At 69.3% G+C, this 55,749-nt stretch carries 57 protein-coding genes and 1 pseudogene (1 of these 58 cut by a window edge); 21 read left to right on the forward strand and 37 right to left on the reverse strand.

Annotated elements, in window-relative coordinates; all coding sequences use genetic code 11:
- From ACIBO2_RS48085 to ACIBO2_RS48140, 12 genes are all read right to left on the reverse strand, one after another.
- Positions 1-1,327, reverse strand: partial view of a cytochrome c biogenesis protein ResB gene (locus ACIBO2_RS48085; RefSeq protein WP_397304472.1) — the 5' portion only. It extends 215 nt beyond the left edge of the window; 1,327 of the gene's 1,542 nt are visible here — the first part of the coding sequence; the start codon lies at positions 1,325-1,327; the stop codon falls past the left edge of the window.
- Positions 1,327-2,049: a cytochrome c biogenesis protein CcdA gene (locus ACIBO2_RS48090; protein ID WP_358546565.1), complete on the reverse strand. Its 723-nt coding sequence runs from the start codon at positions 2,047-2,049 to the stop codon at positions 1,327-1,329. The genes ACIBO2_RS48085 and ACIBO2_RS48090 overlap by 1 nt, the downstream gene beginning before the upstream one ends.
- A complete protein-coding gene (locus ACIBO2_RS48095; protein WP_358546568.1) occupies positions 2,042-2,620 on the reverse strand; it encodes a TlpA disulfide reductase family protein in 579 nt (192 codons plus the stop codon). The genes ACIBO2_RS48090 and ACIBO2_RS48095 overlap by 8 nt, the downstream gene beginning before the upstream one ends.
- A 55-nt stretch (positions 2,621-2,675) precedes the next feature.
- A complete protein-coding gene (locus tag ACIBO2_RS48100) occupies positions 2,676-3,314 on the reverse strand; it encodes a histidine phosphatase family protein (RefSeq protein ID WP_357654990.1) in 639 nt (212 codons plus the stop codon).
- Between the two features lie 73 nt (positions 3,315-3,387).
- The gene (locus tag ACIBO2_RS48105; RefSeq protein ID WP_358546571.1) at positions 3,388-4,311 is read right to left on the reverse strand and encodes a LysR family transcriptional regulator; all 924 of its coding nucleotides are present in this window, start codon (positions 4,309-4,311) and stop codon (positions 3,388-3,390) included.
- Between the two features lie 191 nt (positions 4,312-4,502).
- The gene (hemL, locus tag ACIBO2_RS48110; protein WP_358546574.1) at positions 4,503-5,792 is read right to left on the reverse strand and encodes a glutamate-1-semialdehyde 2,1-aminomutase; all 1,290 of its coding nucleotides are present in this window, start codon (positions 5,790-5,792) and stop codon (positions 4,503-4,505) included.
- A 31-nt stretch (positions 5,793-5,823) separates the two neighbouring features.
- The gene (locus ACIBO2_RS48115) at positions 5,824-6,453 is read right to left on the reverse strand and encodes a bifunctional DNA primase/polymerase (RefSeq protein ID WP_358546577.1); all 630 of its coding nucleotides are present in this window, start codon (positions 6,451-6,453) and stop codon (positions 5,824-5,826) included.
- A 130-nt stretch (positions 6,454-6,583) separates the two neighbouring features.
- Positions 6,584-7,567: a porphobilinogen synthase gene (gene hemB, locus ACIBO2_RS48120; protein WP_358546580.1), complete on the reverse strand. Its 984-nt coding sequence runs from the start codon at positions 7,565-7,567 to the stop codon at positions 6,584-6,586.
- Positions 7,564-9,120: a bifunctional uroporphyrinogen-III C-methyltransferase/uroporphyrinogen-III synthase gene (locus ACIBO2_RS48125; RefSeq protein ID WP_358546583.1), complete on the reverse strand. Its 1,557-nt coding sequence runs from the start codon at positions 9,118-9,120 to the stop codon at positions 7,564-7,566. The genes hemB and ACIBO2_RS48125 overlap by 4 nt, the downstream gene beginning before the upstream one ends.
- On the reverse strand, positions 9,117-10,022 hold the full coding sequence (gene hemC, locus ACIBO2_RS48130; RefSeq protein ID WP_358546586.1) for a hydroxymethylbilane synthase: 906 nt from the start codon (positions 10,020-10,022) through the stop codon (positions 9,117-9,119). The genes ACIBO2_RS48125 and hemC overlap by 4 nt, the downstream gene beginning before the upstream one ends.
- Positions 10,019-11,275 (reverse strand): glutamyl-tRNA reductase, encoded by a 1,257-nt coding sequence (locus ACIBO2_RS48135; protein ID WP_358546589.1) that lies wholly within the window; start codon positions 11,273-11,275, stop codon positions 10,019-10,021. The genes hemC and ACIBO2_RS48135 overlap by 4 nt, the downstream gene beginning before the upstream one ends.
- Complete coding sequence (locus ACIBO2_RS48140) at positions 11,272-11,949, reverse strand: redox-sensing transcriptional repressor Rex (protein WP_358546592.1); 678 nt, start codon at positions 11,947-11,949, stop codon at positions 11,272-11,274. The genes ACIBO2_RS48135 and ACIBO2_RS48140 overlap by 4 nt, the downstream gene beginning before the upstream one ends.
- 116 nt (positions 11,950-12,065) lie before the next feature.
- Here ACIBO2_RS48140 and ACIBO2_RS48145 point away from each other — a divergent pair, with 116 nt between their 5' ends.
- The gene (locus ACIBO2_RS48145; protein WP_357954639.1) at positions 12,066-12,302 is read left to right on the forward strand and encodes a glutaredoxin family protein; all 237 of its coding nucleotides are present in this window, start codon (positions 12,066-12,068) and stop codon (positions 12,300-12,302) included.
- Positions 12,303-12,330: 28 nt separating this feature from the next.
- Here the strand turns inward: ACIBO2_RS48145 and ACIBO2_RS48150 are convergent, their stop codons facing one another.
- Positions 12,331-13,914 (reverse strand): antibiotic biosynthesis monooxygenase, encoded by a 1,584-nt coding sequence (locus ACIBO2_RS48150; protein WP_358546595.1) that lies wholly within the window; start codon positions 13,912-13,914, stop codon positions 12,331-12,333.
- A 178-nt stretch (positions 13,915-14,092) separates the two neighbouring features.
- Here ACIBO2_RS48150 and ACIBO2_RS48155 point away from each other — a divergent pair, with 178 nt between their 5' ends.
- Together ACIBO2_RS48155 and ACIBO2_RS48160 are read left to right on the forward strand one after the other, a co-directional pair.
- The gene (locus ACIBO2_RS48155) at positions 14,093-14,731 is read left to right on the forward strand and encodes a sigma-70 family RNA polymerase sigma factor (protein WP_357655008.1); all 639 of its coding nucleotides are present in this window, start codon (positions 14,093-14,095) and stop codon (positions 14,729-14,731) included.
- Positions 14,732-14,799: 68 nt separating this feature from the next.
- Positions 14,800-15,432, forward strand: coding sequence for a DUF5667 domain-containing protein (locus ACIBO2_RS48160; protein ID WP_397304473.1), 633 nt, complete (start codon positions 14,800-14,802; stop codon positions 15,430-15,432).
- A gap of 56 nt (positions 15,433-15,488) precedes the next feature.
- Here ACIBO2_RS48160 and ACIBO2_RS48165 read toward each other — a convergent pair whose 3' ends face one another.
- Together ACIBO2_RS48165 and ACIBO2_RS48170 are read right to left on the reverse strand one after the other, a co-directional pair.
- Positions 15,489-16,136 (reverse strand): RNA-guided endonuclease InsQ/TnpB family protein, encoded by a 648-nt coding sequence (locus tag ACIBO2_RS48165; protein ID WP_397304524.1) that lies wholly within the window; start codon positions 16,134-16,136, stop codon positions 15,489-15,491.
- Entirely contained in the window at positions 16,019-16,828 is an 810-nt protein-coding gene (locus ACIBO2_RS48170) for an RNA-guided endonuclease InsQ/TnpB family protein (RefSeq protein ID WP_397304474.1), read from the reverse strand. The genes ACIBO2_RS48165 and ACIBO2_RS48170 overlap by 118 nt, the downstream gene beginning before the upstream one ends.
- 52 nt (positions 16,829-16,880) lie before the next feature.
- On the opposite strand from ACIBO2_RS48170, the pseudogene tnpA reads away from it, so the two are divergent.
- Positions 16,881-17,298: pseudogene (gene tnpA / locus ACIBO2_RS48175) on the forward strand (IS200/IS605 family transposase).
- A gap of 129 nt (positions 17,299-17,427) precedes the next feature.
- Positions 17,428-18,303, forward strand: coding sequence for an HAD-IB family hydrolase (locus ACIBO2_RS48180; RefSeq protein ID WP_357954629.1), 876 nt, complete (start codon positions 17,428-17,430; stop codon positions 18,301-18,303).
- Between the two features lie 369 nt (positions 18,304-18,672).
- Here ACIBO2_RS48180 and ACIBO2_RS48185 read toward each other — a convergent pair whose 3' ends face one another.
- The 10 genes from ACIBO2_RS48185 to ACIBO2_RS48230 form a co-directional block, all read right to left on the reverse strand.
- Positions 18,673-19,668 (reverse strand): LCP family protein, encoded by a 996-nt coding sequence (locus ACIBO2_RS48185; RefSeq protein ID WP_363992742.1) that lies wholly within the window; start codon positions 19,666-19,668, stop codon positions 18,673-18,675.
- Between the two features lie 2 nt (positions 19,669-19,670).
- Complete coding sequence (locus tag ACIBO2_RS48190) at positions 19,671-20,252, reverse strand: sigma-70 family RNA polymerase sigma factor (protein WP_358546608.1); 582 nt, start codon at positions 20,250-20,252, stop codon at positions 19,671-19,673.
- A 109-nt stretch (positions 20,253-20,361) separates the two neighbouring features.
- Positions 20,362-21,156 carry an SDR family NAD(P)-dependent oxidoreductase gene (locus ACIBO2_RS48195; RefSeq protein WP_358546610.1) on the reverse strand — a complete coding sequence of 265 codons (795 nt, stop codon included), beginning with the start codon at positions 21,154-21,156 and terminating at the stop codon, positions 20,362-20,364.
- A gap of 47 nt (positions 21,157-21,203) precedes the next feature.
- Entirely contained in the window at positions 21,204-22,202 is a 999-nt protein-coding gene (locus tag ACIBO2_RS48200; RefSeq protein ID WP_397304475.1) for a HesA/MoeB/ThiF family protein, read from the reverse strand.
- A 106-nt stretch (positions 22,203-22,308) separates the two neighbouring features.
- Positions 22,309-23,205, reverse strand: coding sequence for a lysophospholipid acyltransferase family protein (locus ACIBO2_RS48205; protein WP_397304476.1), 897 nt, complete (start codon positions 23,203-23,205; stop codon positions 22,309-22,311).
- Positions 23,202-24,197 carry an NAD-dependent epimerase/dehydratase family protein gene (locus ACIBO2_RS48210; RefSeq protein WP_363992738.1) on the reverse strand — a complete coding sequence of 332 codons (996 nt, stop codon included), beginning with the start codon at positions 24,195-24,197 and terminating at the stop codon, positions 23,202-23,204. Before ACIBO2_RS48210 ends, ACIBO2_RS48205 begins: the two co-directional genes overlap by 4 nt.
- Before the next feature lie 22 nt (positions 24,198-24,219).
- Positions 24,220-24,318 (reverse strand): 30S ribosomal protein bS22, encoded by a 99-nt coding sequence (locus ACIBO2_RS48215; protein WP_018654693.1) that lies wholly within the window; start codon positions 24,316-24,318, stop codon positions 24,220-24,222.
- 177 nt (positions 24,319-24,495) lie between these two features.
- Positions 24,496-24,699: a helix-turn-helix domain-containing protein gene (locus ACIBO2_RS48220; protein WP_026214222.1), complete on the reverse strand. Its 204-nt coding sequence runs from the start codon at positions 24,697-24,699 to the stop codon at positions 24,496-24,498.
- 312 nt (positions 24,700-25,011) lie between these two features.
- A complete protein-coding gene (locus tag ACIBO2_RS48225) occupies positions 25,012-25,794 on the reverse strand; it encodes a phosphatase (RefSeq protein ID WP_358546618.1) in 783 nt (260 codons plus the stop codon).
- Positions 25,795-25,802: 8 nt separating this feature from the next.
- Positions 25,803-26,966, reverse strand: a complete 1,164-nt coding sequence (locus ACIBO2_RS48230) for an acetoin utilization protein AcuC (protein WP_358546621.1) — start codon at positions 26,964-26,966, stop codon at positions 25,803-25,805.
- Between the two features lie 136 nt (positions 26,967-27,102).
- On the opposite strand from ACIBO2_RS48230, the gene ACIBO2_RS48235 reads away from it, so the two are divergent.
- From ACIBO2_RS48235 to ACIBO2_RS48250, 4 genes are all read left to right on the forward strand, one after another.
- A complete protein-coding gene (locus ACIBO2_RS48235; protein ID WP_358546624.1) occupies positions 27,103-28,278 on the forward strand; it encodes a histidine kinase in 1,176 nt (391 codons plus the stop codon).
- A complete protein-coding gene (locus tag ACIBO2_RS48240) occupies positions 28,275-28,934 on the forward strand; it encodes a response regulator transcription factor (RefSeq protein WP_358546627.1) in 660 nt (219 codons plus the stop codon). Before ACIBO2_RS48235 ends, ACIBO2_RS48240 begins: the two co-directional genes overlap by 4 nt.
- A gap of 80 nt (positions 28,935-29,014) precedes the next feature.
- On the forward strand, positions 29,015-29,905 hold the full coding sequence (locus ACIBO2_RS48245; protein WP_358546631.1) for an ABC transporter ATP-binding protein: 891 nt from the start codon (positions 29,015-29,017) through the stop codon (positions 29,903-29,905).
- On the forward strand, positions 29,902-30,642 hold the full coding sequence (locus tag ACIBO2_RS48250) for an ABC transporter permease subunit (RefSeq protein WP_358546634.1): 741 nt from the start codon (positions 29,902-29,904) through the stop codon (positions 30,640-30,642). Before ACIBO2_RS48245 ends, ACIBO2_RS48250 begins: the two co-directional genes overlap by 4 nt.
- Positions 30,643-30,699: 57 nt before the next feature.
- On the opposite strand, the gene ACIBO2_RS48255 is transcribed toward ACIBO2_RS48250, so the two are convergent.
- From ACIBO2_RS48255 to ACIBO2_RS48275, 5 genes are all read right to left on the reverse strand, one after another.
- Positions 30,700-31,884 (reverse strand): ABC transporter permease, encoded by a 1,185-nt coding sequence (locus tag ACIBO2_RS48255; protein ID WP_358546637.1) that lies wholly within the window; start codon positions 31,882-31,884, stop codon positions 30,700-30,702.
- The gene (locus ACIBO2_RS48260; RefSeq protein WP_358546640.1) at positions 31,881-32,627 is read right to left on the reverse strand and encodes an ABC transporter ATP-binding protein; all 747 of its coding nucleotides are present in this window, start codon (positions 32,625-32,627) and stop codon (positions 31,881-31,883) included. The genes ACIBO2_RS48255 and ACIBO2_RS48260 overlap by 4 nt, the downstream gene beginning before the upstream one ends.
- Positions 32,624-33,991 carry an HlyD family efflux transporter periplasmic adaptor subunit gene (locus ACIBO2_RS48265; protein WP_358546643.1) on the reverse strand — a complete coding sequence of 456 codons (1,368 nt, stop codon included), beginning with the start codon at positions 33,989-33,991 and terminating at the stop codon, positions 32,624-32,626. The genes ACIBO2_RS48260 and ACIBO2_RS48265 overlap by 4 nt, the downstream gene beginning before the upstream one ends.
- Positions 33,992-34,046: 55 nt before the next feature.
- Entirely contained in the window at positions 34,047-34,841 is a 795-nt protein-coding gene (gene proC, locus ACIBO2_RS48270; protein ID WP_357954599.1) for a pyrroline-5-carboxylate reductase, read from the reverse strand.
- A 79-nt stretch (positions 34,842-34,920) separates the two neighbouring features.
- Positions 34,921-35,802 (reverse strand): proline dehydrogenase family protein, encoded by an 882-nt coding sequence (locus tag ACIBO2_RS48275; protein WP_358546646.1) that lies wholly within the window; start codon positions 35,800-35,802, stop codon positions 34,921-34,923.
- A gap of 91 nt (positions 35,803-35,893) precedes the next feature.
- Here ACIBO2_RS48275 and ACIBO2_RS48280 point away from each other — a divergent pair, with 91 nt between their 5' ends.
- The 6 genes from ACIBO2_RS48280 (at position 35,894) to clpB (ending at position 43,295) form a co-directional block, all read left to right on the forward strand.
- A complete protein-coding gene (locus tag ACIBO2_RS48280) occupies positions 35,894-36,352 on the forward strand; it encodes a hypothetical protein (protein WP_358546649.1) in 459 nt (152 codons plus the stop codon).
- 343 nt (positions 36,353-36,695) lie between these two features.
- Positions 36,696-38,567 carry a molecular chaperone DnaK gene (dnaK, locus tag ACIBO2_RS48285; RefSeq protein ID WP_358546652.1) on the forward strand — a complete coding sequence of 624 codons (1,872 nt, stop codon included), beginning with the start codon at positions 36,696-36,698 and terminating at the stop codon, positions 38,565-38,567.
- Complete coding sequence (grpE, locus tag ACIBO2_RS48290) at positions 38,567-39,163, forward strand: nucleotide exchange factor GrpE (protein WP_358546655.1); 597 nt, start codon at positions 38,567-38,569, stop codon at positions 39,161-39,163. The genes dnaK and grpE overlap by 1 nt, the downstream gene beginning before the upstream one ends.
- Positions 39,164-39,183: 20 nt before the next feature.
- Positions 39,184-40,365, forward strand: coding sequence for a molecular chaperone DnaJ (dnaJ, locus tag ACIBO2_RS48295; protein ID WP_357655045.1), 1,182 nt, complete (start codon positions 39,184-39,186; stop codon positions 40,363-40,365).
- 3 nt (positions 40,366-40,368) lie between these two features.
- Positions 40,369-40,719: a heat shock protein transcriptional repressor HspR gene (locus ACIBO2_RS48300; protein WP_113703558.1), complete on the forward strand. Its 351-nt coding sequence runs from the start codon at positions 40,369-40,371 to the stop codon at positions 40,717-40,719.
- A gap of 5 nt (positions 40,720-40,724) precedes the next feature.
- Complete coding sequence (gene clpB, locus ACIBO2_RS48305; RefSeq protein ID WP_397304477.1) at positions 40,725-43,295, forward strand: ATP-dependent chaperone ClpB; 2,571 nt, start codon at positions 40,725-40,727, stop codon at positions 43,293-43,295.
- 117 nt (positions 43,296-43,412) lie between these two features.
- On the opposite strand, the gene ACIBO2_RS48310 is transcribed toward clpB, so the two are convergent.
- Positions 43,413-43,943: a tetratricopeptide repeat protein gene (locus tag ACIBO2_RS48310; protein WP_225299024.1), complete on the reverse strand. Its 531-nt coding sequence runs from the start codon at positions 43,941-43,943 to the stop codon at positions 43,413-43,415.
- A 164-nt stretch (positions 43,944-44,107) separates the two neighbouring features.
- On the opposite strand from ACIBO2_RS48310, the gene ACIBO2_RS48315 reads away from it, so the two are divergent.
- On the forward strand, positions 44,108-44,473 hold the full coding sequence (locus ACIBO2_RS48315; protein WP_358546664.1) for a hypothetical protein: 366 nt from the start codon (positions 44,108-44,110) through the stop codon (positions 44,471-44,473).
- 91 nt (positions 44,474-44,564) lie between these two features.
- On the opposite strand, the gene ACIBO2_RS48320 is transcribed toward ACIBO2_RS48315, so the two are convergent.
- The 4 genes from ACIBO2_RS48320 to ACIBO2_RS48335 form a co-directional block, all read right to left on the reverse strand.
- The gene (locus tag ACIBO2_RS48320) at positions 44,565-45,266 is read right to left on the reverse strand and encodes a TetR family transcriptional regulator (RefSeq protein WP_397304478.1); all 702 of its coding nucleotides are present in this window, start codon (positions 45,264-45,266) and stop codon (positions 44,565-44,567) included.
- 22 nt (positions 45,267-45,288) lie between these two features.
- Positions 45,289-47,058 (reverse strand): SDR family oxidoreductase, encoded by a 1,770-nt coding sequence (locus ACIBO2_RS48325; protein WP_397304479.1) that lies wholly within the window; start codon positions 47,056-47,058, stop codon positions 45,289-45,291.
- A gap of 41 nt (positions 47,059-47,099) precedes the next feature.
- Entirely contained in the window at positions 47,100-48,191 is a 1,092-nt protein-coding gene (locus ACIBO2_RS48330) for a CapA family protein (protein ID WP_397304480.1), read from the reverse strand.
- Positions 48,192-48,392: 201 nt separating this feature from the next.
- On the reverse strand, positions 48,393-49,229 hold the full coding sequence (locus ACIBO2_RS48335; RefSeq protein WP_358546673.1) for a helix-turn-helix transcriptional regulator: 837 nt from the start codon (positions 49,227-49,229) through the stop codon (positions 48,393-48,395).
- A 107-nt stretch (positions 49,230-49,336) separates the two neighbouring features.
- Between ACIBO2_RS48335 and ACIBO2_RS48340 the strand changes: the two genes are divergently transcribed.
- The 3 genes from ACIBO2_RS48340 to ACIBO2_RS48350 all read left to right on the forward strand — a co-directional run bounded on the left by ACIBO2_RS48340 (position 49,337) and on the right by ACIBO2_RS48350 (position 52,692).
- Positions 49,337-50,737 (forward strand): MFS transporter, encoded by a 1,401-nt coding sequence (locus ACIBO2_RS48340; RefSeq protein ID WP_358546676.1) that lies wholly within the window; start codon positions 49,337-49,339, stop codon positions 50,735-50,737.
- A gap of 82 nt (positions 50,738-50,819) precedes the next feature.
- Positions 50,820-51,227, forward strand: a complete 408-nt coding sequence (locus tag ACIBO2_RS48345) for a Fur family transcriptional regulator (protein WP_397304481.1) — start codon at positions 50,820-50,822, stop codon at positions 51,225-51,227.
- A gap of 19 nt (positions 51,228-51,246) precedes the next feature.
- A complete protein-coding gene (locus tag ACIBO2_RS48350; RefSeq protein ID WP_358546682.1) occupies positions 51,247-52,692 on the forward strand; it encodes a catalase in 1,446 nt (481 codons plus the stop codon).
- A gap of 287 nt (positions 52,693-52,979) precedes the next feature.
- Here ACIBO2_RS48350 and ACIBO2_RS48355 read toward each other — a convergent pair whose 3' ends face one another.
- Positions 52,980-53,207 carry a DUF397 domain-containing protein gene (locus ACIBO2_RS48355; protein ID WP_358546685.1) on the reverse strand — a complete coding sequence of 76 codons (228 nt, stop codon included), beginning with the start codon at positions 53,205-53,207 and terminating at the stop codon, positions 52,980-52,982.
- A gap of 54 nt (positions 53,208-53,261) precedes the next feature.
- On the reverse strand, positions 53,262-54,125 hold the full coding sequence (locus ACIBO2_RS48360; RefSeq protein WP_358546688.1) for a helix-turn-helix transcriptional regulator: 864 nt from the start codon (positions 54,123-54,125) through the stop codon (positions 53,262-53,264).
- Positions 54,126-54,798: 673 nt separating this feature from the next.
- Here ACIBO2_RS48360 and ACIBO2_RS48365 point away from each other — a divergent pair.
- Together ACIBO2_RS48365 and ACIBO2_RS48370 are read left to right on the forward strand one after the other, a co-directional pair.
- Entirely contained in the window at positions 54,799-55,014 is a 216-nt protein-coding gene (locus ACIBO2_RS48365) for a hypothetical protein (RefSeq protein WP_358546691.1), read from the forward strand.
- A 1-nt stretch (position 55,015) separates the two neighbouring features.
- A complete protein-coding gene (locus tag ACIBO2_RS48370) occupies positions 55,016-55,657 on the forward strand; it encodes a hypothetical protein (protein WP_358546694.1) in 642 nt (213 codons plus the stop codon).
- Positions 55,658-55,749 lie beyond the last annotated feature (92 nt).

Raw genomic sequence — 55,749 nt, forward strand, 5'->3', positions numbered from 1 at the left:
GGTCGTAGGCGATCTGGAGCGTCATCCACTCCTTGACCCCGGTGAACTCCAGCTTCCCCGCCCCCTTGGGCAGGTCGATCGACCCCCCGACGGCGAGCGGCGCCTGGCCGGTGCCCATGACCAGCGGGGTGAGCTTGCGCATCACCTCGGGCGGCGCGAGCTCGTAGACGGACTGCGGCCGCCCGGAGCGTACGCCCAAATCGCCGGAGAAGGCCCCAAGGAGCTGGATCTGGGGGTTGAGCGCGCCGGGGAAGAGAGAGGCTCCCGCGCCGTTACCCGTCGGCAGGAAGCGCAGCAGGAACCCGAGCTGCGACGGCTGGGCGTCGGGCACCTTGACCACACAGCCCGAGGTGAGCGTGAGCTTGATCTCGATCAGGCAGGGGACGGGCCCTTCGAAGGCGACCTGCCCCTTGCCGTCGGTGACCTTGAACACGGGCGCGTAGCCGTGGCCGAGGAGGTAGGTCTGGGTGCCGTTGACCTCCAGCGGCTCGTTGACCTTGAGCGTGTAGTCGCGCGTGGGCGCCCCGGGCGCGTCGTTGACCTTCATGTAGGCGGAGTAGTCGAGCTCCTGCCCCCTCTTGGGGCCCTCGACCTGGTAGGTGGTCTGGAAGTCCGTGAGCGTGAACGAGAACGGCTCCAGCGACTCCGCCGACACCTGGTTGCCCGGGATGAACCGGTCGTAGGCGGCGACCGTGTTGGCGAAGCCGTCGCCCTCGACCACCAGCACGTTGCCGCGGTAGCCGTACAGGGAACCGAACCCGATCGCGACGAGCAGGGCGAGCAGGGAGACGTGGAAGAGCAGGTTGCCCGTCTCGCGAAGATAGCCCTTCTCCGCGGCCACCCAGCCGTCGCCGACCTCGACGCGGAAGCGGAGCCGACGCAGCCGCCCGGCGGCCTCCTCGACCGTCAGCGGGTCGTCCAGCCGCGAGAAGTGCGGCAGGCGCGACAGGTTGCGCGGCGCGGCCGGTGGGCGGCGGCGCAGCTCGCGCACGTAGGTGGCGGTGCGGGGCAGGACGCAGCCGATCAGCGAGGTGAACAGCAGCAGGTAGATAGCGGCGAACCAGGCCGAGGTGAAGACGTCGAACAGCTGGAAGCGGTCGTACCACTCGGCGAGCGTCGGGTCGTTCTGGAAGAGCGCCGCCACCTTGTCGGGATCGACGCCGCGCTGCGGCACCAGCGAGCCGGGCACGGACGCCAGCGCGAACAGGAACAGCAGGATCAGCGCCGTCTTCATCGAGGTGAGCGTGCGCCAGCCCCAGCGCAGCCAGCCCATGGGCCCCATGCCGGCGGGCCGCGCCCGCTCCTTCTCCAGCTCGTCGACGGTCATCAGATCACCGGCCTGAAGGCGCCGATCAGACCCTGCATGGTCGCGATCATCTCTCCCCAGAGGCCGGTCACCAGCAGGATGCCGACGGCCACCATCATGCCGCCGCCGATCCGGGTGATCAGCTGTGAGTGCTTGCGGATCGCGCGGAACGTACGCAGGGCCTTGCTGTAGGCGAGGGCGGCGGCCACGAAGGGCAGTCCGAGGCCCAGCGCGTACGCCACGGCGAGCAGCGCGCCACGCGAGGCGCTGCCCTCGTTCAGTCCGAGCGCGAGCACGACGGCCAGCGTGGGCCCGATGCACGGCGTCCAGCCCAGCCCGAACACCACGCCCAGCAGCGGCGCCCCGGCCAGCCCAGCGGCGGGCAGCTTGTGGATGCGTACGTCGCGCATCAGGCCGGGCAGCACGCCCAGGAAGGCCAGGCCGAGCAGGATCGTCAGCACGCCGAGCACCCGCGTGATGATTTCCGCGTTGCCCAGCATGACCGCGCCGAGGCCGCCGAACAGCGCGCCGCTGAGCACGAACACCAGCGCGAAGCCGGCCACGAACAGCACCGTGCCGAGCACCAGCCGCCCCCGCTTGGGGTCCTGGCTCATGCCCGTCACGTACGACAGGTAGCCCGGTACGAGGGGCAGCACGCACGGCGACAGGAAGGACACCACCCCGGCCAGCACCGCGATGGGCACGGCCAGGAGCAGCGAGCCCGAGGCGACGACGTCATTCATCGCGCACCTTGATCACCGCGTCCATCAGGTCGGTGTACTTGACCGCGCCCAGCGCTCTGGCGGCGATCCGGCCCTGCGCGTCGATGATCAGCGTCGACGGGATGGCCGCGGGCGGCACCGTGCCCTGGAAGCGCAGCGCGACCTGGCCTGGCTGGTCGAAGATGCTCGGGTAGCCGGTCTGCTCGGTGCGTTCGAACGCCTGCGCGTCGGCCTTGCGGTCCTTGAAGTCGACGCCGAGGAACTCCACGCGGCCCTTGGTCTTGGCGGCGACCTCCTTCAGCACCGGCGCCTCCGCCCGGCACGGGCCGCACCACGACGCCCAGAAGTTGAGCACCACGACCTTGCCCTTGTGGGCGGCGAGCGAGGCGGTCGCGCCGTCGAGGGTCTGCCCGCCGATCTCGGGGGCGGCGAGGCGGCCGGCGACGTCGAACACCTGCATCTTCCCGTCGCCCGCGACGAAACGGGTGTCGCCCGCCTGCGGCTGGCCCGACTGGTTGGCACCCGCGCAGCCCGCGAGGCCACCCGTGACCAGGACGGCCGAAAGGACGAGGGAGATGGATTTGGCGCGCACGGAGGAAGATCTCCTTGTACTACGACCGGTAGAGCTTGCAACTCTACCGGCGAGGTCAGGCGCCCGGCACGCTGGGGCCCGTCGCCAGTGATCCGGCGGGCTCGCTGTAGCCGACGCTGACCAGTCGATCGCCGTCGAAGGTGAGCGTGGTGAGGCTGGCCAGATTGCACTGTCTGCGCCGGGGGTCATGCCAGAGCCGGCGGCCCTCGGCCGCCATCCTGATCGACCAGATCGGCAGCTGGTGGCTGACCAGCAGCGCCTCGTGCCCGCGCGCCTCCGCCCTGACCTCCTCGATGATCGAGCGCATCCGCTTGACGATCGCCGGATAGGGCTCGCCCCAAGACGGGCGCAGCGGGTTCCAGAAGTAGCGGTAGTTCTTCGGATCACGCAGGACCGCCAGGCCCTGGCCGACCTTGCGGCCCTGGAGCATGTTGGCGGCCTCGATCAGCCGCTCGTCGGTCTGCACCGGCAGCTCCAGCAGGGCGGCCAGGGGCGCGATGGTCTCCTGCGCGCGTTCGAGCGGCGAGCTGTAGAGGGTGACGATGTCACGGCCCGCCACCGACTTGGCCACCGTGTCGGCCATCAGCCGGCCGGTCTCGGACAGGTGGTAGCCGGGCAGCCTGCCGTACAGGACGCCTTCGGGATTGTGCACCTCACCGTGGCGCATCAGGTGAACTACGGTGGTTTCAGCCATGGTGTGCCACAGCCTATCCCGCTCTGCCCGTTCCGCGATCTCGCCCGTCCTGCGAACAACCCCGGCGCGCCCGCTAGGCGACCGCCCAGGCGTTCTCCTTGGTACGGCTGGCGTCCGCGAGCGCCTCGACCGCCGCCCGGATCGCCGGCCGCCGAGCCGCGTCCGTCCGCCAGATCACGTAGATGCGCCGCGACTGCCTGGGCCGCAACGGCACCACAGCCACCCCGTCGGGCACGCAGTCACGCCCCAGCCGGGGAATGATCGCGCAGCCGAGCCCGGCCGCCACCAGCGCCATCTGGGTCGGATATTCGTCGGCCATACAGGAGATCTCGGGCTCCAGCTGGGCGTTACGCAGCGTGTAGACCAGCCAGTCGTGGCAGACGGTGCCGGGCGAGGAGCTGATCCACCGCTCGTTCGCGGGCAGCGCGGCCAGCTCGACCTCCTTGTTGCCGGCCAGCGGATGGTCCGCGGGCAGCAGGATGTCGGCGATGTCGTCGAGCAGCGTGGACCGGGACAGCCCTTCGGGCAGGGCGATCGGCCGGTTCATCCAGTCCTGGATGACGCCCAGGTCGAGCTCGCCCCTGGCCACGTCGCGCACGATGCGCTCCGGCTCGCGCTCGTGCATCTGGACGTGCAGGTCCGGATGGCGCCGCTTGAGCGCGGTCAGGGCGGAGGGCATCAGCCCGCGCGCCGCCGTCGGGAACGCGGACATGTTCAGCCGTCCCACGACCTCGCCGCGCAGCGCCTCGAAGTCCGCCTCGGCGGTCTCCACCAGGGCCAGGATCCGCTCGGCGTGGTCGGCGAGCAGCCCGGCGGCGTCTGTCAGCCGCACCCCGCGCCCGTTGCGCTCCATGAGCCGGGCACCGGTCTCACGCTCCAGCTTGGCGATCTGCTGCGACACGGCCGACGGCGTGACCATGAGCGCGTCGGCCGCGGCGCCCACCGAGCCGTAGATGTGCACAGCGTGAAGGGCCTTGAGACGGTTCAAGTCCAACATGTAAGCCAGTCTAAAGGGTTTAGCGTAGAAAGTCTCGCTTGTCCTTCACTCTGTAGCAGGAGAAAATATATGCATGAGAAACAACAAGGCGCAGAAGCAGCAGTCGACCACCATCTCCTACCTCAAGACCCTCGCCGAGCAGGCTCGGGACCAGCGCGTCCGCTACCAGAAGCCGGCCGCCAAGTAACTGTTCAGAGGACCGCCGCGGCAGCCTTGGCGGCTGCCGGTAGGGCGTCGGCGATCTGACCGAGCGCCTCGTCGTCGTGAGCGGCCGAGAGGAACCAGGCCTCGTACGCGGACGGCGGCAGATAGACCCCGCGATCCAGCATCGCGTGGAAGAAGGCGGTGTACGCCGCGGTGTTCTGGGCCCGCGCACCGTCGAAGTCCGTCACCGGCGCATCCGTGAAGAACACCGAGAACAGGCTCCCCGCCCGCTGCAACCGATGCGGCACGCCCGCCGCGGCGAGGGCGTCGGAAGCGGCCTGGCCGACCGCCAGCGCCGCCGCGTCCACCTTGGCGTAGGAGCCGGCGTCGAGCGCGCGTAGCGTGGCCAATCCGGCGGCGCAGGCCAGCGGGTTTCCCGACAGCGTGCCCGCCTGGTAGACCGGTCCTTCCGGCGCCAGGCAGGACATGACGTCGGCCCGCCCGCCGAAGGCCGCCGCCGGCAACCCACCGCCCATGACCTTGCCGAAGGTCATCAGGTCGGCGTCGACCGGGTCCAGCCCGTACCAGCCCGAGGGCGAGACCCGGAAGCCCGTCAGCACCTCGTCCATGATCAGCAGCGCGCCGTTGGCCGTGCACAGCTCGCGCAGGCGCGCGTTGAAGCCGTCGAGCGGCGGCACCACGCCCATGTTGGCCGGGCACGCCTCGGTGATGACGCAGGCGATCTCGGCCGAGGCGAATGCCTGCTCCACCGCGCTGATGTCGTTGTACGGCAGCACGATGGTGTCGGCCGCCGACGCCCCCGTCACGCCAGGCGTGTCCGGCAGCCCGAACGTGACCACACCCGACCCCGCCGAGGCCAGCAGCGCGTCCACGTGACCGTGGTAGCACCCGGCGAACTTGACCACCTTCGACCGCCCGGTGAACCCGCGGGCCAGCCGCACCGCGCTCATCGTCGCCTCGGTGCCCGAGCTGACCAGCCGGAGTTTGTCCACGGGCGCCACCCTGGCGACGATCTCCTCGGCCAGCTCGACCTCGCCCGGCGTCGCGGTGCCGTACGAGAGGCTGTGGGACAGCGCCGACGAGACGGCCTCGACGACGGCGGGGTGGCGGTGGCCGAGGATCATCGGCCCCCACGAGCAGACCAGGTCGACGTAGCGGTTGCCGTCGACGTCGGTGAGATAGGGACCCTGCCCGGAGGCCATGAAGCGCGGCGTGCCGCCGACCGCGCCGAACGCGCGGACCGGGGAGTTGACGCCACCCGGCACGATGGCGCGGGCGCGGGCGAACAGGTCCTCGGAGTTCTGTGTACGGCTCACGCGCTCCAGGTTAGTCCCGGGCCACGGCGGTCTAGTCGGCGAGCCAGTCGAGGATGCGCAGCGGATCGGGCAGCGGACGGCCGTCCGGCGGACGCAGCCAGGAGACGGGCTGGCCGGTGGGCAGCGTGGAGGGTGGGGCCAGGACGTAGCTGTCGCGACAGTGCCAGCGCAGGCCCGGATTGTCGTCGATGGTGCCGGGCTCGCAGTCGAGCTGGCAGGACCACCACTCGTCCTCGTCGTCGGGATTGCCACGGGTGGCCACATAGAACAGGACCCGGTCACCGTTGGCGGCGACCGGGCCCGAGTGCGCCGAGGCGCCGTCGATGCGGGTGAGGGCCGACAGGCCCGTGTCGAGCGGTACGTCGAAGACGTCGAACACCCGGCCGGTGGGCAGAATCACATTGGCGTCGGGGTCCATCCGCCACCAGCGCGTGAGCTGAGTGGCGTCCGTCGTGGCCTGTAGGTGCCAGGCGGGAGACAGCGGATGCGCGCCCGGGTCGGGGCAGCCGAGGCGGTCACAGGAGCAGGAGCGGGCGCCCTGACGCAGCGGATGGGCACCTGGCACGCTCGGCCAGCCGAGAGCGGCATAGCCCAGGACGGTGTCGATCCGTGTCGGGCGCGGCCGTTTCTTGGTACGCCGAGCGAGTGGTACCCCCACCATGGTGTCTCCCGTCGATCCAAGCGCCTGAAGAGGCCCCGGCTCCTGGCTGCAAAGCACACGCGGGACACACCAGCACTTGTTATTGCACTCTAACGCACAGGCCTCAGCGATCAACGGGAAACCCCCTGGTTCACAGGCGGCGCGCCACCTCGGTGGCCCAGTACGTCAGGATCAGGTCGGCGCCCGCGCGCTTGATCGAGACCAGCGACTCCATGATCATCCGGTCGCGGTCGATCCAGCCGTTGGCCGCGGCGGCCTCGATCATCGCGTACTCGCCGCTCACCTGGTAGGCCGCCACCGGCACGTCGACCTCGTCGCGGAAGCGCCTGATGACGTCCAGATAGGCCATCGCGGGCTTGACCATGACGGCGTCGGCGCCCTCCGCGAGGTCGAGGCGTAGCTCGCGCATCGCGTCCCCCAGCGGCCCGGCCGGGTCCTGCTGGTGGGTGCTGCGGTCGCCGAACTGCGGCGCGCACTCGGCGGCCTCGCGGAAGGGGCCGAAGAAGGCGGAGGCGTATTTGGCGGTGTAGGCGAGGATCGGCAGGTCAGCGAAGCCGTCGGCGTCGAGCGCCGCCCTGATGGCCCCGACCTGGCCGTCCATCATGCCGCTCGGCGCGATCATCTGGGATCCGGCCCTGGCCTGGGCGACCGCGATCGAGGCGTAGCGCTCCAGCGTCGCGTCGTTGTCGACGTCGCCGGAGTCGGTCAGCACGCCGCAGTGGCCGTGGTCGGTGAACTCGTCGAGGCAGGTGTCGGCCATGACCACCACCGCGTCGCCCACCTCGGCGCTCACCTCGCGCAGCGCGACCTGCAGGATGCCCTCGGGGTCGTCGGCCGCCGAGCCCCGCGCGTCCTTGACGGCGGGGATGCCGAACAGGATCACCCCGGACACCCCGGCGTCGGCGGCCTCGTGGGCGGCCTTGCGCAGCGAGTCGCGGGTGTGCTGGAACACGCCGGGCATCGAGGCGACCGGCTGCGGCTGGTCGATGCCCTCCTTGACGAACAGCGGCAGGATCAGGTCCGCGGGGTGCAGTCTGGTGCCCGCCACCATGCGCCGGATCGCGGGGCTGCGGCGGAGCCTGCGCGGCCGGGCGACCGGGTAGTCAGCACTCACTTGGCTCTCCTTCTGGCGCCTCTGCGGTTCTGCGACGGCCGGCGCGGGCTGTCGCCGGCGGCGAGGGCCGCCTGGCGTTGCTTGGCACCGTACGCGGCCAGCGCGGCGGCCAAGGCGGACGCCGACGGCCGGTCGGCCATGACGTCGACGCGCAGCCCGAACTCCTCGGCGGTCTTCGCGGTCTGCGGCCCGATCACCGCGATCACGGTGACGTTGTGCGGCTTGCCGGCGATGCCCACGAGGTTGCGCACGGTCGAGGAGGAGGTGAAGAGCACCGCGTCGAACCCGCCGCCCTTGATCGCCTCGCGGATCGGGGCGGGGGGCGGTGCGGCTCGTACGGTGCGGTAGGCCGTGACGTCGTCGCACTCCCAGCCTAGCTCTGTCAGGCCGGCCACGAGGGTATCTGTGGAAATGTCGGCCCGCGGCAGAAGCACCCGGTTGATCGGGTCGAGCATCGAGTCGTACGGCGGCCACTCGGCCACCAGGCCCTCCGACGACTGCTCGCCCGAGGGCAGCAGGTCGGGCTTGACGCCGAACTCGACCAGCGCCCGCGCGGTGGCGTCGCCCACGGCGGCCACCTTCAGCCCGGCGAAGGCGCGTGCGTCGAGGCCGTACTCCTCGAACTTCTCGCGCACCGCCTTGACCGCGTTGGAGCTGGTGAACGCCACCCACTCGTAGCGCCCGGTGACCAGGCCCTTGATCGCGCGGTCCATCTGCTGCGGCGTGCGCGGCGGCTCGACGGAGATGGTCGGCACCTCTTCCGGCACGGCGCCGTAGGAAGTGAGCTGCTCGGACAGCTTCTCGGACTGCTCCTTGGTGCGCGGCACCAGCACCCGCCAGCCGAACAGCGGCTTGGTCTCGAACCACGACAGCTTGTCGCGCTGCCCGACCGCGTCGCCGACGACGATCAGCGCGGGCTCGGTGAAGCCCGCGTGCTTGATGTCGGCCTGCAGCCTGGCCAGCGTCGAGACGACGGTGTACTGCTCGGTCGTGGTGCCGCCACTGCTGACCGCCACGGGCGTGCTGTCGGGCTTGCCACCGGCCACCAGCGCCTTGCCGATCGCCACGGCCCCGGCGAGGCCGTTGTAGATGACCAGCGTGCCCTGGCAGGCGGCGTGGGCGGCCCAGTCCTGCTCGTGCGCGGCGTCGACGATCCGGAACTCCGGCACGTCGGCCGCCGGCGGGATGCCCGCGTAGGTGAGCACCGCGGTCGCGGGCGGCACGCCGGGCACGATCTCGAAGTCCACCTCCGCCGCGGCGCAGGCCGCGACCTCCTCCTCGATCGAGCGGGCGATCGAGGAGAAGAGCATCGGGTCGCCCTCGCACAGGCGTACGACGAACTGCCCGGCCTTGGCGCGTTTGACGAGGTCGCCGGAGGCGATCTCCACGCCTTCTCTGCAGTGGCGCAGGAACGAGCCGAACAGCTCCTCGTCGAGGGCGACCGCGTCGGCCTTGGCCAGCAGTTCGGCGCCGCGGAGCGTGAGAAGGTTCGGATCGCCGGGGCCCGCGCCCACGAACGCGAGGAAACCGGAGGTTGGACTATCGGAGCTCAACGGGATTGCTCCCCCATCAATCTGTCGGCCCCTTCGGAGATCATCTCGGCCGCGAGGAGCTGGCCGAGTTTCACAGACTCGGAAGGAGAGCCGGCGGCGGACTTGCGCACCGCCTGCTGGCCGTCGATAGAGACGACCATGGCGGTGAGGTTAAGGGTCTGCCCGTCATCGACGGCGAAGGCACCCACGGGGGATGAGCAGCCGGCCTCGAGGGCGGACAGGACGGAGCGCTCGGCCGACACCGCGGAGCGCGTCCGCGGGTCGTCGAGCACACCGAGGAAGGAGATCAGGTCGGCGTTGCCGGAGAGACACTCCACGGCCAGGGCGCCCTGCCCTGGCGCGGGCAGTAGCTCCTCGACCTCGAAGATCTGCGCGATCTCCACGTCCCGGCCGATCCTGGTCAGGCCCGCCGAGGCGAGCACGACCGCGTCGACCTCGCCGGCGGCGATCTTGCCGATCCGGGTGTCGGCGTTGCCGCGGATCGGGACGTACTCGAGATCGGGGCGCAGCGCCCTGAGCATGGCGATCCGGCGCAGCGAGCCGGTGCCGATCCTGGCTCCGGTGGGCAGGTCGGCGAACTTCGCCGGGCCGACCAGCGCGTCGCGGTGATCGTGCCGGGCCACGATGGCGGCCAGCGTCACCCGCGGGTCCGGCTTGGTCGGCAAGTCTTTCAGCGAGTGGACGGCGAAGTCGATCTCGCCTTCGATCAGCTTGTCACGCAGCGCGCTGACCCACACGCCCGTGCCACCGAGCTGCGCCACCTGAGCCTTGGTCACGTCACCGAACGTGGTGACGCCGACCAGCTCGATGGCGCGCCCGGTCCGTTCGGTGTAGGAGTCGGCGACCATCTGCGACTGCGTGGTCGCCATCAGGCTGCGCCGGGTGCCCAAGCGCAGTGTCACAACTCCACCTCCCTCACGGCTTCGGGCATCTTCGGATCCAGGTCGAACAACTCGCGCAGCGCTTCGGCATAATGATCGCCTCCCGGGCTGGTGGCGAGCTGTTTGACACGCACAGTGGGCTCGTGAAGCAGCTTGTCGACGACCCGCTGCACAGTCTGCGCCACCTCGTCCCTGGCCTTGCCGTCGAGCTGGGGCATGCGCATCAGGAGCCGGCCCAGCTCGGCCTCGACCACGGTCGCCGCCTTGCTGCGCAGCGCCACCACGGTCGGAGTGACCTTGGCGGCTCGCTCGGCGGTGAGGAAGGCGGCCAGCTCCTCGGCGACGAGCCTGCGCACCGAGTCGACGGTGTCGCCCTCCCTTGAGCCTATGCCCGATTCCTGGATGGTCTCCAGGTCGACCAGCGTGACGCCGGGCACCTCGCGGACAGCGGGGTCGATGTCGTGCGGCAGTGCCAGGTCCAGCAGGAACGCGCCTGAGGGGACGATGTCGGGGGTGATGACGTGCCGGCCGCCGCCCGTGCAGGAGATGACGATGTCGGCCGTCGCGAGCTCTCGGGGAACCGCGGCGAACTCCACCGCCCTGCCGCCTACGGACGCCGCCAGGCGTACGCCTCGTTCGAAGGTGCGGTTGGCGACCACGATGTCGGTCACGCCCGCGCGGGCCAGCGTGGTGGCGGCCAGCGAGCTCATCGAGCCCGCGCCGACCACCAGCGCCCGGCGCCCGGCGAGGTCGCCCGCCAGCGCCAGTCCGGCGGTGACGAGGGAGGCGCCCGCCTTGTCGATGTCGGTGTCGGCGTGGGCGCGCTTGCCGACCCGCAGCGCCTGCTGCACCAGCTCGTTGAGGGTGGCGCCGATGGTGCCCTGCTTCTGCGCCAGGGTGAGCGCCCGGCGAACCTGGCCGAGGATCTGCCCTTCGCCCACGACCATCGAGTCGAGGCCGCAGGCCATCGCGAACAGGTGCTCGACGGCCTGGTCTTCGTAGTGGACGTAGAGGTGCGGCTGCAACTCTTCCACGGGGACGCCCGAGTGGACGCCCAGCAAGCGACTGATCGCGGTGACGGCGCCGTGGAAACGGTCGACGGCCGCGTAAACCTCTACTCGGTTGCACGTCGAGACCACCATGGCCTCGGCGACGCACACGTCCTGCTGCACGTCGTGCAGGAGCTTGACGAGCGCCTCGCCGGACACCGATACGCGCTCGAGCATGGCCACCGGAGCTGTCCGGTGGCTGAGTCCGATGGTGAGAAGACTCATTGACTGTCCACGGCCATAAGTGGCCCCCCTGCTTTGCGCTGCTCATGGAACGCAAGGATCTGCAGTTCTATTGATAGGTCGACTTTACGGACATCCACGCCATCTGGTACAGAAAGCACTACGGGCGCGAAGTTCAGGATGCTGGTGACCCCGGCCGCCACCACACGATCGCAGACTTCCTGCGCCGCTATCGCGGGTGTCGCCAGAACCACGATCGAGACCCCACGCCGTTCGATGACGGCTTCCAGGACGTCTATGTGCTCAACATTCAACCCCGCTATATCGTCGCCCACGACTTCGGGGTCGGCGTCGAGAAGCCCGGCCACACGGAAGCCCCTGGAGACGAAACCACCGTAATTGGCCAGTGCCCGGCCAAGGTTACCCACTCCGACGATGGCCACGGCCCAGTCCTGGGTCAGGCCCAGCTCGCGGGAGATCTGGTAGACGAGGTATTCGACGTCGTAGCCGACGCCTCGGGTGCCGTACGAGCCCAGATGGGACAGGTCCTTGCGGAGCTTCGCGGAGTTGACGCCCGCGGCCATGGCCAGATCTTCGGAGCTGACGGTCGCGGTGCCGCGTTCGGCCATCCCGTTCAACGCCCGCAGGTACAACGGGAGCCGGGCGACCGTTGCCTCGGGGATCCCGCGGTCACGGGACTGGGACGGGCTCTTCACGTGCCGGAGCTCCAGGGGACGAGCGGCCTGCCGGCCGCGTGAATGAAATCGAACCGCCTTTCAGGTTAATCCCTTTGTGAAGCGATGCACAAAGTCGGCACGATACGGTTGGGTGCATGCACCGCATCACGCTGCTCGGCAGGCCGGGCTGCCACCTCTGCGACGACGCGCGCGAGGTCGTCTCCCGCGTGGCGGGAGACCTGGGTGTGCCGTGGGAGGAGGTCGACATCGACTCCTCCGAGGAGTTGCGGGAGAAATACTGGGAGATGATCCCGGTCACTCTGGTCGACGGAGTCCAGCACGACTTCTGGCGGGTCTCCGAAGACCGGCTGCGCGCCGCGCTGAGCGGCTAGGACCCTGAGCGGTTAGAACGTTTAGTGACTAGAACATCGCGGTCGGGAGCGGTACGACCTTGGCGGCGTTGACGTTCAGCTCGATGATGTTGGTGGCCAGCACCATGGCCTGACGCTCGTTGACGAACCGCTCGACATGCGGCTGGCGCTGGTGGTCGCGGTAGGCCACCTCGTCGCGGTAGAGCTCATAGACGATGCGCTGCAGCGGGGCCGACTTGACCGCGTGGCAGGCGTAGATGAGCGTGTCTGGCTCGCCCCGGCGTACGGCCTCGACCGTGGCCTCCGCCAGGCGGTCGAACGCCTCGCCCGAGCCGTCCATGAGGGTGAAGACCGTCAGCATGCCGTAGATGCTCGGTGAGGGCCGGCTGGAGGCCGCCTGCTGCTGAGGCTGGGCTTGCGGGGCCGGCGCCCGCGCGGGCTGAGCCTGAGGAGGCTGGCCCTGAGGGGGCTGCTGGGCCGCGCGGGAGCCGGTGGAGAACAACTCGGCCCCCGGGTAGACCGCGCCCGTGGCGGGCATCCCGAAGTCCTGGGGACCGGTCTGCGGCCCGGCGCCGTGCCCGCCGTTCATGATGTAGCCGGTCGAGGGGCCTTGGTCGGGCGGCGGCGCCATCCGGGCGGCGTAGTCGACCGGCTGGTCGCCCGCCCGGTATTCGGCCACCAGATCGCCCAGGCCCGACCGGCGGGGCTGACCGGGAGGCGGCTGCTGCTGTTGCTGGGGCGGCCCCTGCATCGGCAAGTCGGCGAGCGGCTGGGGGAAGGGCTCCGACCGGGGGAAGGAGTCCGACGGGAGGAACGGCTCCGAGTGGGGGAAGGAGTCCGGCTGGGGGAAGGGGTCCCGATCCCGCATGGCCCGGCGGCCATGGGAGGACCGCTCAGCCGGCCGCTCGCCGGACCGCTCGCCGCGGTGGCCCTCGAACTCGTCGTCCTCGTCGTCGTCCTCGTACGGCGCCAGGGGGCGCAGCACGGCGTACCAGATGCCCGCGGCGGCCACCACGAACAGCGCGGTGGCGAAGAAGCCCGGCACCGCGAACCTCATCGCCCCGATGATCGCGATGCCCGAAGGCGCGATGACCATGACCGCGTGCAGGTTGTCGGTGTCGAGTTCGTCACCGTTGCGCCAGCGCAGCGCCGCGATCACCACGGCCGCCAGCATGATCAGCCCGGCGATGGAGTGCGCGCCGATCAGCAGGTAGCGGGGGATGACGTCCCAGTGCCCCTCGGCCGCGGGGAGCACCTTGCCCATCTCGCTGCCCCCGCTCACCGGGTCGAAGGTGAGCACCACCACGGCGACGACGGTGAACGCGATCCCGAACAGCCAGCCGGCGAATTTCGGCGGCACCTTCTCCGACAGGAGTTGGACCAGTCCGATGGCCAGCCAGAAGGGCGCGAGGAGGGATCCGGTCAGTTGGTAGACCTTGAAGGTGACGTCCCCGAACCCCATCAGATAGCCGACGCCGATCGCGCCGAGCGCCAGGCAGAGCGCGACGGCTGAAACGGTCCAGGCGATCAACCACCCCTCCACCTCGTCTCGCAGGCGCCGGACCAGGGCGACTGCGCCGATCGCGGCGAGGAGGGCACCGACAAAGGCTAGGACAGCAACGAGGATCTCCATGGTGACTCCAATGCTGCCGGACTATGCCTCCCAGCCGGTAGCCGAAGAGGGAACGGGTCGGTCCACACGGTATCGGCCGATTACGGCTAGTCATGCCTTCGCGAAGCGGATTGTGGAATTTCCGGTTGATTTCTAGAGTGTTCGAGCACGCCGCACCCCTTACCCCTAGGGATACCGGATGCCTGACTCGTGGCCGTTCGCCGGGCTGCTCCCACCAGCGGTCGCTGGTCCCGCCCGGACGAGCGAGCTTGCCGTGCGCGAAGAGATTCCCGATGACCTCCGCATGCTGGTGCTGCACGCCAAGACCGGAGACTCGGATGCCTTTGGCACGCTCTATGACCGATACGTGGATCTTGTCTATCGCTATATCTACTTCCGCGTCGGCTCGCATCCGCTGGCCGAGGATCTCACCAGCGAGACCTTCCTCCGCGCCCTGCGCCGGATCACCGACTTCACTTGGCAGGGCCGTGACTTCGGTGCCTGGCTGGTCACCATCGCCAGGAACCTGGTCACCGATCACTTCAAGTCCGGCCGCTATCGCCTGGAGATCCCGACCGGGGAGGTGATCGACGTCCCGCTCGACGGCCCGCACATCCCGGAGAACGCCGTCGTCACGGCCATCATCAACGACCGGATGCTCCGCGCCGTCCAGGATCTGAACCCCGAGCAGCAGGAATGCGTGGTTCTGCGGTTCCTGCACGGCCTGTCGCTCGCCGAGACCGCGTTGATCATGGGGAAGAAGAGTGGAGCGATCAAAGCCCTGCAGTTCCGAGCGATCCGGGCCCTGGCCAGGGCTCTCAAGCACGACCTGGCGTAACCTCCACCAGCGGCACGTCGTTAGGCAGATGTCACGATCGGATTCCCCGGCGGCGTCAGGGAGCTGTCATGGGTAGGGCGCGCAGATCGCGCGAGCGCGTGCTCGAACACCTCACAGAGCTGCGACGGCTCCCGCTGGGCGGGGGTCCGGCCCCCGCCTTCCGCGAACGTCTCCGCGCCGAGCTCCTGTCCGCGCAGCGCCTCCCCGAGCCCGTACGAGCCCGCCGCTCCCATCGCCGTCCTGGGCGGCGGCTCTCCTGGCTCTCCCAGGCCGCCACGTTCGGCCTGGCGGCGGCCATGATGCTGTCGGCCTTCGTCACCTACCACGCGCTGCCCGGCGACACTCTCTACCCGCTCAAGCGCGCCGCGGAGAGCACGCTGGTCCGGCTCAGCACCGACGACGTGCAGCGGGCCGAGCGCGAGCTGGTCTCGGCCAAGACCCGGGCGGCCGAGGTCGCCCAGCTGCTCGGCTCGTCCGGCGACGGACCGCTGGTCACCAAGACGCTCAAGGAGATGGAGGACTCGACCCGGTCCGGCATCAGGAGGCTGGAGCGAGCCGAGCCGCGCTCACCGAAGATCAACCGGTTCGCGCGCGACCAGAAGACCATGGTCGAACCAATGCTCGAACGGATGGACGGGGATCAACAGGACAAGGCGACGGGCTACCTCGACTACATAGACGGGCTTGTGGCCCCGCGCTAGTTGACTTGCTCTCCGTTCTCAAGGGACGGAGGTTCCCGTGCCGCTTGCGCGGCAGCTCATGCCGCTTGCGCGGCTCGCGCTGTGGAACGGGGTGCTTGACGCTTCACGGACCCGGATGGGTCTCCACGCCCTGGAACGACCAGCCCGGCCGCCCGATATCTGACCAACGTGTTCTTCGCCCCGACGATGTCGGCGTGCTCGGTGTGCCCGCAGGCGGTGCAGGAGAAGACCGCTTGGCTCTCGCGGCTCTTCTCATCCACCTTTCCACAGGCAGGTGCCGGGCATGTTTGTGAGGTGTACGGGGCCGGGACCTTCGCCACGACGGTCCCGCTGTAGCGGGCCTTGCTCCGCAGGGCGCTCTCCAGGCCGTACCAGCCCTTGTCCAGGATCGCCTTGTTCAAGGCGGACTTCGCCGCCGCCCCGTTGCGCAGGTATCGGCCCACCTGGCCGGAGTCGGGCTTGGGCCGCACACTGGTGGTCATACCGTCGATGTTGAGGTTCTCCAGGACCACGATGGCGTAGCGGTGGGTGAGGCGGTGCGCGGTCTGGGCGTTGAAATCCGTACGACGCCACCGGACGCGGCGCATCATGTCGCCCATCGCCGCGACGACATGTTCACGCTGCCGGGAGCCCTTCTTCGACCGGGCAAGCCGCCGCTCGAGTCGCAGATAGCGTTCCGCCTCGCCCGGAGTGAGGAACCCCAGATCAGGCTGCCTGTCCTGTTGCGCTCAGGGGGTGGCACCAGGCTGGACAAGCTGCCGGTTCCGGCGTGGCGGCGATCGAAGAACTCCCCGTCGGAGGTGACCGCGGCCGTGAGCACACCCCGGTCTACCCCGACGTGCCGGTCGGGATGGAGGTGGCGTTCAACCTGAGCCAGGCCGTCCTCCACCAGGAACGAGATGAACCAGTGCCTGCCATCGCGAGAGACGGTCGCAGACTTCACCGCCCCGCCCAGCGGGCGCGACATCCGGAACCTCACCCACCCGAATTTCGGCAGGAACACCCGGCCCCACCCGCCCTTGATCCGCTCGACGGAGATGTGTTTCGCGGTGGGGAACCGAAACGACGGCTTCCACTTCGTCCGCGACTTCCAACGCACCTTCCAGGTGCCGTGCTGTCGGCACGCCTGGTCCAGGTCCTTCAGCGTCTGCTGGATGACCTGGGCGGGGGCGTCGGCGAGCCAGTCGCAGTACGGGTCCTTCTTCGCCTCGGCGAGTTGTGCGCACTGCTCCTCGTAACTGAGGTAGGCGCCTCGCCGCCGGTATTCGCGGCGCTGTTCGAGGCCGGTGTTCCACACGCTGCGGCAGATCCCGCCCAGCCGCTCGGCGAACATCTGTTGCCCGAAGTCGAACTCCAGCCGGCACCTGCGACCCGCCAACACGAGGGAACGCCCCATCAACTGTGCGACACTCACCTGCCATCGACTCGAACACACTATCATCTGGTCTATGAGCCAGGAAGTGGAATACCGACGAGGCAGACATGCGGTTTCTGCGATGCATGTCCATCTGGTCTTTGTGACCAAACAGCGGCGAGGCATGTTCAACAACGAGATGCTGCGACGCTGCGAGGACATCATGATCGAGGTGTGCGACAGTTTCGAGGCCGAACTACGCGAGTTCAACGGCGAAGACGACCACGTCCACCTCCTTGTCCACTACCCCCCGAAGATGGCGGGTCTCCAAACTCGTCAACTCGCTGAAGGGCGTCTCATCCCTTTATCTGCGCAAGGAGTTCCCCGGCCGCGTAGACCAGGCCATCATGCACGGCCCCTTCTGGTCACCCTCTTACCTCGCCGCCTCCTGTGGCGGAGCCCCACTCACCATCATCGAGGCCTACATCGAACAACAGCGCCGCCCCACCTGACCGCTTCCGGGTCCGCGCTACGTACCCCGGGCTGTCCCGCCTCCGGCGGGCCATCTGACAGGACCGCATTCATCCCCGGCCCGAACCGAAGGCCGAGGCTTTCAGCGGACCTTCGATAAGCTGAGGCGCATGTGGCGGCTAATGCGACGACAGCGCGAGGCGGAGGCGGAGCTCGCCGGCGAGGCCGCAGCGGCGGCCGCGGTGACGGTGACCCCTACGGAGCCCGACCAGCAGGCGGCCGCCTTCTTCGACGTCGACAACACGATGATGCGCGGCGCCTCCATCTACCACTTCGCCAGGGGCCTGGCGACGCGCGGCCTGTTCACCACCTCCGACCTGTTCAAGTTCGCCGTCGGCCAGGCGGTGTTCCGGCTGCGCGGCAACGAGAACCCCGAGCACATCGCGGTGGCCCGCGAGACCGCGCTGGCGTTCGTCGCGGGCGCGAAGGTCGACGACGTGATCCGGCTGGGCGAGGAGATCTACGACGAGGTCATGTCCGACCGCATCTGGGGCGGCACCCGGGCGCTCGCGCAGAGCCACCTCGACCGCGGCCAGCGCGTCTGGCTGGTCACGGCCACGCCGGTCGAGCTGGCCAGGGTCATCGCCCAGCGGCTCGGTCTGACCGGCGCGCTCGGCACCGTGGCCGAGACCACCAATGGCGTCTACACCGGACGGCTGGTCGGCGACCTGCTGCACGGCCCGGCCAAGGCCGAGGCGGTGCGGGCGCTGGCCCGCCGGGAGGGCCTCGACCTCACCCGGTGCACCGCCTACAGCGACTCGGCCAACGACCTGCCCATGCTGTCGCTGGTCGGCAAGCCGGTGGCCATCAACCCCGACAGCGAGCTGCGCGAGCACGCCAAGAAGCACGACTGGCCGATCAAGGACTTCCGCACCGGCAGAAAGGCGACGCTGACCGCCCTGCCGATCGCCGCGGGCGTCGGAGCGGTGGCCGGCGGCATCGCCGCCGGCATCGCCCTCCGCAAGCACTACCGCTCAACGCAGTAGCCGCCCCGGCCCTCCCTCCAGCCCTCGGCCACGACGGACCGACTGCTCCCTGGCCCCGGAGGGGGATCCCCAAAGGCCCCCAGCCACGACGGGCCGGCTCCTCCCCCTCCCCGAGGGGGATATCCCCATGGCTCCAGCCACAATGAACCGGCTTCTTCCGCTCCCCCGGAGGGGGATCCCCAAAGGCCCCCAGCCACCACGGACCGGCCGCGTCCCCTCCCCCGGAGGGGGTATCCGTCCAAGGGACCCCAGCCGCCACAGACCGGCCGCGTCCCCTCCCCCGGAGGGGGTATCCGTCCAAGGGACCCCAGCCGCCACAGACCGTCACACGGATCGAGACGGTCATGTGGACGAACCCCCCAGGGGCAACTACCGCAAGCTGGCGAAGAGCTGCTCCGCCTCCGGCTGCTTCCACACGATCCGGTTCCGGTCGTCGGGATCGGGCTCCCAGGGGACCATGACGAAGGGCATCTTGGTCTTCTCCAGCGTCTCGGCGATGCCGATCATGGTGTCGAGGTCGAACTCCGGGTCGGTCTTGAACGACTTGCCGGCCGTGGTGAGGAAGGACCGCAGGGCCGCCGGATCCTTCAGCCACTGCTTGGCCTTCTTCAGCATCGACATCATGAGCACCTGCTGGCGCTTGATGCGCTGGATGTCCGACCCGTCGCCGTAGTGACGCAACCGAATGTAGCCCAGCGCCTGCTTGCCGTTGAGCAAGTGCTTGCCCGCGGAGAGCCTCAGCTTCGCGTTCTTGTCATCCACCGCCTGCGGCAACGTGACCTCGACCCCGCCGAGGGCGTTCACGATGGCCTCCACGCCCGAGAACTCGACCTCCATCATGTGGTCGACACGCACCTTCGTCAGCGTCTCGACCGTCTTCACCGAACAGGCGAGACCGCCGATACGGAACGCCTGATTGATCATGTCTTTCCTGGCCGGCTGGGACCCGCAGGCGGGGATCCGCACCATCGAGTCCCTGGGGAAGGAGATGATCGTGGCCTTCGTCCGGTCGGCCGGCAGATGCAGCAGCAGGAGAGTGTCGGAGCGGGCTCCGTTGTCGAACCTGTCCGAACCTCCCTGGCTGTCGCTGCCGACCAGGAGCACGTTCAGCACGCCGCTCGCATTGGCCGGGCGGGCACCCGCCGGCGGCGTCACGGTCTGCCGGCCCGCCAGCATCAGTGTGGGCACGGCGACCGTGGCCACCGTGGCCATCGTGGCCACCCCGACGAGGCCCGTCAGCAGCCACGTCAGCCGCCTGCGCCGCGGTCTGGCCTGGAGCAGGCGCTGCCGCTGGCGGACCAGCGTCGCCGGAGGCTGGTGTTCGAGCTCCCTGCCGAGGTCGCGGAGCATCTTCAGGTCGTCCATCGTCACTCCTCCTCAAGCATCGGGTTGGTGTCGCCGAGCGCCGCGCGTACCTTCCGCCTGCCCCTGTTGAGGCGGGAGCGTACGGTGCCGATCGGGATACTGAGCGCCTGCGCGACCTCGTCGTACGTCAGGTCGCCCCACGCGATCAGCAGGAGTACGTCGCGGTCCTTGGCGGGCAGGGCGGCCAGCGCGCTGGCCAGTTCGGGGCGCGACGCCTGCGCGGTCACCCCGGCGGCCACGCGGTCGGCCGGGGACTCCACGTCGGCGTCGACAGGGGCGCGCTGCAGGGCGCGGTAGCGGGCCGCCTCGGTGCGATGGTGCCGGGAGACGAGCTTGGTCAGGATGCCGAAGAGCCACGGCCGGGCGTCTGGATAGCTCGGGTCGTAGCTCTTCCTGCGGGAGAAGGCGACCAGGAACGTCTCGCCGACGATGTCCTCGGCGGGCTCGGGGCCCAGCCGTTTGGAGACGTACCTGTAGAGCATGGCGGAGTAGCGGTCGAAGAGCTCGGCGAACACTTCAGGATCGGTTAACGAAGCGTGCACGAGGTCGGCGTCCGCACCCCTGGTGGCGGGTTGCGTGATCATCTCCGCCCTTCTGCGGGGGAAGTCGGTCAGGGATGTATCACCACAACCCGCCATTCAGGTTCACGGTGGTCCGCGTTCAGCGGGCCACCGCAAGCCGCGGAGTTCGCGCTCACACCTCCTTGACGCAACCTCCGTCGATCACGATGTCGGCGCCCGCCGTGCTGCCGGAGCGGGGCGAGACCAGGAGCGCGATCGCGTCGGCGACCTCCTGCGGGGTGACCAGGCGGCCGGTCGTCAGCTTCATCATCTCCGGGGCCACCTTGGTGATCAGGTTGTCCCGGTCGGCGCCGACCATGCCCGCGAAGACGTCAGCCGCGCCGCCCTCGTCGGTCCACCAGGGGGTGAGCACGGGCCCGGGAGAGACGGTGTTGACCCGGATGCCCTGCGGGCCGTACTCCTCGTCGACCGCCTTGCTGACGAAGGTGAGGGCCGACTTGGCCGCGCCGTAGTCCATGTTCACCGCCGAAGGCTGCCGGGCGGTGACGGAGGAGACGTTGACGATCGCGCCGCCGCCGCCCTCCAGCATCACCGGTACGGCGGAGCGGATCATCCGGAGTACCGAGAACAGGTTGAACTCGAACATCGCCCGCCAGGTGTCGTCGTCCGAGGTCATGAACCCGGCGTGCGGCAGCGTCACGCCGGGCGGCGGGCCACCGGCGTTGTTGACCAGGATGTCCAGCCGCCCGAACTCCTCGACGGCACGGGCGACCACCTCGGCGGGCGCCTGCGGGTCCATCAGGTCGACCGGTACGTGCACCGCCTTGTCGGGCAGCTCGGGGGTGCGGGTCCTGGAGGCCGCGACGACGTGGGCGCCCTCCTCGATCAGGGTCTGTGTCACGGCCAGGCCGATGCCCTTGGACGCCCCGGTGACGATGGCGACGCGGCCGGTAAGTTGCAGATCCATATTTTTTCCTTCCGGTGTTGTCTCAGTTGGAGAACACCGGCGGCCCGCTACTGGTTGCAGGTGCAGCGAGGACCATCGAGGAAGTGCAGCTCACCGTGGGCGAAGTCCAGGTGGGCGCGGCGGTTGAGCGTGGGGCATTCGGACGTGGCGATGTACTGGACGATGTCGTGCACGGCCCAGGCCGCGATGACCGTGTTGGTGGCGCCGAACGACCACGGCGTGGGGCCGTGACCGCCCTCCAGCCGCCGCTCGCGCGACAGCCCGGCCTCACGGGCGTGCTCGAAGCAGGTGTGGCAGTGCCCCTCGCGGGGCGACAGGAGCGGGCCCCAGTGGCCGTGCTCGTGGGCGACCGCCGCGCGGCTCATGGCCACGTCACGTTCGCGGCACCACCGCCAGACCGTGTCGGCCAGCTCGGCGGGCTCGTCGGCGCCGATGAGGACGAGGTCCACATGGGGCAGGCCGTCGAGGTCGGCCGCACTGGCGACGCGCCGCCGTACGGACACCACCTCGGTCTCGGGCGCGAAGTCGAGCAGCCGCGCGCTGAGCGCGTCGACCTTGGGCACGCCCACGTCTCTCGTCGTGTACGGCAGCTGCCTGTTGAGGTTGTGCAGCTCGACCACGTCGGGATCGACGGCCACGATGCGCCCGACCCCGGCGGCGCCCAGGTGCTGGGCCGCGACCGCGCCGATGCCGCCCACGCCGAGGAGCATGACCGAGCAGGCGGCGATCCGCGACTGGAGCTCGCGCGCGTCGGGGGCGAACAGCGTCAGGTAGCCGTGCTGGCGGGCGAGCCGGCCGGTGGACTCGGCCGCCGACTGCGGCGGCTCCGAGGTGAGCCACCCCATGTGCGTCAGCGCCGCCACCAGGTCGGCCAGCAGCCGGTCCGCGTGGATGTCACTGTCGTCGACGCCGTCCCGCAGCAGCGTGACCGCCTGCTCGACGCGGTCGAGGTCGCCCCGCAGCGATAAACCGTCACGTGAGCCGGTCGACAGGATCACCTGGTCGCCGGCGTTCGTGACGAGCACGGAGTCGACGAGCCGTCTCATGCACGCTCCCTAGGTGTCGAACCCATGGGTGTCCAGCCGCCGTCTTGCCTTGCTCGGTTTCCCCATCCTTGATGGCTTGACCGATCATGTCAAGATTCTGTTGAGTTCAGAAGAATGGCGGAAAGGCGGGGCCGCGGCGCAGCCTCAGCTCGTTGAGCATCTGCTGGATGATCTCGCGGATGTGATCGGTGAGATTGAACACCAGCACCGGATCGTCGGCGTCCGCCGCGTCGTACTCGTCGGTACGGATAGGCTCCCCGAACTGGATCATCCACTTCGACGGCAGCGGCACCAGGCCGAGCGGGCCGAGCAGCGGGAAGAGCGGGGTGATCGGCAGATAGGGCAGGCCGAGCAGCCTGGCCAGCGTCGGCAGATCGCCGATCTTGGGGTAGATCTCCTCGGCGCCCACGATGGCGGTGGGCAGGATCGGCACCCCGGCGCGGATCGCCGACGCGACGAACCCGCCGCGGCCGAAGCGCTGCAGCTTGTAGCGCTCGGAGAACGGCTTGCCGACGCCCTTGAACCCCTCGGGGAACACCCCGACCAGCTCGCCCTTGCGCAACAGCCGGTCGGCGTCCTCGCGGCAGGCCAGCGTGTGGCCGGTCTTGCGCGACAGGTGGGCGAGCATCGGGAGCTGGTAGACCAGGTCGGCGCCGAGCAGCCGCAGCGGCCGGTCCGCCTCGTCGTGCAGCGCCACCTGCATCATCAGCGCGTCGACCGGCAGCGTGCCGGAGTGGTTGGCCACGACCAGCGCGCCGCCCTCCTCGGGCACGTTCTTCAGATCGACCGTCTCGACCCTGAACCAGTGGTGGTAGAGGGGCCTGATCAGCTCCAGCAGCACCTTGTCCGTCAGCTCTGCGTCATAGCCGAACTCATCGACCTCGTAGTCGCCGGTGATGCGCCGCCGGATGAAGGCCAGCAGCCTGGCGAGCGGCTCCGGCTCCTCGAAGGAGGGTGCCGAGCTGATGGGGATCACGCGGGCCTCGTCGTTCGGAACGCTCAATGCCGCACACCTCCGAGCGGGTGCAGCCCCCGCGAGAGCAGAAAGTCGTCGAAAGCCGCTCCGGTGGTGAACTTGGGCTTCCAGCCCAGCTCGGCCTCCAGCCTGGAGCAGTCGACCGCCCGGCCATGGCTCATCAGCCGGACCTGCTCGGGCGAGTAGTCGACCAGGCCGGCACGGCGCGCGGCATCGCCCAGCAGGCGGAAGGCGGGCGCGAACAGCGGCAGCGACAGCCGCCCAGCCCGGCGCGCGCACTGCGACAGCAGCAACACGCCTGCCCCGGCCACGTTGTACGTGCCGGGGTGATCTTCGGTCGCCATCCGCCGCAGCACCTCGATCGCGTCGTCCTCATGGACGAACTGCAGCCGCGGGTCGAAGCCGAACACGGTCGGCAGCACCGGCTGGGTGAAGTAGCGGGTGAGCGGCGAGTCGACGCCGGGACCCATGAAGTTGGCGAAGCGCAGCAGCGAGACCGCCATGTCGGGCCGGCGGCGCGCGAAACCGCGCACGTAGCCCTCCACCTCGGCCGCGTCCTTGGCGTAGCCGTGGCTCGGGCCGTCGTGCGGCTCCAGGTCCTCCGTGAACACCGCCGGATCCCGTGGCGACGAACCGTAGACGGCGGTGGTCGAGCGGACCACCACGCGCCGCACGGTCGCCGACCGCTGGCAGGCACCGAGCAACTGCATGGTGCCGATGACGTTGTGCTCCTTCATCACGGCCCTGCCCGCGCCCCGCGACGGAGCGCTGACCAGGCTCATGTGCACAACGGTGTCGATGTCGGCAGCCGCGATCACCTGAGCGATGTCGGGGCTGCGCAGATCGACCCGGACGAACTCCGTCCGGCCGAGGGAGATGCCGCCATCTCGCGTCAGCGAGGGGGGCGGCACGGTGTCCACTCCGATGACGCGACTGATGTCCGGGTCGGCGGCGAGCACGCTCGCCATCCGAGCGCCCACGTGGCGCGAGACCCCGGTGACGAGCACGGTGTGGGTCATCAGCGCCTCGCAGCTGCGTCTGTTACTTCTTGTTGCGCCGCTGGATGCGCGTCTTCTTGAGCAGCTTGCGGTGCTTCTTCTTGGCCATCCGCTTGCGGCGCTTCTTGATCACAGAGCCCACGGGACCCCCAGGTACTGATAGCAGATCTGAACCGATGCGCGAGCGCACACCGGATCACAGCCTACCGGCGATCGGCTGTGGATCGCCCCCTGGGGGGTGAGCCCGGCCGCTCGGTGGCGGCCGGGCGTCTCCCACGACGGCATTCACGGCGTGTGGCATACGCCGCTACCTCAAGATCTACCCTGCCTCGATGTAGGCCTCCCGCAGATAGTCGTGGACCGCCTGCTCGGGCACCCTGAACGACCGGCCGACTCGGATGGCCGGCAGCTCGCCAGAGTGCACCAGGCGGTACACCGTCATCTTGGACACCCGCATGACCGTGGCCACTTCCGCCACCGTCAGGAACTTCACCTCACTGAGAGGTCTTTCGCCTGCACCCATCGGACGCCTCTTCCGCACGTGTTTACGGGTTATCCCCACTGGTGCCACTGCTCACGCACGTGTACTGCCGTCAGCGTAAGTCGGGACTCCGACAGCGCAAACCCCCTATTTTCTCAGCTGACGGAGCTACCTGTCAGCCAAACCAGCAAAATCGCTGGTTAACCACCGGCTTGAGCACCTCGCCTGGACGTTGGAACTGTCCAACTTGTCACACATAAGAGTCGCCCAGGCCCCCTCAAAAGTTGGCAAAGGGACTGCGAGCCTCTTGGAATGCAGGCGCGAAAAGACGGTATGGGGATGACCGAATTGAACTCAAAGGGCCTGTGAGGCTCGTGTGACCAGATGGGCGATCAGCGGCTCGTAGTAGCGCGGTAGCACATTGTCATCCAGTGGCACGACCACGTCGATCTTGCCCTCGGCCTCGCCTAGGAAGAGTCCGGGGTCGTTGCTGTCGGCGAACGCCACCGTCGGCACACCCGCCTCTCCAGCCGCTCCCGCCCAGCCGTGGTCGGCGATGACGAGGTCCGGCGTGACCTCGCCCAGGACGGTCAGCATCCGCTCCATCGGGGCGGAGTCGTGGGTGTGCACGAATCCGCCCTTGTCATCGAGCATGGCGATGTCCTGGAGGTAGCGGATCTTACGGGCACGTCCGAAACCCGACCCGGAGTAGGTCCAGCCCTCGGCCGGTGTCAGCAGCGTCGCCCCGCGCTCCACGGCGAGCCGGGCGAGCGCGAGGTGGACGACGAGCAGGCCCGTGGGGTGCCCGGTGGCGAACAGCAGCCGCGGCTTGTCCCGCGACAGCACGCCGGCGATCCGGTCGGCCATGGCGTCGAGCGCGTCGATCGTCAGGTCGGGGTCGATGGTGTCCTGGCCCCAGCGGTGTCCCGCGTCGGCCTGCACGCCCGCCGCCTTGACCATCTGCGCGAGGACGTCCCGGAACGACCACGGCTGCTCAAGGGTCAGTCCCAGCAGGTAATAGGGATCGCGGTTGGCCACCGAGCTGTAGTGGTCGAGATTGTTCTCGCGCGACGTGGCGACCTCGCCGGCGATCCGGGTGCGGACCAGGTGTTCGCGGAGTTGGTCGCGGCTGAGCACAGCTCTCCCTAAGGCATCGGGTCGAGGCCGTGCAGGGGGAAGACCGCCTGTCGGGTCGCCATGACCGCACGGTCGATGGGGTCTGCTGGGTCATAACCACCAGCCAGGTCACGAAATTCCGGATTTCTGCCGTCCGTCATGGTCAGCGGGGGCGTCTCGCCCGTCCGCTCCCGTACGAACGCCCGCCAGGCCGCGGGTGTCTGGGTGGCCGGGTCGAGCGGATGCCCGGACAGCTCGGCCATCAGGTGCGTCCAGGCCCGCGGCACCACCTGGACCAGCTCGTAGCCGCCCCCGCCCGTCGCGATCCACCGGCCGCCGGCCGTCTCGTGCGCCAGCCGGTGCAGGGCGGCGTAGGCGGTGCGCTGGCCGTCGAGGCTGAGCATCAGGTTGGCGAGCGGGTCGAGCGCGTGGCTGTCGCAGCCATGCTGGGTCACCAGGATCTCCGGCCGGAACTCGCGCAGCAGCGGCGGCACGACCGAGTCGAAGGCCCGCAGCCAGCCCTCGTCTCCGCAGCCCGCGGGCAGCGCCACGTTGACCGCCGTGCCCTCCGCGCCGGTCTCCCCCGGGTAGCCGGTGCCGGGGAACAGCGTGCGCGGGCTCTCGTGCAGGCTGATCGTCAGCACCCGGGGGTCGTCGTAGAACATCGCCTGCACGCCGTCGCCGTGGTGCACGTCGACGTCCACGTAGGCGATGCGGCCGACCCCCTGCGCGAGCAGCCAGGCGATGGCCAGCGCCGGATCGTTGTAGACGCAGAAGCCGCTGGCGTTACCGGCCATCGCGTGGTGCAGACCGCCGGCGACGTTGACCGCGTGCTCGGCCGTGCCCTCCCAGACCGCGCGGGCGGCCGCGAGCGTCGCGCCCGCGATGAGCGCCGAGGCCTCGTGTACGCCCTTGAAGGCCGGATTGTCAGTCGTGCCGAGCCCCACGGACAGGTCGGCCCCACCGGAGGCGGAGACGCGCTTGACGGCCTCGATGTAGTCGCGCCGGTGCACCAGGGCCAGGTCGTCGTCGGTGGCGGGCGCACAGCCGACCACCTCGATCTTGTCCAGCACACCGAGCTCGCGGGCGAGCGCCATCGTCAGCTCCACCCTGACGGGCGCCAGTGGATGGCTCGGCCCGAAATCGTAGGAAGTGAGAGCATCGTCCCAGATGGCCCTTGCCGTAGAACTCATTCCCGCTCCCGTCCCTCGCCCTTGGAGCGACGTTACCGCAGCGTCAACTGGCCGCGTCCAGACGGTGACGGGGACTGTTCCGGCGAAATATCGCCGCTTTTCAATAAGTGCCGCATAGGGTTGGATCATGCGCTTCATGCGACGCATCACGGCCGCATGGCGCTTCTTCAAGCGTCCGCGCGTCTTCGACATCACGCTGGTGACCGTGCTCGCCGGGGCCGCGAGCGTCGGCCTGGTCTCCGTGCTGCGCCAGGGCTACCCGGACGTCGGCGAGGGCGCCGCCCTCTTCATCCTCAGCACGTTCCCGCTGCTGTTACGGCGGAGCCGGCCCGTCACGGTCGCCGCGATCGAGACCGTCGGTGAGATCTTCGGCATGGCCGCCGGCATCGTGGCGTCGGCCAACATCTCCTCGACGATCGCCTTCTACAGCGTGGGCCGCTACACCCCGGGCAGGACCGCCGCGCTCACCGCCGTCGGCGAGAGCGTGGTCTACGGCCTGGCCCACCACCTGATCAGGCCAGTGCCCGGCTCGTGGATGGCCGGGTTGTACCCGCTGGCCCCCATAGTCGTCGGGCAGCTCGTCAGAGTGCGCACCGAGCTCAGGGAGCGCGGCCAACGGGAGGCCACCGAGAGCGCGGTCCGCGCCGAGCGGCGGCGCATCGCCAGGGAGCTGCACGATGTCGTGGCCCACCACATCAGCGTCATCAACGTGCTGGTCGGGGGCGCCAGGGCCACCCTGCCGCCGAGCGAGGACGCCGCCCATGACGCCCTGGCCGGGGCGGAGCGGACCGCGCGCCAGGCGCTGGCGGAGATGCGCCAGCTCCTCAACGTGCTCAGGGCCGACGACCCGGTCGGAACCGGCGGCGTGTTCACCACGGACGGGCTGCTCAGGATCGAGGGGGGCGCCGACGCCGCGACCGGGGTGGGCGCCGCCCGGCTGTCGGCGCTGGTCCAGGAGGCCGCGACCGCCGGGCTGCCCACGAGCCTGACCGTGATCGGGGAGCCCGTCACGCTGCCGGCGGCCGTCGACCACGCCGTCTACCGGATCGTGCAGGAGGCGCTGACCAACACCCGCAAGCACACCGTGGGGGCGCGGGCCAGCGTCCGGCTGGCCTACGACAGCGAGGCGGTCGAGGTGGAGGTCATCGACGACGGCCTGCCCGCCTCGGGCGGCCGGACCGCCCCGGCCCCGGGGTTCGGGCTGGACGGGATGGCCGAGCGCGTGACGCTGTGCGGCGGCCTGCTGCGTACGGGCCCCCGTTCGGAGGGCGGCTTCCTGGTGCGTGCCCGCATTCCCCTGGAGACGACATGATCACCGTACTGCTGGCCGACGACCACGCGCTGGTGCGCAAGGGCTTCCAGCTCATGCTCGACGCCCAGCCGGACATGCGCGTGGTGGGCCAGGCGGCCGACGGCGCGGAGGCGGTCGCGCTGTGCGAGCGGCTGCGCCCGGACGTGGTGCTGATGGACCTGCACATGCCGGGCCTCGACGGGGTACGCGCGACCGAACGGATCACCGTGGAGTCGCCCGGTGTGCGGGTGCTCGCGCTGAGCACGTTCGACCTGGACGAGAACGTGGTGGCGGCCCTGCGGGCGGGCGCCGCCGGGTTCCTGCCCAAGGACGTCTCCCCCGAGGAGCTGGTCGAGGGCGTCCGTGTGGTGCACCGCGGCGAGTCCGCCGTGGCGCCGCGCCTGCTGACCCGCCTGATCGGCACGTTCGTACGGGCTGCGCGACCGCGCCGCCGGGCGGCTCCCACGACGCTGGACGGGCTGACCGAGCGCGAACGCGAGACGCTCGTCCTGATCGCCCGCGGCAGGTCCAACGCGGAGATCGCCGAGGAGCTGGACGTCTCCCCCTCGACCGTCAAGAACCACGTGACGAACCTGTTCGCCAAGATCGGCGTCCGGGACCGGGCCCAGGCGGTGATCGTGGCCTACGAGGCGGCGCTGATCACCCCTGGAGAGTAGGAGCAGGGTCCCAGAGGCCGCGCCCGCGAACAGTCCTCCAGCAGGACGAAATCCCACTCCCGCCCGGCCACGCTTGGGTCATGACCGCGATCCGGGCAACGAACCTGAGCAAGCGCTACGGCGGCACCGTGGCCGTGGCCGACCTGTCCTTCGACGTCGAGCCCGGCCAGGTGACCGGGTTCCTGGGACCCAACGGCGCCGGGAAGTCGACGACCATGCGCATGATCCTCGGCCTGGACCACCCGTCGGGCGGGTCGGTCCTCGTGGACGGCAGGCCGTACGGGGAGCTGCGGCACCCGCTGCGCAAGGTCGGCGCGCTGCTCGACGCCAAGGCCGTGCACGGCGGGCGCAGCGCCCGCAACCACCTGCTGGCCATCGCGCAGACCAACGCCATCCCGGCGAGCAGGGTGGAGGAGGTGCTGGAGGTGGTCGGCCTGGCCAAGGTGGCCAAGCGACGGGTCGGCGGGTTCTCGCTCGGCATGTCGCAGCGGCTCGGCATCGCCGCCGCGCTGCTCGGCGATCCGGAGATCCTGCTCTTCGACGAGCCCGTCAACGGGCTGGACCCGGACGGCATCCTGTGGATCCGCACGTTCATGCGGAAGCTGGCGGCCGAGGGGCGCACGGTGTTCGTCTCCAGCCACCTGATGAGCGAGATGGCGCAGACGGCCGACCACCTGGTGGTGATCGGCAAGGGCGCGCTGATCGCCGACACGAGCATGTCGGAGTTCATCGGGCGCAGCTCGCAGTCGTACGTACGGGTGCGCTCGCCCCGCCTGGCCGAGGTGGCCGATCTGCTCAAGGTCGGTGACCTGCACGCCGACCACCTGCGGGTGACCGGGGTGACGCCGCTGGAGATCGGCACGATCACCGCGCGGGCCGGGTTGCCGCTGGAGGAGCTGACGCTCGTCCAGCCCTCGCTCGAAGCGGCCTACATGGAGCTCACCAAGGACAGCCTGGAGTACTCATCATGATCGACATTCTCCGCTCCGAATGGACCAAGATCCGCTCTGTCCGCTCGACGGTGTGGACCCTGGCCGTCACCGCCGTACTGATGCTGGGCTTCTCCGCCCTCCTCAGCATCACGACCAAGAACATGGCCAACGGGCCGATCCCGGGCTCGCAGGCGATCGTGTCGAGCCTGACCGGTGCGATGATGGCCTCGATCTCCATGGCCACCCTGGGCGTTCTGGTGATCTCCAGCGAATACCGCACCGGAGGCATCCGCACCTCGCTCATGGCCGTGCCCCAGCGCATGCGCCTGCTGACCGGCAAGATCGTGGTGTTCGTCGCGGTGTCGCTCGTCGTCTGCCTGGTCGCGTCGGCCGTCGCGATGGGTGTCGGCCTGGCGATCTCCCAGCCGGCGTCCATCGAGATGGGGGAGGTGGCGCGGGCTACGCTCGGGTCAGGTCTCTACCTGACCGCGTGCGGGCTGTTCGGGCTGGGACTGGGCACGCTGATCAGGCACACGCCGGGCGCGATCGTGTCGGCCATCTCGCTGATCATGGTGCTGCCCACGGTGGCGTCCCAGCTCCCGGGCGAGTGGGGCAGGACCGTGGCCGAATACTTCACCACGAACGCCGGCCTGCTGGTCGTGTCCGGCGAGAGCCGCGGCTCCCTGGGCCCGTGGAGCGGGTTCGCGGTCTACCTCGCCTGGGTGGCGGTCGCGATGATCGCGGGCGCCGTACTGATGCGGCGCCGCGACGCGTAACCGCGTCACCGGGCGCGTCACTCGGTCGGCACGCCGCTCAGCACGTCACCAAGCACGTCACTCGGCGCGGAGGGCGACGACCGGGTCCAACCGGCCGGCCCTCCGCGCGGGCGCGACGCCGAAGAACACGCCCACCGCCGCCGAGACGCCGAACGCCAGCGCGATCGACCACCAGGTGATCGACGCGGGCACCGGCGTGAGCGCCTGGATGGCGAGGGCGCCGCCGACGCCGAGCAGGATCCCGATGACGCCGCCGATCGTCGTCAGCAGCACCGCCTCGATCAGGAACTGGGTCAGTATGTCGCGCTGCCTGGCCCCGAGCGCCTTGCGCAGCCCGATCTCACGGGTCCGCTCCCTGACGCTGACCAGCATGATGTTGGACACGCCCACGCCGCCCACCAGCAGCGAGATGCCGGCGATCGCGGCCAGCACGCCGGTGAGCATGCCGAGCACGCTGCCGATCGTGCCGAGCAACTGGGTCTGCGTGACAGCCGAGAACTTCTCCCCCGGATACCTGTCGGTCAGCGCCGCCACGACCCGGCTCTGGAGCGGCTCGATCTCGTCGGGCCCGGACGCGCCGACCGCGATGCCGTTGACCCTGGCGATGCCGAGCAGCCGCTGGGCCGTCGTCACCGGGATGTGCACCTCCTGGTCGCGCGAGACCCCGAAGGTCTGGCCGATCTTGGCGTAGACGCCGACGACCCGGAACCGCGCCCCGGAGATCGTCAGCTGCCGCCCGATCGGGTCGAGGTCGCCGAACAGCTTGTCGGCCACCTCGGAGCCGAGCACGGCGACCCGGCGCCGGGTGTCGACGTCGGTCCCGCTCAGGTGGCGGCCCTTGTCGAGCGGGCGGTCGAAGATGTTGGTGAGGTTCTGGTCGGTGCCGACGATCGTGACGAACGCCTCGGTCCCGCCGACCCGTACGGTCTCGCCCGACTGCAGCGAGACCGTCACCTTGGACGGGTCGCCGACCACGCGCCGCACGTACGCGACGTCGGCCAGGTTGAGCTTGCTCTGGGTCGGCGCCGCGCCCACGGTGAGCCGGCCGGGGACGACCAGGATGATGTTGGTGCCCAGGCCGGAGATCTCCTTCTCCACCGCGTCCTTCGCGCCGGTGCCGACGGCCACCAGGATCACTACGGCGAGCACGCCGATGACGACCCCGAGCATGGTCAGCACGCTGCGCATCCGGTTGACCCGCAGCGCCTCCAGCGCCATGCCGAACGCCTCGCGCCCCCTCACCCCGCGCCGCCGCCGTCCCTCTGCTCGCTCTCCGCGCTTTCCCGGGCGCCGGTGTCCAGCTCGATCAGCCCATCGCGTACGTGGATCTGCCGCCGGGCGTGCCCCGCGACCTCCGGCTCGTGCGTGACCAGCACCACGGCCACCCCGCTGTCACTGTTGAGCCGGTCGAGTATGGCCATGACCTCGGCGCCGTTGCGGGTGTCGAGATTGCCCGTCGGCTCGTCGGCCAGCAGCACCTTCGGCTCGCCCACCAGCGCCCTGGCGATCGCCACGCGCTGCTGCTCGCCGCCGGACATCTGCGAGGGCCGGTGCTCCATCCGGTGCCCCAGACCCACCGCCTCCAGCGCGGCCCGTGCCCTGGACCGGCGCTCGGCCTTGCCGACCCCCCGGTAGACCAGCGGCAGCGCCACGTTCTCCAGCGCCGTGGTCCTGGCCAGCAGGTGGAACGACTGGAACACGAACCCGATCGTCTTGTTGCGCAGCTCGGCCAGCTGGGTGTCGGACAGCTGCGACATCTCCACCCCGTTCACCCGCAGCCGCCCGGAGGTGGGCCGGTCGAGGCAGCCGAGTAAGTGCATCAGCGTGGACTTGCCGGACCCGGACGGCCCGATGATGGCTACGAACTCGCCGCGGCCGATGCGCAGCGACACACCGCGCAACGCCTCCACGGCGACGCCGTCGAGCTGATAGCGCCTGGTGAGATCGACGGCTTCCAAAGCGGCGTCCGACGCGGCGGCGGTCATGGCAGCCGCTGCCCTTGCCGTACCGAGTCCGCGCCCTTGACCACGATCCGGTCACCGACCGACAGTCCGTTCAGCACCTCGACCACCGCCTCCCCCTGGGCGCCGAGCTTGACCACGCGGCGCTCCGCCGTACCGTTCCTGACCACCCAGACCACGCTCTCGCGCCCGCTGGAGACGATCGCCGAGGCCGGGGCCGCGATGGCGGCGGGCGACTCGCGGACCGTCAGCCGCGTCACCGCGCTCATACCCGGTTTGGGGGTGGGCGCCGCGGCGCCGTCGTCGAACCGGCCCGCGCCGAGCGTGAGCTGCACCGGGTAGCTGACGCCACCCGTCGTGCCGGGCATCGGTGTCACGCCGACGCCCGTGACCCGCGCGGTGTAGGCCGCGCCGGGGACCGCGTCGAGCTCGACCGTGGCCTTGGTGCCCTTCTTGACCAGCAGCACGTCGGTCTCGTCGATGTCGGCGGAGAGGGTGAGCTCCGAGATGTCCGTGACGGTGACGATCGGGTCGCCCGCCGAGACGGGAACACCGGCCGCCACCGGCGTGCCGCCGCTCGCCGAGCCGCCGGAGGTGTCGGCGGGCAGCTGCTGACCGCCGGTGGGCAGCTGGCTGAGCAGGCCGTTCAGGCTGCTCGCGGCGCCGCCGCCCGAGGGCCGGCCGAGCGTGATCACCCCGCCGAACGGCGCCTTGACGGTGAGCGACTTCACCGCGCTCTCCGCCGCCTTGACCGCGGCCTTCGCCTGGGACTTGGAGGCGGCCTGTAACGACGCCATGGACGACGTCAGCCCGCCGAACCCGCTGGTGACCCCGGCCAGCACGCTGTTGATCGACCGGTTGAGCTGCGCGGTGATCGACTTCAGGGCCCTGGTCTGCGCCTTGTGCTGGGCCTCGGCCAGGCCGATGGCGCTGAGCAACTGCCTGCGGGCCTGGGCGTCGTCGATCTTCTTCGCCTCCCTGCGTGCCTTGGCGAAGTGCGCGGCCACCTTGCGGTCGAACGCGCCGGTGTCGAAGGAGGCGAGCCGGACGTTCGGGCGGCCCAGGCTCGGGGTCGGGGGCGCGGCCGACTTCGACGCCCGCCGGGCCTGCTTGAGCTGGTCCTGGGCCTGCGGCGAACGGATCTTGGCCACGATCTGGCCCTTGCGCACGTGGTCGCCCTCGCGGACGTACAGGTGGGCGATCGTGCCCTGGGCGGGCGAGCGGAGGGTGGCCGTGGCGCGGGCGCCGATGGTGGCGGGCGCCTCGACGACCTCGGTGACGGGGGCGCGCTTGACGTCGGCCAGTTGTACGGCGGCCGGTGCCTCGGCCGAGCAGCCGGTCAGCGCGAGCAGGACGAGCAGCGGGGGGATGCCGCGACGGATCGTCACCCGACCCATCGTAGGAGCAGGGTGCCCGGGGTGGCTTGGGCCTCCCGAACTAGGCTCAGCCTGAGGCCAGCTCGCGGCTCCGGTCGCGGGCGGCCTCGATGGCGGCCAGGAAGGCGGCGCGGACGCTGTGGCGTTCGAGCTCGGCGATCGCCGCGATCGTGGTGCCGCCGGGCGAGGTGACCGCCTCGCGCAGGATCACCGGGTGCTCGCCCGAGTCGCGCAGCATCACGGCGGCGCCGACGATCGACTGGGTGACCATGTCGAGCGCGGCGGCCCTGGGCATGCCGAGCAGGATCCCCGCGTCGACCATGGCCTCGACCAGGTAGAAGAAGTAGGCGGGCCCGCTGCCCGACAGCGCGGTGGCCGCGTCCTGCTGCGACTCGGGGATGCGCAGCACCTTGCCGACCGGCTTGAGCAGGTCCTCGGTGTGCTGGAGGTGCTCCTCGCTCGCGTGGGCGCCCGCCGAGATCACGCTCATCGCCTCGTCGAAGCGGATCGGCGTGTTGGACATCACCCTGACGACCGGCACCTCGACGCCGAGACGCTGCTCGACGAAGGCGCTGGTGATGCCCGCGGCAGCGGTGATCACCAGTCGGTCGGCGGGGACATAGGGGGCGATCTCGGCCAGCAGCGCCGCCATGTCCTGCGGCTTGACCGCCAGGATGATCGTCTCCGCGGCCTTGGCGGCCTCGGTGTTGGTCACGGTGCGCACGCCATAGGCCTCGCGCAGCGCCTGCGCCCGCTCCGGCCTGCGGGACGTCGCCATGATGTCGCCCGGATCGAACCCCGCTCGCAGCAGCCCGGACAGGAGGGCCTCGCCCATCTTGCCCGTGCCCAGAATCGCAATCACCCCGGTAGCCTACCGAGCCGGTGCCGGGTGACCGGCGACCGGGCGAAGCTAGTGCCGGCTCACCACCGACCGGGCGAAGCTAGTGACGGCTCAGCAGCGACCGGGCGAAGAAGGCCAGGTTGCGCGGGCGCTCGGCGAGGCGGCGCATGAGGTAGGCGTACCAGTCGGCGCCGTAGGGCACGTAGACGCGCACCTGCGCGCCGAGTCCGGCCAGCCGGGCCTGCTCGGCGGGCCGCACGCCGTACAGCATCTGATACTCGAAGCCCGTCGCGTCCCGCCCGGTGAGTACGGCCAGCGCCGAAGCGATCTCCACCAGTCGCGGGTCGTGCGTGGCGACCATGGGGTAGCCGGTGCCCACCATCAGCACCTTGAGGCAGCGCGCGAACGACCGGTCGATGTCGGCCCGTGAGGTGAGGGCGCCGGGCGCGCTGTAGGCGCCCTTGCAGAGCCGTACGCGGGCACCGTCGAGCCGCTCGCAGCGCTCACGGGCGTCCGGCAGGTACGCCTGCACCACGATGCCCACGTCGGGATGCTCCTTGCGCAGCGTGGCGTGCACGGAGTCGAGCCTGGGGATCGTGTCGTGCTCCTCGGCGTCGAGGGTGACCGTCACTCCCCTGGCCGCGGCGGCCTCGCAGACGGTGGCCGCGTTATCGAGCGCGAGCTTCTCGGAGAGCCGCAGCCCCAGCGCGGTCAGCTTGACCGACACGTCGGCGTCCCGGGGCAGCCGGCCGAGCAGCGCGAGGTAGCCCTGGACCGCACGCTCGACCTGCGCCCGATCGGTGACGTCCTCACCCAGGCGGGCGATGGTGACGAGCAGCCCGTCGCGGGTCAGCCGGGCGACGACCGCTTCGACGTCGTCGGCGACATAGCGCCTGACCACGTCTCTGGTCAGCGGCGAGGTGGTGACGACCCGCTCGACGAGGTCGCTCCTGGATACGGCTAGCAGGGCCTGACGCAGCACATGTTCCACCCTAACTTCGCCGGCGCGAAACCCGCCGGATTCGGTAGCTGAACCTGCGAGCCGTCCCATTCGTCCAAGAGGTATGCGCACAATGACAGCGACTCTTCTGGCCGGATGTCTGGTGCTTGCGACGAGTTGCGGGGCCCCGGCGCCTGCCGAGCAGGCCACCGCCCCCGCCCCACAGACGCCGGTCACCACTGACCCCGTGGCGAGTGTTCCCGCTGAGACCACTCCCACGAAGGCTCCGAAACCGGTCAAGCCCACGGGCGACACCATCAACACGCACAAGGTCCGCTGGACCAAGGCGCAACCGACGTCGCACGGCCGCAAGCTCAAGCTCATCTGGTGGTCGGGCGTGGCCCCGTGCACCGTCCTGGACCGGGTGAAGGTCAAGGAGACGCGCAAGAGCGTCAAGGTCACCCTGTACGAGGGCACCGCCCCGAAGGCCAAGGACGTCGCCTGCATCATGATCGCGGTGGAGAAGACGACGACGGTCAAGCTCAAGACCCCGCTCGGCAAGCGCAAGGTGCTGGACGGCGCCAAGCCCTGAACCTCTCAACAGACCCAGACCCCGGCACACGACCCTTGTCGCGCCGGGGTCGGCCAGTTTCGGGCGGGGGACTTTCGGGAGAGGAACGACCAGACCCCGGCACACGACCCCTGTCGCGCCGGGGTCCGCCAGTTTCGGGCGGGGGACTTCCGGGAGGGGCCAGACCCCGGTACGCGACCCTTGTCGTGCCGGGGTCTCGTCAGGGTTTGAGGGGGGAGCTCTCAGGGGGAATACGGGTGCCCGGGGTCAGGTTGAGTCGAGTAGGCTCAAGCTGTTTGACAAACACCCCGGGCATTCGTACGTTGAGTCTGACCGACTCAACTTTAACTACAGGGACGTACTCATGGCACGTGCGGTAGGTATCGACCTTGGGACGACCAACTCCGTCGTCTCGATCCTCGAGGGCGGTGAGCCCACCGTCATCGCCAACGCGCAGGGCTCGCGGACCACGCCGTCCGTGGTCGCCTTCGCTAAGAACGGCGAAGTCCTGGTCGGCGAGGTCGCCAAGCGACAGGCCGTCACCAACGTGGACCGGACCATCCGCTCCGTCAAGCGGGAGATGGGCACCAACTGGTCCCAGGAGATCGACGGCAAGAAGTTCTCCCCCCAGCAGATCAGCGCCTTCGTGCTGCAGAAGCTGAAGCAGGACGCCGAGGCCTACCTGGGCGAGAAGATCACCGACGCGGTGGTCACCGTCCCGGCCTACTTCAACGACGCGCAGCGCCAGGCCACCAAGGAGGCCGGCACGGTCGCGGGCCTCAACGTGCTCCGCATCATCAACGAGCCCACCGCGGCGGCCCTCGCCTACGGACTCGACAAGGAGCAGGACCAGACGATCCTGGTCTTCGACCTCGGCGGCGGCACCTTCGACGTGTCCCTGCTCGACGTCGGCCAGGAGGACGGCCACGGCTTCGTCGAGGTCAAGGCGACCTCCGGCGACAACCACCTCGGTGGTGACGACTGGGACCAGCGGGTCGTCGACGAGCTGGCCAACCGGTTCAAGAACGCCCACGGCGTCGACCTGTCCAAGGACAAGATGGCGCTCCAGCGCCTGCGTGAGGCCGCCGAGAAGGCCAAGATCGAGCTGTCCAGCCAGGCCGAGACCAACATCAACCTGCCCTACATCACCGCCTCCTCCGAGGGCCCGCTGCACCTCGACGAGAAGCTGACCAGGGCCGAGTTCCAGCGGCTGACCGCCGACCTGCTCGAGCGGACCAAGGGCCCGTTCCACCAGGTCATCAAGGACGCCGGCATCAAGATCTCCGACATCGCCCATGTGGTGCTCGTCGGCGGCTCGACCCGCATGCCCGCCGTCTCCGAGCTCGTCAAGGAGCTGACCGGCGGCAAGGAGCCCAACAAGGGCGTCAACCCGGACGAGGTCGTCGCCATCGGCGCCGCCCTGCAGGCCGGTGTGCTCAAGGGTGAGGTCAAGGACGTCCTGCTGCTCGACGTGACCCCGCTGTCGCTGGGCATCGAGACCAAGGGCGGCATCTTCACCAAGATCATCGAGCGCAACACGACGATCCCGACCAAGCGCTCCGAGGTCTTCACCACGGCCGAGGACAACCAGCCGTCGGTGCAGATCCAGGTCTACCAGGGCGAGCGCGAGATCGCCTCTTACAACAAGAAGCTGGCCACCTTCGAGCTGACCGGCATCGCCCCGGCGCCGCGCGGCATCCCGCAGATCGAGGTCACCTTCGACATCGACGCCAACGGCATCGTCAACGTCTCCGCCAAGGACCTGGGCACGGGCAAGGAGCAGACGATGACGATCACCGGCGGCTCCGCGCTGCCGAAGGACGACATCGAGCGGATGATGCGCGAGGCCGAGTCCTACGCCGACGAGGACAAGAAGCGCCGCGAGGAGGCCGAGGTCCGCAACAACGCCGACGGGCTCGCCTACCAGACGGAGAAGTTCCTCCGCGAGAACGACGACAAGGTCCCCGGCGAGATCAAGACCGAGGTCGAGGAGTCGCTCGCCGAGCTGAAGAAGGCTCTGGAGGGCACCGACACCGACGTCATCCGTACCTCGGCCGAGAAGCTCGCGACCGTCAGCCAGAAGATGGGCTCGGCGATCTACGCGCAGAGCCAGGGCCAGCAGCCCGGCGGCGAGGGCGCCCCGCAGGACGCCGCGGCCGGCGAGCAGCAGAAGGCCGATGACGACGTGGTCGACGCCGAGATCGTCGACGAAGACCAGCCGAAGAAGGACAAGTGATGCCGACGCGTGACAACGGGCACGACGAGCCGGTGATCCGCGACAACCGCAAGATCGACCCGGAGACGGGCCAGGTGCGCGAACGACCGCAGGACCAGGACGCTCCCCCTCCGCCCGCCGCCAGTGAGGCGGCGGCGCAGGACGGAGACCTGCTGGCCCAGCTCTCCGAGCGGACGTCCGACCTGCAGCGCCTCCAGGCGGAATACACCAACTACCGCAGGCGGGTCGAACGTGACCGCAGCGCAGTGCGGGAGCAGGCCGTCGCGAGCGCCCTCCAGGAGCTCCTGCCCGTGCTCGACGACATCGGCCGGGCGCGTGATCACGGCGAGCTCACCGGTGGCTTCGCGAAGGTGGCAGAGTCACTGGAAGCGGCCGTCACCAAGCTCGGGCTCAACTCCTTCGGCCAGAAGGGCGACCCGTTCGACCCGACCGTCCACGAGGCGCTGATGCACAGCTACTCGCCGGACGTCACCGAGCCGACCGCGATCGAGGTGCTCCAGCCCGGTTACCGGATGGGTGACCGGGTGCTCCGCCCGGCGCGGGTGGCCGTGGCGGAGCCAGAAGACGCCCCCCCGGCGTCCGACGACGACAACTGACGAAGAACGAAGGGCGATAGATGAGCACCAAGGACTACCTGGAGAAGGACTACTACGCCGTCCTTGGTGTGCCCAAGTCAGCCACGGCCGATGACATCAAGAAGGCCTACCGCAAGCTGGCCAGGCAATACCACCCCGACACCAACCAGGGCGACGTGGCCAAAGAGGCCAAGTTCAAGGAGATCTCCGAGGCCAACGACGTCCTGTCCGACAGCAAGCGCCGCAAGGAATACGACGAGGCGCGCACGCTGTTCGGGTCCGGGGTGGGGGCCCAGCGTCCCGGCAGTGGTGGCTTCCCGTTCGACTTCGGCGACCTGTTCGGGGGCACCGCCAACCAGCAGCAGCAGGGCCACGGGGCGGGTGAGCGGCTCGGCGACCTGTTCGGCGGGCTGTTCAACCGCGGCGGCGGCTCGACCCGTACGACCAGCGCCACGAGGCCGCGGCGTGGCCAGGACGTCGAGTCCGAGGTCACGCTCACGTTCACCGAAGCGGTCGACGGCTCCACGGTGTCGCTCAGACTGACCAGCTCGGCCGCCTGCACGGCCTGCAGCGGCACCGGGGCCAAGGCCGGCACCACGCCGCGGGTCTGCCCGACCTGCGAGGGCACGGGGGCGGCCAGCCGCAACCTGGGCAACTTCGCCTTCTCCGAGCCCTGCCGCGACTGCAAGGGCCGCGGCCTGCTCGTGGACGACCCCTGCCCGGTGTGCGAGGGCAGCGGCCGGGCCAAGAGCACCCGCAACATCCAGGCGCGCATCCCCGCGGGGGTGGCCGACGGGCAGCGGGTCAAGCTCAAGGGCAAGGGTGCCCCGGGCGAGAACGGCGGCCCGGCCGGCGACCTCTACATCCTCACGCACGTCAAACCGCACGCCGTCTTCGGCAGGACGGGCGACAACCTGACCATCACGGTGCCGGTGACGTTCTCCGAGGCCGCGCTCGGCGCCGAGATCAAGGTGCCGATACTCAAAGGGCTGCCGGTCACGCTGCGCATCCCGACGGGCACGCCCAACGGCCGCACGTTCAGGGTCCGTGGCAGGGGCGTCGCCCGCAAGGACGGCACCAAGGGCGACCTGCTCGCCACCGTCGAGGTGCTCGTCCCTCAGACGCTGGACGACAAGTCCCGCGAGCTCCTCACGGAGTTCAACACCGCGACGGCGGGCGAGGACCCGCGGGCTGATCTCATACAGAGAGCCAGAAGCGAGTAGCCGATGGACGCCAACTATTTCGACCTGTCAGACGAGACTCCGGTCTATGTGATCTCGGTGGCCGCGCAACTGTCGGGCCTCCATCCACAGACCTTGCGACAGTACGACCGGCTCGGACTGGTTTGTCCAGGCCGCACGGCGGGGCGCGGCCGCCTCTACTCCACCCGCGACATCATCCAGCTCCGCGAGGTCCAGCGGCTCTCCCAGGAGGAGGGCATCAACCTCGCGGGCATCAAGCGGATTCTCGAGCTCGAGAACGAGGCTCTGCGGCTGCGTGAGGAGGTTCACCGCCTCCGCGCCGAGATGCAGATGGTCAGGGCGCTGATCCGCTACGAGCTGCCACCGGGGGCCTAGAACACATGGACTACAAGCTCACCCAGAAGAGCCAGGAAGCTCTCTCCGGGGCCATGCGGCGTGCCGCTGCGGAGGGCAATCCGGAGATCGCGCCCGCCCATCTGCTGACCACCCTGCTCGCCCAGACGGGCGGCACCGCCATTCCGCTGCTGGAAGCCGTCGGCGCCGACTGGAAGACGCTGCGCGCCAAGGCCGAGGAGCAGCTCGCCGGGCTGCCGAAGGCGCAGGGCTCCACCGTGAGCGCCCCGTCGAGCTCCCGCCAGCTGCTGAGCGTGATCAACACGGCCGCCCAGCGGGCCAAGCGGCTCGAAGACGACTACGTCTCCACCGAGCACCTGCTCGTGGGCCTGGCCACCGACGGCGGCCAGGTGGCCGAGCTGCTGAAGTCCCAGGGGGCGACGCCTCAGGCGCTGCTCGACGCCTTCGAGAAGGTACGCGGTCACGCCCGCGTCACCAGTGAGACGCCCGAGGACACCTACCAGGCGCTGGAGAAATACGGCGTCGACCTGACCGAGCGGGCCCGCAATGGCAAGCTCGACCCGGTCATCGGCCGCGACTCCGAGATCCGCCGGGTCGTGCAGGTGCTGTCGCGGCGCACCAAGAACAACCCGGTGCTGATCGGCGAGCCCGGCGTCGGCAAGACGGCCGTCGTCGAGGGCCTGGCCCAGCGCATCGTGGCCGGCGACGTGCCCGAGTCGCTGCGCAACAAGCGGCTCATCTCGCTCGACCTCGGCGCGATGGTCGCGGGCGCCAAATACCGCGGCGAGTTCGAGGAGCGGCTCAAGGCCGTGCTCTCCGAGATCAAGGAGAGCGACGGGCAGATCGTCACGTTCATCGACGAGCTGCACACGGTCGTCGGGGCGGGCGCCGCCGAGGGGGCCATGGACGCGGGCAACATGCTCAAGCCCATGCTGGCCCGCGGCGAGCTGCGCATGATCGGCGCCACGACGCTCGACGAATACCGCGAGCGCATCGAGAAGGACCCCGCGCTGGAGCGCCGCTTCCAGCAGGTCTACGTCGGCGAGCCCACGGTCGAGGACACGATCGCGATCCTGCGCGGGCTCAAAGGCCGCTACGAGGCCCACCACCAGGTCCAGATCGCCGACAGCGCGCTGGTCGCCGCCGCCGCGCTCTCCGACCGCTACATCACCAACCGCTTCCTGCCCGACAAGGCCATCGACCTGGTCGACGAGGCCGCCTCCCGGCTGCGCATGGAGATCGACTCGCGTCCCGTCGAGATCGACCAGCTCCAGCGCAACGTCGACCGGATGAAGATGGAGGAGCTGGCCCTTTCCAAGGAGACCGACGAGGCCTCCATCCAGCGGCTCGAACGCCTGCGCAAGGAGCTGGCCGACCGCCAGGAGGAGCTCAACGCCCTCGTCGGCCGCTGGGAGCTGGAGAAGGCCGGCCTCAACAAGGTCGGCGAGCTGAAGAAGCAGCTCGACGAGGCCAGGAGCGGCGCCGAGCGGGCGCAGCGCGACGGCGACTTCGAGGCCGCCTCCCGGCTCATGTACGCCGAGGTGCCGCGCCTGGAGCAGGCTCTGCAAGCCGCCTCCGACGCCGCGACGCCCGACAACGCCATGGTCAAGGAGGAGGTCGGCGCCGACGACATCGCCGAGGTCATCTCCTCCTGGACGGGCATCCCGGCGGGCCGCCTGCTGGAGGCTGAGACGGCCAAACTGCTGCGGATGGAGGAGGAGCTGGGGCGGCGCCTCATCGGGCAGCAGCAGGCCGTACAGGCTGTCTCGGACGCCGTACGCCGGAGCCGGGCCGGGATCTCCGACCCCGACAGGCCCACGGGCTCGTTCCTGTTCCTCGGCCCGACGGGTGTCGGCAAGACCGAGCTGGCCAAGGCGCTGGCGGAGTTCCTGTTCGACGACGAGCGGGCGATGACCCGCATCGACATGAGCGAATACTCCGAGAAGCACAGCGTCGCCCGGCTCGTCGGCGCGCCTCCCGGCTACGTCGGCTATGAGGAGGGCGGCCAGCTCACCGAGGCCGTCCGGCGGCGGCCCTACACGGTCGTGCTGCTCGACGAGGTGGAGAAGGCCCATCCCGAGGTCTTCGACATCCTGCTGCAGGTGCTCGACGACGGCCGGCTGACCGACGGCCAGGGCCGTACCGTCGACTTCCGCAACACGATCCTGATCCTCACCTCCAACATCGGCTCGCAGTTCCTGGTCGACCCCAAGCTGGCCAACGGCGCCAAGCGCGAGGCCGTGATGGGCGCGGTGCGCAGCTCGTTCAAGCCGGAGTTCCTCAACCGGCTCGACGACGTGATCCTGTTCGACGCGCTCGGCTCGGAAGAGCTGACGCGCATCGTCGACCTCCAGATCGAACGCCTGGCCCAGCGGCTGGCCGACCGCAGGCTCACGCTGGAGGTCACCGACGCGGCCAGCGAGTGGCTGGCGCTCACCGGCTACGACCCGATGTACGGGGCGCGCCCGCTGCGCCGCCTGGTCCAGTCGGCGATCGGCGACAAGCTGGCCAAGGCGGTGCTGTCGGGCGAGGTCGTGGACGGCGACCGGGTGCTGGTGGACCTGGCCGACGACGAGTTGTCCATCGTCCGCGGCTGAGGTCTGATACGTGACGCCCGGGAACCGGTTGGTTCCCGGGCGTCACGTATCACGGCAGGTGGGCAGGCTCACGCCACCACCGGGCCGGTCACCTCCGCCCTCTCGGGACGTCCCTGGTCAGGACACCAGGGCGTCGAGGTCGTCTTCCGGTAGGCCGAGGTCCACCCTGATGCGGTAGCGAGTACGCAGCAGGGCCACGTGCTCGGGGTCGTCCTCGTCGCAGGCCAGCACCGCCTGGGTCGCCCACTCGTGCCCAGCCCGCAGGTCACCGTAGGCGACCAGGGTCTCGGCGATCGTGTGGGCGGTCGCCGTGGTGGCTCTGCCCTCCGCGCGGATGGTCTCGATGACCTCCCTGGCCTCGTCCGGCCTGTCGAGCTCGAAGAGCGTGTCGGCGATGCCGGCTCGCGGGTCGATGCTCGACTCACCACCGTCTTCCATCGCACGCTGGAAACACTCCATCGCACGCGCGGGCTGTCCCGCCGCCCGCCATTCCTCGGCGGCCAGGACCAGGATGGATGCCCTGGAAACGTCGCCCGTCGAATAGCCGAGCGCGACGTCGTACAGCCGCTTGGCCAGCGAACCGTGGTCGTCGGCCAGCAGTGCCTGCTCTAGCAGGCGATCAAGGTGCTCACGGGTCACATGCGCCACACCGCGAGACTACCGAGCCGCTTGCGGTTTTGCCCGGTCAATGCACATCGCGGATCTCGCACAGGTTCGGCAACGTAGCGTTAAAGTGTGACTACAGTCAGCGTGTCTGTGCTGGTCGGAGGGGATATTACCGTCGCGCTCGTCCGCTAGTGGAGGGAGTCGCGATGGGCCTGTCCAGGCAGATGACCTTCATTTTGGTCTGCCTCGTCGTGCTGTCCGCCGTGATTCCGGGGGCGATCGGCTACCTTTCGGCCCGTCTGGAGGCCATCGAATCGGCGGAGCGGAACCTGCACGCGCTTGAGGCGAGACTGCACACCAGGATGATCAGGGAGGCCCGTGACGCACGGTCGGTGACGTTCCTGACACCGTGCGCGCCGGGCACCGACACCTCTCGCACCCAGCCGCACCCGCCGCCCGCCTCCGCGCTCGTCCCGGAATCGGGCGACCGGCTCCAGTCCAGGTATGACCCTCACGGCTCGACTCCCGCCTGGCTGCCAGAGCTCCTCAGAGAGCTGCACGCGGCCCACTGACGGCCCAGCAGCCCGGCGCGTGACGCTCCACGAGGGCCAGACGCTTCACGAAGGCCAAGCGTGACGCTTCACGCCAGGCAGACGTGACGCTTCACGAGGGCCGTGACCCTTCATCGAGGGCCCGGGCGCCTCCCGAGGGCCAGGACTTGAGCTGGCGGGACAGGAAGCCGCGGATCAGCTGCTTGGCCGCCTCGATGATCTCCGGCGCGCCGTCCGGATCGCGGCGGAAGGCCAGCTTCAGCACGGCGTCGCCCGCCTCGACCGCGACCAGCACGGCCATGTCGAGCTCCTGGCTGTCGGCCAGCCCGAACTCCTTCAGCAGCAGCCCGCGCAGCCGCCCGGCGATCACCATGTTGTTGTCGGAGTCGGAGTCGAGCAGGTTGAGGTCGACCACGTCGCCGAAGCGCAGATTCCTGAACCCGGGCACGCTCCGATGCATGTCGACGAACTCGTCGATGATCGCGTCGACCGCCTCCCACCAGCCGCGGTAGTCCTCTTCGAGGAACCGGCGGCCGACCCGGGAGACGAACTGCTCGACGTTGCGCCGGGTCAGCTCCTGCGTGATGGCCCGCTTGTCGGGAAAGAACTGGTAGACCGACCCGATCGCGACACCGGCTCTCTCGGCGATGCGGGTGGTGGAGAGCCCTTCGTAGCCGATCTCGTCGAGCAGCTCGGCGGTCGCGTCGAGCATCCGCTCGACGCGGCGGGCACTGCGGCGCTGCGTCGGCTGCCGCCGGAGCGGTTTGGGCGCCGCGCAGCCGTCTTCAATCATCGGGGAGGACACGTGCTCCATCTTCCCCCCAAGTGCACGATCGTTACCTGGCGAATGGCGGATTTCTCGTGACGCCGGTCACTCTCGCGAACCGGCGCAGCGCTCCCGGGGAGATCCTCGACAGCGCGTAGCCGATCTTCCCTTCCGCGTTGACCGGCACAACGGCCTGGTCACGGTGTACGGCCCGGAGGATATGAGCGGCGACGCGCTCGGGCGGGTAGCCGCGGCGGGCCAACCCTTGTTCGGCCGAGTCCCTCATGTCCGCTCCGACGTACGTGGCGTTGTGCGCGATGGGCGTGGACACGAAACCGGGGCAGATGACGCTGACTCCGATGCCCTGTCCGGCCAGCTCCGCTCTCAGGCAGTCGCTCAGCATCTTCACCGCCGCCTTCGAGGTCGAGTAGGCGGGCAGCAGTCGCGACGGTACGAACGCGGCCAGCGAGGCGATGTTGATGATGTGGCCGCCTTCTCCGCGTTCGACCATCTGGGCGGCGAACAGCCGGCAGCCGTGGATGACGCCCCACAGGTTGACGTCGAGAGTCCTGCGCCAGTCGTCGACCGAGTGGTCGAGGAACGGCCCACTGACCGCGATCCCGGCATTGTTCACCACAATGTCCGGCACTCCATACTCAGTGCGGATATTTCCGGCGAAGTCTTCCATCTGGGTGGTGTCGGCGACATCAACTCGTACGGCGTGTGCCGTACCGCCGAGGTCCTTGGCGATGCCGTCAGCCGTACGAGCCGCCGCCTCGCGATCGAGGTCCGCGCAGACGACCTCGGCGCCGTGCGCCGCGAAGGCCCGCGCGGTGGCGCGCCCGATGCCGCTGCCCGCGCCGGTGATCACCACCAATTGCCCGTCGAACGCCTTGCGCCCCTCCTCGACACGGTCCCCGCGCAGGCTCCTGGTCGGCGCGCCGCCGTCGACGTGGGTGGCGAACTCGGCGATCATCCTGGCGACGACGTCGGGATGGCTGCGCTGGACCCAGTGCCCGGCCGCGATCTTGCGATGCCAGAACCTGGGGACCCCCTCCCCCAGCGAGGCCAGCAACGCCGGGCCGACGAACGGATCCCGGGTGGCCTCGATGAGCTGAACGGGCACGGCAACGGCCGGATCACCCCCACGAGCACCCTCGCGGCCCCCGGTTCGATCGGCCACCTCGCCGCCGGAGCGGTCGGAGTGGCCGCCCATGTTGCTTCGGTAGAGGTGCAGCCCGTTGCGGGCGTCGCTTCTCAGGGTGCCGGCCGGGTGGCCCGGTCTGGGTTCGAGGCCCTCGTCGCGCCGCATCGACCGCTCCAGGACCCGCGGCATGAACGTGCTCCAGGCCAGCTCGGGCAGCACCGGGAGCCGGAAGGCGCCGATATACCAGGACCTGACGGCCTGCGCCAGGACGTCGCGCCGCCTGCCGTGCCGCATGAAGTGGCGCGCCTGCGCGAGCCCAGGACCGCCGAAGCTGGTGAAGGAGGCGATGCGGTCCCGGATGCCGGGACGGGACACGGCGTCCCAGCCCTGCAGCGAGCCCCAGTCGTGCCCGACCAGGTGAACCCTGGGCTTGCCGATCGCGTCGAGCACCGCCGCCAGATCGGCCGCGAGCCGGTGGAAGGCGTAGTCGCCGGTATGGCGTGGGGCCGTTGAGGCGCCCGCACCGCGTACGTCATAGCGGACCACGTGGAAGCGGCCACGCAGTCGCTCGGCGACCTCGTCCCAGACCCGGTGCGTGTCCGGATAACCGTGGACGAGCACGATCGTGGGGTCGCCGGGATCGCCCTCCTCGAAGACCGCCAGCCGTACGTCATCGGACTCGACCCAGCGCATGGCGACCTCCTATTGGACGTTGAGTCCAATGATAGATCTCGTCAAGGGCGGGCTGCCAGCCCCGTACAGGATCGCAGGGCCCTCCAGTCGGCCACCGCCTGTGTCTTGGCCGTGCCCGTCATCGGGATCGGTATACCCCCCTGGATGGTGGCGGGCGTCCACTGATCCTTGAGCACCTTGCGGCCCTTGATGGTGAGGGTCAGCACGCCGGTCCTGCCGGTGGTGGCGGCCGTGGAGTTGTAGAAGACGAAGTTGCCCAGGCCGTAGCTGACGTAGCCGTTGCCGATGTACCCGGCGCCGAGCAGGATGTGCGCGTGCCCGCCGACCACGACGTCGGCGCCCGCCTTGACCAGCTTCGGGCCGAGCGCGAGCTGCGCCGGGTTGGGGCACTTCTGCATCTCGGTGCCCCAGTGCAGGTGCACGATGACGGTGTCGGAGTTCTTGCGCGCCTGCCGTACGGCCTGGAGCAGGCGATCCTCGTCCTTTGCCGACGCGAGCCCGCCCTTGTCGGGCGTCGCCGTCCACGCCTGGATGAACTCGGCGTCGAGCACCTGCGTGGCCCCGATGATGGAGACGCGGTTGCCGTTGACGGTCTTCCTGTACGGCTTGTAGGCCTGCGTGGAGTTCGCCCCGATGCCCACGATCGGGAACTTGCTGCGCTTGATCGCCGCCAGCGAGTCGGCGAGCCCGGTCTCCATGTAGTCCATGCCGTGGTTGTTGGCCATCGACGCCACGTCGACCCCGGCGGCCTTCAGCGCGCCGAACGCCGTCTCGGGCGCCCGGAATGTGTACTGCTTGCCGGGCGCGGGCGTGCCACCCGTCGTGATCGCCGTCTCCAGGTTGACCATCGCCAGGTCGGACGAGCGCAGCACCTGGGCGATCGGTCCGAGCGCCGTGCGCGGCGCGGCGAGCCGGTTACGGAGCCCGCCCTCGAAGTGCACGTCCCCGCCGAACGAGATCGTGTACGGCTTCCGGGTGGGGGCGGTGGGGGTGGTTTTGACGGGCGCTTCCTTCGGTTTCTCCGCCGCCTGTTCGCTCTTCAGCGGCTGCTTCGACTCGGCCGCCGAGCACGCGGCGGCCGAGGCCAGCAGCACGGCGAGGGGCGCCGCGAGAAGGGGGCGGGGGACTCTCATATGTGCGGCTACTTCCGCTCGATCCTGACTTTCAGCCATCGAGCATGCCATGAGCGGATGAATCGCGCGCTACCTAGGGGCGCTGACCTTTGGTCATGAGGCCGGTCATGAGGCCGAGGCGCCGCAGGGTCACGACGGCGAGGCAACGCCGGCCGTGGAGCGGGATCATGACGCCGAGGCAGCGCCGGCCGTGGGGCGGGGTCACGACGCCGAGGCAGCGCCGGCCATGAGGCGGGTCATCGCGTCGAGGCACCGCTGGTCCTGCGGCGAGTAGACGATCATGCGGGTCTCCGGCGCCGATGAGAGGTGGAAGCTGGTCGTGCTGAAGCCGATCCGGCCCATCTCACGATGCTCGTACGTCTTCACCCGCGGCCCGGGCTCGGCCACGTCCTGCCTGGCCCACAGCCTGGCGAACTCGGCGCTCTCCGCGGCGAGCCGCCGGACGAAGTCCTGCCAGCACGGGTCGTCGGTGTGGCGGCTGTAGGCGCCCCTGAAGACGGCGACGGCGCGCGGCAGCTCCTGGTCGCGGTTGACGAGCATGGTCGTCCACGAAGGGCTGACGAACGTCTGCCAGAGCGAGTTGCGCTCGCACTCCGGGGCGTCGACGATCTCGGGGAAGATCGTCGCGTAGGCGGGGTTCCAGGCCAGCACGTCGCAGCGGCTGTTGGTGATGCACGCGGGCATCGCGCCGAGCTGGTCGAGTATGGCCTGCATCTCCGGGGTCACCGGGGTGGAACCGGCCAGGACGGGTGTGCCCGGCTGGCCCGCCAGCCGGTAGAGGTGCTCCCGCTCGGCGGTGTCGAGCCGGAGCGTACGCGAGATCGCGTCGAGCACCTGGCCGCTGGCGTTGATCGGCCGTCCCTGCTCCAGCCACGTGTACCAGGTGACGCCCACCCCGGCGAGCTGGGCGACCTCCTCGCGGCGCAGGCCGGGAGTGCGCCTGCGGGGCCCGGGCGCCAGATCCACCATCTCGGGGGTGATCCGCTCGCGCCGGGTGCGCAGGAACGCCGACAAATCGGAGCGCCTTGCCTCTGCCACGGTCACCCCTTCACTATGGTGGAGCGGGCGTAAGCCATCCAGGTGCTGTTAATACCAGTATAAAGGGGCTCTCGTTACTGGTACTGGTTTGCCGCCAGACTCTATCTATGACCCAATCTGCCCATCTTGCTCCCCCAATCCCGGCCGTACAGCCGGAGAAGGGCAAGGCCAGCGGGCTGCTCCTGGCGATCATCCTCGTAGGACAGTTCCTGGCCATCCTGAACGTCAACATCGTCAACGTGGCCACCCCGACCATCGAGGCCGATCTGCACTCATCAGGTGCCGGGCTGCAGATGATCGTGGCGGGCTACACCATCGTCTACGCCGTTCTGTTGATCACCGGTGCCCGGCTCGGCGACCTGCTCGGCTACCGCAAGGCCTTCCTCGCCGGGCTCGCCTTTTTCACGATCACCACGCTCGCCGCGGGCCTCGCGCCCACGACCGGCACACTGGTCGCCGCCCGGCTCGCCCAGGGCGCCGGGGCGGCGCTGATGATGCCCCAGGTCATGACGCTGATCCAGCGAAACTACCAGGGCGCGGCCAGAGGCCGGGCACTGGGCCTGTGGTCGGCGGTGGTGAGCGGTGGCATCGTGGTCGGCCAGGCGCTCGGCGGGATCCTGCTCGGGCTCGGCGCCGGGTGGCGGATCGTCTTCCTCGTGCTGGTGCCGATCGGCGCGCTGCTGTTGATCGCGGGGCTCCGGGTGCTCCCCGCCGACCACGGTGGCGGTCAGGGCGGGCTCGACCCGTGGGGCCTGGTGAGCCTGTCGGCCGCCGTACTGCTGTTCGTGGTGCCGCTCGTGCTGGGCAGGGACCTCGGCTGGCCGCTGTGGGGCTGGGCCTCGATGGCGCTGAGCGCGGTGGTCTTCGTGGTGTTCGTCCGCGTCGAGCGTTGGGTGACGAGCCGCGGCGGCCGGCCCCTGGTCAACGCGCGGGTGCTGCGCGCGCCCGGCATGCGGCCGGGGCTCGCCGTGCTGCTGCTCGGGCCGGCCACCTGGGGCGCGTTCCTGTTCACCTCGGCGCTGCACCTGCAGGGTGACCTGCGCCTGTCGCCGCTGGCCTCGGGCATGATGCTGGTGCCGTGCGCGCTGGCGTTCGCGCTCGTGGGGCTCTGCTGGCCGCTGCTGCCGCCCGGCCTGCAGCGCTCGCTCGTGCCCTTCGGCTACGTGGTGGCCGCGCCGGCCTACCTGGGGCTCGGGCTCGCATCCGGGGGCGGCGTCCTGTACGCGGTCATGAGCGCGCTCATCGGCGCCGGACTCGGCGTGCAGGTCGCGGTGACCAACATGGCGACCCAGCAGGTGGACGACGTCTACGCCGCCGACGCGAGCGGGGCGCTCCTCACCGTGATGCAGCTCGGCCAGGTGATCGGGGTGTCGACTGTCGGCACACTGTTCATCTCCCTGAGCCAGGGCGGGGGCACCGGCTCCGCCTCGATGGCGACCGCCGTGGCGCTCGCGGCGCTGGCCGTACTGGCCGGGTTGAGCTCGATCTTCCTCGTACGGCGCCGCTGAGACTCTTCTTGGTACGGCGTCGCTGAGACCCGTACCAGTCCTTTACTTGAATCATTCAGGTTTAGCACTAGCGTGTCCGGATATGGGGGACAACGACCTAATTCGCCAGGCAGGCCTGCGGGTGACCGCGGCCCGCGTGGGGATCATGCGGACCGTGCGCGAAGGCGACCACCTCGATGTGGAAGCCGTTCACCGCAGCGTGCTCGACCGCGTGGGTCAGGTGTCCCTTCAGGCCGTCTACGACTCGCTGCACGCGCTGCACCAGGCCGGACTGCTCCGCAAGATCGAACCCATGGGCAGTCCGGCGCGCTACGAGGCCAGGGTGGGTGACAACCACCACCACCTGGTCTGCCGGCGCTGCGGCGCCATGACCGACGTCGACTGCGCGACCGGGCTCGCCCCGTGTCTGGTGCCCGTCGACGCGGCCGGATTCGTCGTGGACGAAGCCGACGTCACCTATTGGGGCGTCTACCCGAGCTGTCAACGATGATTTTCGGAGGACCGCGCTGATGACGAACAGGCCCATCTCCACCGACGACGCCGGCATTCCCGCGCCGAGCGACGAGCATTCGCTCTCCGTCGGCCCCAACGGCCCACTTCTTATGCAGGATCACTATCTGATCCAGAAAATGGCGCACTTCAACCGGGAACGTGTTCCCGAGCGCGTCGTACACGCCAAGGGCGGCGGCGCCCACGGTGTCATGCAGATCACCGAGGACGTCAGCCAGTTCACCAAGGCCGGCCTCTTCCAGAAGGGCAAGGAGACCCCGCTCTTCCTGCGCTTCTCGACCGTCGCCGGCGAACTCGGCAGCCCCGACACCGCCCGCGACCCGCGCGGGTTCGCGATCAAGTTCTACACCGAAGAGGGCAACTACGACCTCGTCGGCAACAACACCCCGATCTTCTTCATCCGCGACCCGCAGAAGTTCTCCGACTTCATCCACAGCCAGAAGCGCCGGGCCGACAACCACCTGCGTGACAACAACATGCAGTGGGACTTCTGGACCCTGTCGCCGGAGTCGGCGCACCAGGTCACGTTCCTCATGACCGATCGCGGCATCCCGGCCTCGTGGCGACACATGCACGGCTTCGGCTCGCACACCTTCCTCTGGTACAACGCCGGGGGCCAGAAGTTCTGGGTGAAGTACCACTTCAGGACCGAGCAGGGCATCAAGAACTACACCGGCGAAGAGGCGGCCGCGCTGCTCGTCGACCCCGACCACCACATCCGCGACCTGCACACGGCCATCGAGGCCGGCGACCATCCGTCGTGGAAGGTGAACGTGCAGATCATGCCGTTCGAGGCCGCGGCCGACTACCGGTTCAACCCGTTCGACCTGACCAAGGTGTGGCCGCACGAGGACTACCCCGAGATCACGATCGGCCGGTTCACCCTGAACCGCAACCCGCGCAACTACTTCGCGGAGGTGGAGCAGGCCGGCTTCGAGCCGTCGAACCTGGTGCCCGGCATCGGCGCCTCGCCGGACAAGATGCTGCAGGGCCGCCTGTTCTCCTACCCCGACACGCACCGCTACCGGATCGGCCCCAACTACCTGCAACTGCCGATCAACCAGCCGCGGGCCGCGGTCAACTCCTACAACTTCGACGGTCCGATGACCTTCAGCAACTCGCAGGACCCGGTGTACGCCCCCAACAGCGTCAACGGCCCGGCTGCGGACCCGGCGTTGTACGCGGGCGAGAACTACCAGGTGGCCGGCGAGATCATCCGGTCCGCGTACACCAAGCACGCCGAGGACGACGACTACGTCCAGCCGCGCGCCCTCTGGGAGAACGTGCTGTCCGAAACGGACCGCGCGCACCTGGTGAGCAACATCGTCGGGCACGCCTCGGCCCCCGAGGTCACCTCGGAGATGAAGCAGCGCGTCGTGGAGTACTGGAACAACATCCACAAGGACCTGGGCCAGGGCGTCTCCAACGGCCTCGGCCTCTCCTGACCCCGCACGTGAAACAGCCCGCGCCCATGTGCGGCGCGGGCTGTTTCCGCAGTGGGCGGTCCAAATTGTGGGTGAACCAAATGGAGGGCAGAGGGCTCTTCGGCTGGAGTCGTCAGACCGTACTCCGCGATCGAGGGCTGATCCTCTGCTTCGAACCAGGTGTGGCTAGTTGATCTCCAACGCGGTTCAGGCCAAGATATGAAGATCTTCAGATCTCGCGTACAAGGTCGAACTGGAGTCGTGGCGGCCCTGATGGTGTTGTGCCAGCAACCTGCCAGGGCCGTTTTTCATGAAGCGGTAGCGGCGAGCGAGGTCAGGTCGAACTCGCCATCGCGGACCCCGGCCGTAAAGGCGGCCCATTCACTCGGCGTGAAGACCAGGACGGGACCGTCCTGCTCCTTGCTGTCCCTCAAAGCGACGTTTCCGTCGGCAAGGGGTGCGACTTCGACGCAGCTGCTCGCGCCGTTGCAGAAGCTGCTCTTCTGCCAGGTCGCTACCACGGGATCGATGTACATTTTCTCCCCAAACGGGCGAAAGGGGCACCATTGCCCCTTGTTTGATCTTTGTCGCTAGCCCCGCCACATCATGGCCTTGCGCTGGATGAGGACACGTGACTCGTCCTCGTCAAGCGCTTGGGACTTGATGTAGTCGAAGGCTGTCTCATATCCGGCCACACGTTCGAGGTCTTCGACGAAGTGAGCCGTGTAGAGCTGCTCCAGGTATACAACATCGTCGAATTCCGCGAACTTCAGATGGATGAACGCTCCCGTGTTGACGGGGTGTAGTGCTTCCGTCGCCAACACCTGCACGCTGACGTGCGGCAACAGCGACATCTCCAGGAGATGTTCCATCTGCGCACGCATGACCGAGGGCTCACCGAAACGACGCATCAGCGCCGGCTCGTCGAGCACGAAGCGTAGCTGGGACGGCTGTGGGCGATGCAACACCCGCTGCTGCCGATCCAGGCGCGCCTCGACCCGGCTCCGGACACCGCTGTGCGTGATCCGTGAGATACCACGGACGGAAAGGACGACCTCCCGTGCGTAGTCCTCAGTCTGGAGGAGACCAGGCACGATCTGGGGTTCCCAGTTGCGCTGGAATGTCGCCTCCGCTTCCAGCCCGAGGAATCTTGTGTATTCCTCCGGGAGGGCGTCTTCGTAATCTTCCCACCACCCACGCTGATCCGCATCCCTCAGCAGGGCGAAGAGTTCGTCACGTTTCTCACTGTCGATCTTGTAGAGCTCTGCCAATGCCTTGATGTCCTCGGCACTTGGCATGGTCTTGGCGGCTTCGATCCGGCTGATCTTGCTGGGACTCCAGCCCAGATCGCCGGCCGCCCTGGCCCCCGTCAGCTTCTTTCGCTCGCGGAGGAGGCGTAGCTCCTGACCGAGCCTGAGCCTGCGAACAGTCGGACTGCCCTGCTGCGATGGCACCGTCCACTCTCCTCGTCGGGAATGAAGGTGAAGGTGTAACGGTGAAAGGCCACTTAGCCGTTCGATCAATCTTACACTGCAACTTGCACGAGCACTGCCACTGAGGCTTGCCGTAAGGGTTTCACGGAGTGAGCGTAAGGGGCAAGAGGGGGCCTAATCCGGAGCGGGCAGCAGCCGACGACCTCCCTGAACCGCTCGTGCGCCAGAAGCGCCTGACAGTTGATGTGCAAGTTGCACCGCAAAGTATCAAGCAAGGTCCGAAGAAAACTAAATCTTCTCTTGCTGAATGTATTGCACCAGGCCCATCCGGGAGAGACGATCGAGCCCTGGAAGGTAACCGACGGATGGGGGGCCGAGATGACGACACGGCCTACCACACCGGGCCTACCGCTCTTCATCGCTGGCGGCCACGCGGGCCGCACCTCCGGCAACGTCGCCGTCCCGGATTTGAATCTCTGCCCCAGGGAGGCCGCTTGCCGGAAGGACCCCGCACACATCTGACTGACCACAGCGCATGTCGCTCATTCGAGCGCGCAGAAACACCAGGAAGCCGGACCCAGGCTGACCACCTATTAGCCGCTCAAAAGGGCTGCCACCCTGCGGCGCCACCGGTCATCAGCCTGCGATCCGGCGAAAGAACCCACCTCGAGTAATGCCGCGAAAGAGGTGTTCCATGTACTCACAAGGTACCAAGGGACTCAGCCGAATCAAGACCCGGATCCGGGAACTCATGGCATGGGCGGATCGAGAGATCTGCATGGAGCCGGATGAGTTCGCCTACCGGCGCGGCTGGACCGTCGCCAAGGTCGGATTCGGTGCTCGTCGCTACCGCGACCCCCGATTCGACCAGCTCACGATCCCCTCCCGAATCGCCGAGGAGGTGTCCTGAGATGTCGAGGAACCCGCGCAACCAGATCTACCCCGCCAACGAGGACCTGCCGCCCGGCCGTACCGGCCTGCTGGCCAGGCTCTGGCGGATTCGTACTGAGTTGCTGCTGATCGGGGCGCTCAGCCTGTTCGTGTTGACCCTCCTGGGCGCCACCCAGCAGGGCCGGTGGTGGCCGTTCATCATGCTGACCAGCGCGATCTCCGCGCCCGCGGTGACCAGGACCGGTCGCAACTGGGTGATGGCGCACTTCTGGTGCGTGGCGTCCAGGCACCGGCTGCAGAAGACCTGCCTGGAGACCACCATGCACACCCGCGCGGGCAAGATCCCGCTGGTGTTGTGGATCACGCCCACGCGTACGGGTGAGAAGGCCCTGGTGATGACCAGGGCGGGCATCTCCGCCGCGGAGTTCGAGGCGTACGCCGAGGAGATCGCGGCGGCGTGCTGGGCCAGGAGCGCCAACGTCTACCGGCACCGCAAATGGGCGCACCTGCTGATCGTGGAGATCGTCCGGCGTGAGGAGCTGCCCGGCGCCGTCTCCCCCGGACTCGACCGGCTCTACGGCCGCGCCTGGGCGTCTCTGAGGACCGACCTCGAGGAGCCCCCTGATCTGGCCAGGCCGTTCGCCCTGCCGCAGGTCGGCTGACGGCCTGCCCATGACCTGGGGAGTGGCGGCTCGGGCCTGGGCCGGACGCTCCCCAGTGCAAGCCCCGGAGACCGCGGGGGCTCCGGGGCTTC

This window comes from Nonomuraea sp. NPDC050022 (genome assembly GCF_044460705.1).
GTDB lineage: Bacteria > Actinomycetota > Actinomycetes > Streptosporangiales > Streptosporangiaceae > Nonomuraea.

Bases quoted from the DNA above. Each gene is read 5' to 3' on its own strand.
- grpE (WP_358546655.1), top strand. From the start codon at position 38,567: ATGCCGACGCGTGACAACGGGCACGACGAGCCGGTGATCCGCGACAAC.
- ACIBO2_RS48245 (WP_358546631.1), top strand. From the start codon at position 29,015: ATGACCGCGATCCGGGCAACGAACCTGAGCAAGCGCTACGGCGGCACC.
- ACIBO2_RS48315 (WP_358546664.1), top strand. From the start codon at position 44,108: ATGGGCCTGTCCAGGCAGATGACCTTCATTTTGGTCTGCCTCGTCGTG.
- ACIBO2_RS48325 (WP_397304479.1), bottom strand. From the start codon at position 47,058: ATGCGCTGGGTCGAGTCCGATGACGTACGGCTGGCGGTCTTCGAGGAG.
- ACIBO2_RS48150 (WP_358546595.1), bottom strand. From the start codon at position 13,914: ATGGAGATCCTCGTTGCTGTCCTAGCCTTTGTCGGTGCCCTCCTCGCC.
- ACIBO2_RS48190 (WP_358546608.1), bottom strand. From the start codon at position 20,252: ATGATCACGCAACCCGCCACCAGGGGTGCGGACGCCGACCTCGTGCAC.
- ACIBO2_RS48155 (WP_357655008.1), top strand. From the start codon at position 14,093: ATGCCTGACTCGTGGCCGTTCGCCGGGCTGCTCCCACCAGCGGTCGCT.
- ACIBO2_RS48210 (WP_363992738.1), bottom strand. From the start codon at position 24,197: ATGACCCACACCGTGCTCGTCACCGGGGTCTCGCGCCACGTGGGCGCT.
- ACIBO2_RS48365 (WP_358546691.1), top strand. From the start codon at position 54,799: ATGTACTCACAAGGTACCAAGGGACTCAGCCGAATCAAGACCCGGATC.
- ACIBO2_RS48330 (WP_397304480.1), bottom strand. From the start codon at position 48,191: ATGAGAGTCCCCCGCCCCCTTCTCGCGGCGCCCCTCGCCGTGCTGCTG.
- ACIBO2_RS48250 (WP_358546634.1), top strand. From the start codon at position 29,902: ATGATCGACATTCTCCGCTCCGAATGGACCAAGATCCGCTCTGTCCGC.
- dnaK (WP_358546652.1), top strand. From the start codon at position 36,696: ATGGCACGTGCGGTAGGTATCGACCTTGGGACGACCAACTCCGTCGTC.
- ACIBO2_RS48300 (WP_113703558.1), top strand. From the start codon at position 40,369: ATGGACGCCAACTATTTCGACCTGTCAGACGAGACTCCGGTCTATGTG.
- ACIBO2_RS48340 (WP_358546676.1), top strand. From the start codon at position 49,337: ATGACCCAATCTGCCCATCTTGCTCCCCCAATCCCGGCCGTACAGCCG.
- ACIBO2_RS48145 (WP_357954639.1), top strand. From the start codon at position 12,066: ATGCACCGCATCACGCTGCTCGGCAGGCCGGGCTGCCACCTCTGCGAC.
- dnaJ (WP_357655045.1), top strand. From the start codon at position 39,184: ATGAGCACCAAGGACTACCTGGAGAAGGACTACTACGCCGTCCTTGGT.
- ACIBO2_RS48220 (WP_026214222.1), bottom strand. From the start codon at position 24,699: ATGGGTGCAGGCGAAAGACCTCTCAGTGAGGTGAAGTTCCTGACGGTG.
- ACIBO2_RS48260 (WP_358546640.1), bottom strand. From the start codon at position 32,627: ATGACCGCCGCCGCGTCGGACGCCGCTTTGGAAGCCGTCGATCTCACC.
- ACIBO2_RS48280 (WP_358546649.1), top strand. From the start codon at position 35,894: ATGACAGCGACTCTTCTGGCCGGATGTCTGGTGCTTGCGACGAGTTGC.
- ACIBO2_RS48090 (WP_358546565.1), bottom strand. From the start codon at position 2,049: ATGAATGACGTCGTCGCCTCGGGCTCGCTGCTCCTGGCCGTGCCCATC.
- ACIBO2_RS48350 (WP_358546682.1), top strand. From the start codon at position 51,247: ATGACGAACAGGCCCATCTCCACCGACGACGCCGGCATTCCCGCGCCG.
- ACIBO2_RS48235 (WP_358546624.1), top strand. From the start codon at position 27,103: ATGCGACGCATCACGGCCGCATGGCGCTTCTTCAAGCGTCCGCGCGTC.
- ACIBO2_RS48320 (WP_397304478.1), bottom strand. From the start codon at position 45,266: ATGGAGCACGTGTCCTCCCCGATGATTGAAGACGGCTGCGCGGCGCCC.
- ACIBO2_RS48180 (WP_357954629.1), top strand. From the start codon at position 17,428: ATGTGGCGGCTAATGCGACGACAGCGCGAGGCGGAGGCGGAGCTCGCC.
- ACIBO2_RS48115 (WP_358546577.1), bottom strand. From the start codon at position 6,453: ATGGTGGGGGTACCACTCGCTCGGCGTACCAAGAAACGGCCGCGCCCG.
- ACIBO2_RS48230 (WP_358546621.1), bottom strand. From the start codon at position 26,966: ATGAGTTCTACGGCAAGGGCCATCTGGGACGATGCTCTCACTTCCTAC.
- ACIBO2_RS48345 (WP_397304481.1), top strand. From the start codon at position 50,820: ATGGGGGACAACGACCTAATTCGCCAGGCAGGCCTGCGGGTGACCGCG.
- ACIBO2_RS48105 (WP_358546571.1), bottom strand. From the start codon at position 4,311: ATGTTGGACTTGAACCGTCTCAAGGCCCTTCACGCTGTGCACATCTAC.
- ACIBO2_RS48195 (WP_358546610.1), bottom strand. From the start codon at position 21,156: ATGGATCTGCAACTTACCGGCCGCGTCGCCATCGTCACCGGGGCGTCC.
- ACIBO2_RS48170 (WP_397304474.1), bottom strand. From the start codon at position 16,828: ATGGGGCGTTCCCTCGTGTTGGCGGGTCGCAGGTGCCGGCTGGAGTTC.
- ACIBO2_RS48160 (WP_397304473.1), top strand. From the start codon at position 14,800: ATGGGTAGGGCGCGCAGATCGCGCGAGCGCGTGCTCGAACACCTCACA.
- ACIBO2_RS48240 (WP_358546627.1), top strand. From the start codon at position 28,275: ATGATCACCGTACTGCTGGCCGACGACCACGCGCTGGTGCGCAAGGGC.
- ACIBO2_RS48200 (WP_397304475.1), bottom strand. From the start codon at position 22,202: ATGAGACGGCTCGTCGACTCCGTGCTCGTCACGAACGCCGGCGACCAG.
- ACIBO2_RS48135 (WP_358546589.1), bottom strand. From the start codon at position 11,275: ATGAGTCTTCTCACCATCGGACTCAGCCACCGGACAGCTCCGGTGGCC.
- ACIBO2_RS48185 (WP_363992742.1), bottom strand. From the start codon at position 19,668: ATGGACGACCTGAAGATGCTCCGCGACCTCGGCAGGGAGCTCGAACAC.
- clpB (WP_397304477.1), top strand. From the start codon at position 40,725: ATGGACTACAAGCTCACCCAGAAGAGCCAGGAAGCTCTCTCCGGGGCC.
- ACIBO2_RS48355 (WP_358546685.1), bottom strand. From the start codon at position 53,207: ATGTACATCGATCCCGTGGTAGCGACCTGGCAGAAGAGCAGCTTCTGC.
- ACIBO2_RS48370 (WP_358546694.1), top strand. From the start codon at position 55,016: ATGTCGAGGAACCCGCGCAACCAGATCTACCCCGCCAACGAGGACCTG.
- ACIBO2_RS48100 (WP_357654990.1), bottom strand. From the start codon at position 3,314: ATGGCTGAAACCACCGTAGTTCACCTGATGCGCCACGGTGAGGTGCAC.